The organism is Antrihabitans spumae (assembly GCF_043944905.1).
GTDB lineage: Bacteria > Actinomycetota > Actinomycetes > Mycobacteriales > Mycobacteriaceae > Antrihabitans > Antrihabitans spumae.
Window position 1 is genome coordinate 57,672 of record NZ_JBIMSN010000094.1, and the last position, 57,671, is coordinate 115,342.

Sequence of the window (57,671 nt, forward strand, 5' to 3'; positions counted from 1 at the left end):
GGTGAAGACCTCGCGACCGAGGACCGGGCACTCGGTCAGCATTATCTCGCGGCGACAAGCGGCGTGATTCTGCTGCTCGATCCCTTTGGATTTCCCGGTAATCGCGATCGTGCGATCAATCGCGGTGTCGATGCAGAGAGTCTCGCAACATCGCCGGACACCGTATTGCGCGCACTGACAACGGTGTTGCAGACGGCCGAAAAGACCAAGAAGAACAAGAAGATCAAACAGCCGGTGGCGGTCGTGGTTTCGAAGATCGATGCCTTCTTCGACGATATTCCGCCGGATCATCCGATGCGCAAGGCGTCGTCCAAGCTTCGTCATTTCGATGACGCGGAATCGCTGTCGATCCACGACCACATCGCGTCGATGATCGACAAGTGGGGTGGCGACGCTCTGCTCCGTCTCCTTGACAACAACTACGAAAAATATCGCCTTTTCGGGGCATCAGCGCTTGGCGCGGAGCCGGAGTACGGGAGTCAACGCGTGAATGCTCGAGGCGTTCTGCCGCATCGAGTTGCCGATCCACTCTTGTGGTTGATGGCTGACCGGGGCTTCCTCCCCAAGGGAGGCTGAGATGTTCGACGTCACGATATATACCGACGTTCGGCCTGACGAAGCGCTCGACGGTGTCGGCGGCTTCAACTTTGCGGCGGCCTCGGATGGTGTTACTGCCGCTGATCGCAGCTTTGTTGCTGAGCGCATGCTCCATGTGGTGTCGTCTGGCTGGCACGTCGACCACGAAGAACTAGCACATCCTTCGAGCTGCATTTACCGGACATCGGCTGGCAAGTACTTCCTTTCGCGGGGCAAGTCGACGGGAAAGACAATTACGCGTCCGCGTCCAGGTAACCAATTGACCGAGACGATTCTGACGTCGGAGCGCAACGATTTTCTGCCCTACCGTCCTGCTCAATTGTTTGCGGCCAACAGGTGGAGTGTCGACAAGGTATCGACCAAAGTTCTCGACTCGTGGCCGACGCCGCTTGAGATCGACCCGGCTTACGAGCCCGATGCACTCAAGAAACAACTGATCGAGAATTCACTTCTCGGTCCAGACTTCCTTCCGACCTTCCTGACCATGATCGAGCAGGCGACAAGTTCGCCGGCGAAGAAGCTCATCATCGTCCACACCAGCCTCGAGACTGTGATGCAGTACATCGCTCTGGGTTCGCTGTTCATCGACGCCAATCGGGCACTGGACCTGAGTTTCCACGCTTTTTCGAATCAGCCACTGTCGACAGTCGCGGACATTGTTGGCGCGAGCCCGGACTTCGGCGCCACCCCTAGCGTCCACTCCGGCGGCGCGGCCTTCAATGTCGTCGACCTGATCAGCGGGGAGGCGACGCCGGTCGAGGTCACGCAGTCGGCGGCCCAACAGGCGAAATGGTTTCTAGAGGGTGACCCCGTTGACGCGCTCGCGGCCATCGACGTCGCTCGCCGGTGGGAATCCGTCCTCGGCGCCGATGTCGCCACGCAAGCTGCCGGAATCGTCAGCTTTGGCGGCGCGATCGGGTCCAGTGGTGCGCAAGATCGTTCCGCGGCTTTGCGTGCCGTTGCTGGGCTGTCGAGTTCCGAGATGAGCGACGACCTTGCCATGTATGCCGACGAGCTACTCGGCATGATTGTGAGTGGTCCGCCAGCCGACGAAGCGGATGTCCGACTCACGGCCAATGCAATAGTGCATGCCCATCGTGCGGACCTCGACGATGTGGCCACCGGAATCCTGTTACCGACTCTCGAGGCCTTGGCAGCGTCTCCCGGCCTCGTTCCCGCGTGGGCGACTGCGGTCGATGCGTGGCCTGCGGGTTGGCCTCCCGTTCAATGGGATTCGGACGAATCTCGTGTCCACGGGCAGGCTACCCAGGTTGCAGTTGCTAGGCAGGCCCGGGCGGAGGACCTCCCTGCGGTGTTGATCGCAGCGCACAAGTTCAACCTGCTCGCTGGCGCTGACATCACACCGTGTCTCGACACATTGGCCGACTACTGGTGCCGGCATCCCGAACTTGCGCAGCGGCGCAGCGAGCTGCCCTATCAATCCGAGCTCGGCGCCAGGATCACGAGTCGACTGGTGTCAGCGCTAGGACGTGAAGAGGATTGGGCGATCGGCGCGCTGACCGCGGGCGCATGGGACTCGTTGGGTGCAAGTTCGCCGTCCCAACTCGGCGGGTGGATCAGCGCGGTTTCCGTCGGTCGTATTCCACTGAACCGTCGTGCCGGCGAAATCGCGGCGAAGGGCGCGAGGCTACCGATCGAGAGTTGGCGCCTCGCACTGGACGGCGCGGACATACCGGCGGATGTCGAAGTCGTCGCCGAATGGGTAGCGGCACACCCTCGGGTTCCCGCGGATCTGTCTGCCTGGATTGTCAAGGGGCTCAATAAGTCCCGAGAAAGAGTGGCGGACGGATTGTCAGGAGGATGGCTTATCAACAGGATGCTCGCCGATCGCGCACTGCCTGATGACCGCGGACTTCAGACGATCTTCGACGACACCGTCGCTATCCGGCAGATCTATCGCCATGCCCACGAATCCACTGCGCGAGAGCGCAATCCGGCGATGCACGACATCGCCGACCGCGTGGGTCCGTACGTGGCGTTCTTGATCCCCGAGGTTGGCAACTTGATGGTCAGGGCGCGGGATCAACGCGCGGTCGTTCGGTTGGAGCGGGCCGTCGGCGAGTGGGCGGAAACGTGCATCGATTACGCGCTCGACGGGATTGCGACCGAGGAAGGTGACGCAAAGGCTGTCACTTGGGCACTGAGCCTGTACGAATCCGGCACGGACCGCCAGCACGCCGCCGGGCGCGATTACCTGGTGGCCCTCGGAGACTCACGCGATGGTCGACACCGGCTCGAAGCAGTTCGCCGCGTATTGAATCCGAGTTGGTTGCCGGTTCTCGATGCGCTTCTCGATGACGCGAAAAAGGGCCGGCTAGGGCGGAATCTTGTCCGAGGCGGAAAACGCCTATTCAGCAAGGAGCGTTGATTCCAATGGAAGATATTGTCGGACCCCTCATATTGTTCGTTATTGGCGCAACTGTTGTCGTTTTTGTGCTGTGGATTGTGCTAGCCGTGATAATGCGCCTGCTGGCAATCCTCGTTATCTACTGGATCGTCACTTTCCTCGTCGGCCTGGCAGCCGGCCTTTTGGCAGGGCTGGCAATTCCGTTGCGAGTACTGCGGGGTAAGGCGATGGTGCAACCGGTCGTGGTGACGCCAGAAGCCGTGGCTGCGGGCAAGGTGATCGCGATGAAGGCGCGCGGCGCAGCGAAGCACTTCGGTTGGGACAGGGCATGGCCGGTATACAACCCCTACCAGGCACGCAACGATGCTCGTGCAGTCATCGCTGAGACGAAGGAGGTCATTAAAACCAAGGTCTGGCCCAATGTTTCACCGAGTCGGTGGAATCGATCGGCCGCCGCAGGAACGGGTGGTACGAGCGCCAGTTCTGGTCGTGCCTCCAAGTTGTGGAAGCTGGCCACCAGCCTTCCCGGAATCGCATGGACAGTGCTCGCCGCAGTCCCGCTGGTCGGATTCTTCCTCGGAGTCTGGATTTCCATTCTTTTTTGGCTCGTGGCGATGGGTGTTTTCGGCGGCGTTGTTTATCTGATTCAGCAAGCCTGGATTTTGGCGTATCGATGGTTCGATAAGGTCGGTCGCAAGAAAGAACGCGCGTCCTTGAAGTGCGCGAGATGCTACCGAGAAACCGATATGCCGAGTTACAAATGCTCGAATCAGAGCTGCACAATCATCCACCGCGACGTGTCTCCCGGCCCGTTGGGCATGATGCATCGTCGATGTGAATGCGGCACGCGGATCCCGACGACGGTTCGTGCCGCAGCGAAGGAACTAACGGCGGTGTGCCCCTTCTGCGGCGAAGAGGTCGCCCAGGGTTCGGGAACGCGCCGCACAATCCAGATTCCGACAATCGGCGCTATCGCGGCCGGGAAAACGCGTCTCTTGGCTGCGGGCGTTACGATCATGGAAACGCAAGTCACGAGTCAGGGTGGGAAGTTTGTCCCGCTGAGTCCACCAGCAGTGCTTTTCCTGCAGACGGCTCGGGGTGTGATGGCAACATCGCAATCGACGGCGAAGACCCCGCTCAGTAAGAATCCGGAGGGGTGGCCCTATGTGGTCGAGTTGGGAGCGCGGAAGCTCGAGCTCCACTTCGTAGACGCGGCCGGTGAATCGTTCGTCAATATGGACACGACCCAAAGTCTGGGATACATCGATACCGCAGACGTGATCTTGCTGGTCATCGATCCGCTCGGATTACCGGGAGTTATCGAGGAGGCAAAACGTGCCGGACTCGAACGCAGGCTCGAGATCGCAACCGCCGACCAGGAGGATGCGTATGCAAGCGTCATCGATAGGCTGCGAGCGGAGAACGTCAACCTGAAGGCCCGGAAGCTCGGCGTGGTCCTCACGAAGTTGGACGCGCTACAGAGCCTGCCCGCGGGAGTGGATATCAATCCCGGCAGTTCGGATGGCATACGGCAGTGGCTGATCGACCACGGACAGGACGGGTTCGTGCGTCGTCTGGAGGACGACTTCGCCGATATCGCCTTCTTCGGCACCGATCTGATGCAACCGCATCCCCTTGCCGATCATCGGCATCCCGTTCACGTCTTTCAATGGTTGCTCGACAAGTCCAAGACAAAAATCATGATCGCGCCGGTGGAGACGCCGGCCCCGGCTTCGGCGGAAGTAGTCTGATGAAAAACGGAATTCCGAACGTGTACTGGAGTTTTCGCTCAGCGTGGAGCGCTACGCATCTGGTCATGCTCGCGATCCTGACGATTTGGCTGGCGGGATGGCTGTTGCAGGACAGTCGCGGTGAACAGATGTTCAACGACGGGTCCGCGTGGGTCGAGGATCTCAGTAGTCAGTTGGCCTCGTGGGTGCCCTTCCCCTGGGATGCGTGAGCGCGCGTGCAGCGGGAGAATCTCGTGCAGTCCATCGGTATAGACCTGGGGACCACCTATTCCTGTGTGTTCAGCCGCACGCAGGGCGCCGAACGCCTCATAGCGGCGCCCGACGGTGGGGACCTCACGCCATCGGTCGTGTATTTCGACCCCGACGGTTCAGTGTTGGTCGGGACGGAAGCCAAGTCATACGTGGCAAGTGATCCAGACAATGTCGTAGTCGGAATAAAGCGGCAGATGGGGAAGGAATTTCAACTCGAGTACGGTGGCCGCACTTTGACGCCGGAGGGTATTTCAGCCCTGATCCTCAAGCGATTGGCAAAGGATGCCGCAGACGTGTTGAGATGCCGCGCCGAGGAGCTCAGAGCCGTGATCACTGTTCCCGCCTATTTCGGCGTCGCCGAGAAGGAAGCCACACACGCAGCCGCGAAGATTGCTGGCCTGCACTGTCTCGAGCTCTTGGCGGAACCCGTCGCTGCCGCGTATGCGTATGGGGCGCATACGGAATCGGCTCGAACGTCACTCGTCTTCGACCTCGGTGGTGGGACTTTCGATGTCGCGATAATCGGATTCGATCGAGGGAGTCCGCGGATTTGGGCGGTCGACGGCGAGACACGATTGGGCGGCTTGGACTGGGATTTGCGCTTGGCTGATCTCCTCTGGGAGCAGGTCGAAGCCCAGACCGGCAACGACGACTTCCGCGACGACGACGAGTTCGTCGGTGCTCTGAACTCGGCGGCCGAGCAGGTGAAACGTCAACTTAGTCAGTCGGACTCAGCGCCCAAGACTATCCGGCACGGCAAGCACAAGTTTGCCTTGTCAGTCCTGCGCACGGACTTCGAGTCTGCCACTCGCGACCTGGTTCTGCAATGCAGGCAAAGTGTCGAACGTGTCTGCGGTGCCGCGACTGCCCTCGGGGCGCCACCGATCAGCCGGGTCCTGCTGGTGGGCGGCTCGACTCGCATGCCGATGATCAGGACCTTCCTCAGCGATTTGTTGAAGGTGCCGGTCGAGATAACCGACCCCGACAAGGCCGTCGCGCGAGGTGCGGCTGCCCTGGCGGAGCAACTTTCTGTCCCACCGATGTTGGGGGGGACCACTGCGTCGACGGGCTCGCCTCGGATCACACCCGTGTTGCCCAGGGCGATAGGCGTTTACGTGCATTCCAGTGCGGAGCCTTGGCGCCCCGACCCCTATGTGCGGAAGGCTCTCACCGCGAATACCCAGCTCCCGATCGTCGCGCACCAGGTCTCGGTTGCAACGATATTGGACAATCAGGACAAGGCCCGGATTCAGCTTTACGAGCAAGGCGGCGCCTTGGTGTCCGAGCGGCCGGAAGACAACAGGTTGGTGTTCGACTGCGAGGTCTCCGACATCCCTCGCGCGAACGGGGGCACCGAGATCCGGTTGTTGGTTTCCATCGGGATCGACGGCCGTATTACGGCCGAGGCGCGCAGTTACAAAAACAAGCTCCTCCCGATGGAGGCATTTATCGAGGGCGTGCTCGACGACAACGAAGTAGCAAAGCAATCCCAGGCAATTGCCGGATTCTTGCTGGCGGACTAGGAGTTTCGTGTGGCTGGATGGACGAAGAAGCGGTTTCAGGCCGAACCCGTCACCGAGTGTCCGCCCGGGGGGAACCTCGGGAAGCTTCAGGCGAGCCTGTCGGGAGTCGTCATTCTGGCGCTCGACGTAAGCGGTTCGATGTCTGGCAGCCGACTGGAGCAGGCGCGCAAGGGATGTCGGCAGTTCGTGAGTGAGGCTATCGCAGACGGATATTCGGTCGGCGTAATTCTATGGCACCAGGGCATCGATGCGATCTCTCGACCGGAGCGATCACCGCGTAATGCGATCGCAATGCTTGAGGCGGCGCGGGCGGGGGGCGGGAACGATTTCGTGCCTACGCTTCGTGAGGCTCATGCCGTCCTCATGGCGATGCCCGCAGCCGATCGGGTACTTGCGGTTTTCGGTGATGGTGATCTTGGGAACAAACAGGCCGCGATCGCGGCGTCAAAACCATTGATCGCCGACAACATTCGTATCATCACCTGCGGGCTGGGCGACGCGAGCGCAGCGGAACTTGACGTCATCTCGACGGAGAAAGCCGGTTCCCCGCGATCAGCGGGGTCGGAGACTATCGCGGATTCGATCGCATCGATGGCGCGCGGGCTAGTGCGAAAGGCCTGACGCCGGTCGCTACAGGCGCATGCTGATCCCTAACGAATCTCCAGTCTGCTTCAACGTGGAGTGCGTCGATACGCTCAGTTGCTTCAATACGAGTAGCTGCAGCAGGCGCTTCTCTTCTGCCGAGGTCTGTGCCTTGTTGTGGAAGCTGGTGTAGAACACCGCACCCTTTCCATACTCGGCGTAAACCATCAACGGGCGATCGACTCCTGAGTCGCGTGATTCGAGAATGACTTCGCCCTTGCCAGGCAAAATCGTTGCCCACGAGCCCATGTCGAAGTCGATGGTGAGCTTTCGGCCTATGAGGTCTCTGAGCTCGGGGTCGATCACCGATGCCTTGACTGAGCCCGGATTACCTTGATGGCCGCCGAACGAAAGTAGCTGCGGAAAGGCCGAGGCGATAGTCGCGTCGACATGATCGGACGCGTATACGCAACCGCCGTTGGACACAAAGTCGGCTAGTGCGGCAGGAATGATTTGATCCGGGGTGCCGCAGTTGATGAACAGCAGCGCGCAATCGTAGCTGCCGTCGAATGCCTCGAACTTGACGTTCATCGAGATGAGAATTTCGCCGATGTTGTCAAAGCCCGGCCTGGTTACGTAGATCTTGCGGTTGTCGAGCCGCGCAAGATTTGGACCGGGCGGAAACTCTGTCACTCCCGCCGATTCGAATGCGCGCTTATTCCACTTCATGGCCGCTCACATCTCTCGTTCGGGGTGCGTTGCTGATACGCCAATTTCGGTAACTGAGGGCAACGTATGTACACACGGACAGGAGCACCGCTGTCGATACTGCGGTCAAGGCGGATGTTCCGCCGTTAATCGCTTCATGCGCCAGATATCCAGCCGCCGTTGTCGCTGCCCCCCATGCTGCACAAGTGGCGAGGTTCCAAACTGCGAACTGAGACAGCGGATACCGGGCGGCGCCCGCGATGTTTGGAACCGTCGATCGAGTTGCTGCACTCCAGCGCCCGACCAATACGACGGCCACCGCGCGCCTGGCGATGAGATCTTGTCCGTACCTCATCCAACTGCGGTGCTTCATCTTTCGGCCGTCGAAACTCCGATCGCCGATCCAGCAACCAATTCCATATCCCACAAGCCCGCCCAGGAAGGCGCCGGTCGTGACTGCCGACGCCTGGACAATTGGATTGACGCTCCCAGAGCCGGCAGCAAAGCCACCTGCAATCGCGGCTGATTGGCTAGGAACGAAGAATCCGAATGGCGCGATGCATGCCAGGAACGCCGCTAAGCCGGCGACGAGGACGACAAGACGGCAGTCTATTTCCAGGTCAAGACCGCCCATTGTCACTGCGCGGCCCCCCGTTGTCGACGTCCAGTCGACCGTACCGAGCGGAGTCCAGACGCGAAGTCATTCAGTCGAATGATAATCATTGGGCGCGCGGTTGTCGAGTCCAGAGAATCGCGAAGTTCTCAGTTGCGTGAAGCGCCTGCCCATCCGCCGAACTCGGTTATGTCCCGAGTACCGAAGGTGTGACTAAGGTGTGCCTAGGGGCATGCCAGCGGCCGTTACATGGGTCAGGCGATCATGGCTTACCCCGAGTTCGGGGGGGCGTCTTCTTCACTTGTTACACAATAATGTGCAAGGACCCAATCGTGAGAAGAACCTTCTGCAGCTGCTCTAGTTAAAGCAGATCAGCACGTCTGAGCGCAGGACAGTGGAACAAGTGAGTTAGAGTCTGGGGATCAACTTGACTGCGGTGCGTGGATGCTTCGGTCAAGGCATTCGGTGAGTGCTGGGCGGTATCGACCACCGCTAATCGGCCGGACCAGAGCCAGGCCGCCGACGCTGATCAGCCGCATCAAACGCGTGTGGACCCTACTTTCGGGGATAGTCGATAGTTTCGCTTCCGCCGAAAGTCCTGCATACCTTGAAGAGAATTGGCAATTCGTCAACCGCGTCTTTGACGATATCCTCATTGTTCAGGAGTGTCCTTACGTCTCCAACGGTTTGAGTTGTACCCCGAATCATGCTCGCGATCGTGTCATCTGGAAAGCGGTCGCCTTGGAAAGTCTTCCAGGTCAGCGGGTACTCCATCAGCTTGTATTGCTGAACTAGTTGAGTTTCCTCATTTGTGAGTTGAAGTTGATAGGATAGGGTAAATTGCGTTCCCTTGTGACCGCCGAGCATTCCCTTGACGGCAGCCTGACTGCGGTTAATTGTGAGTCGCACGTAATTCTCCTTTTTATTCGCGTACTTGGAGTGTCAGAAATCGTTGATGGTTCGAATTAGTTCTGCTCGGGTGCGAGCCGGCATTGGCCCGATACGATCGCGTGGGCTTGCGTATGTTTGCGCAGTAATCCAATGGTCCCACGTAGCGGCACTCGGCACAGTCGTTTGACCGCATGACACGATGCGTGACTTCGTTCGCTGAAGTTGCTCAAGTCTGGCCGGCTGGGTTCGGATCACGGACTGTTGATCAGTCCGCGATTGCTTCGGCGGCTCTCCTGAGAGCGTCCTCGACGATCGCGACCCTACAGATTGGTGCGTTCACGGCCACTTTGGCCGAGCGCGAGCAATAAGAGCGACGCGCCTTGTGAGACAACGCTTTCGGGTAGGCGGCGCAGCTGTACGTACGCACTGAAATTTCCGGCGGCATTTCGTACCCGATGCCGAGCTAGGGGTCTGGATCACCCCTGACAAGCTTCGTCCTTAACCTTTGCGTAGTTCGACTTTCTCCCAGCAGCCTGCCCAGGCCGTGTAATCCGGCTATAACCCGACTACGGTCAAGGGCGCCTCGCGGTCGTGGGCCCAAGGCAGTCGCGATAATCGGGTTTCGCAGCGAGGGTGCGACAGGCGACGACGGTCACAGCGCGAGTTCGGTGTCGCGGTTCTCCCAACGCAATTCACTGGCAACATTCACGACCTACCTTGCATGGACTCGCAGGATCGGTTTTCGTCGATCTAGATCGTGCGCTTTCATGACAACACTGACACAGCAACGCGATAGACAAGCTCGGCGAGGCGGTGTTCGTCGCGGTGCTGTCCCGCCGATTACGCCGCGCCGCGGATGTCAGCGGGTGCGCATACCATGCAGCACCAACCTGCTGATGAACATCGCATTGTCCTCCGGAGTATGCGTGCGTCGCGTGAAACACCGCAAGAGCAGCGTGTTGGTGATCCCGGCCGCGATTTCGATCGGCGCGTCGCAACTAGTCAGGACGCCTTTGTCCTGCCCCTGCTGAATGACCGGCGCGATGATTGCGGGCAAGTTCAACTGCTGTTTGATTGAGAGCAGACCCTCTGGCTCGGAGTAGGTGTCGTGCGCGACGGCGGCAACTAGCGCATCCATGAACGCCGTCTCCTCTACGGCGACACGCGCGCACCTGAGGAGGTGGTTCTCAACAATCTCGATCTCGTCGAGGCCGATCAACAAGTCGTCTGCGACCGCTTCCGTCATAGCCGCAATATGAGATCTGAGTGCTCCCACAAGAATGTGCGGTTTGGTGGGGAACAGCTTGCGGGCGGTTTCGAGCGGTACCGCGGCAATGACCGCGATGGTTTCGATTCGAGTCATGAAGTAGCCCCGCTTAGCGAACTCGTCGCGAGCGGCGGCGATCATTGCTGCCCGCGGGTCGCGCGCGGGTGGGCGCGGCGTCGATGGTGGTAGATCGAGCGCGGAGAGCGTGTCGTCCACATGCCCATGTTGCTGGGTCATGTCCACGGTAGCGCCGAGAAAGGTCAGGAGTGTGTCAGCGAGAAGCGCGGGCGTTACGGATTTGGGATCGATCCGGCTGCGTAACGCGAAACCTTCGACGACTGCCGTCACTGCGGTGGCAAATGTTGCTGCAGTAAAGGGCTTTCGGAGTGTTGCGCCGAATCGCCCGAACGAAGCGTCGAAGGCGGCCAGCGCCAGTTGGTCGCGTCGGTGGTAGTCGGTTCGGAGTGGATGGGTCGTCCGCGGAGTCGAACCTGCAAATATGTGCGCGAGAAGGCGCTTCGTCACAGATTGGAGGTCCGTGACGTGTGCGAAGTGAGAGGTGACCAATGACCGGATGGCCGGCCGGGTTAGCCCTCCGTTTGCAGTCAATTCGGCCGCCACGATTGACTGTATTTCCTGAGATGTGTAGCGGGGCAACGCAACAAGTCCGTCGACTACTTGAGCGAGATAGGCGGCCTTCGAGGGGAATCTCCTATAGAAAGTCGCGTGAGATCCGTTGGCGCCGTTGATTACGTCTTCGCTGCGGAGTCCCCGGTCGAGAATGCCGCGGGGTTGATCGATGAGGAGTCGCAATCCGGTCTCAACGAATCTGGCGGTCGTGGTGTCTTCGACGGTCAACGCTACCTCTCATCCAGATCGCCCATTCGAGCCCTGAGGGGGCGGAGTCGCCGATCGATTCGACGAAGTTGATTAGAGCACAGTGAGAGCGTTCTCTCTCACTGGAGAACAGGCGATTCGTTGACGCAACCACACGAGGCCGACCGGCAACCGGCACGTCACAGCACGCTCGATGAGCATGCAATCAGCGCCGCGCGGTGTGTGACGTTCCGCGGAACGTCGCTGTTATCGCATCCGCGGAAGGGATTGTCCCGCCAGCAAGTTGGCAGCGTGGTCTCATTGCCTCAGCGAAGGATCGTTGCTTGAGCATTGCTGGATCCGCCGAGAGGCCGTCTTCAACGGACCGGCAGCACCTATCCGCGAAGCCGAGTCTGGGGTGATCGCGAGATGGAGGCGTTGCCGGCTTGGTTCAGCCGACACACGAGGTTGAATGTCGTTAAGGGGCTGCATATTTCGCTCAGAAGCGTGAACATCCACCTCGCACGTGTGCGTCACAAAGACCAGTCCCTGGCACAGCTGGCGCCGACACAGACGCGCTAGTGGCACGTGCGCTACAGGACGAAAGTATCGGTGTCGGTGGACCTATGACACCTACCCGGTGCTCAGCTGCCGGAGTCGGCTGTCGACGCCTTCGGCGGCCAAAGCCGAGATCGTCGTCGAGGCAAGGAATTCGGCTAACGAGGATTCGCGGTCGGCAGCAGGTCCGTTCGTGTCGTGCAATCCCGTGAACAACGCTGTCGCCAAATCCTCACGCAGCCCGAAGATCACGTCGACGGCGACATGGCCTTGTGCAACCACGCCGATCGCGGCGATGGGCCGTCCCTGCGCCTCATGTCGCCGCAGGGCCGCGGCGATTTCCAAGTCAGTGATGAGGGGTGTGTCGATGCCGATTACATTGTCGTGCTGCCACGTTCGAGACCTTCCACCACCCGCCTGCAGTGCGACGCTGTGGACCGCGTCGATCAGCGAACTCATCGCTACTGTCGCGACGGCAACCTCGAAGCATGGTAGTCGCCTCAACACATTTCCGTCTCGTCGCAGGGGTAGTGACGTGTGGTGCCTGGAAGTCATCTCAGGGGCGCTTTCGCGGCCACCAGATCGACGGTACAACCGCCCGACATGGGGTGCAGTCGATCAAACGTCCGACAGCGAAGTCTGTCGGAGCAAACGAGGTAGTCCGGGTAGCCATGGTGTTGCCGCCGGCGGCCGGAACCGACGGAAGGCATCGCGGATGGTGAGAAACGGTTGCCCGCGGCGCCTCTGTCGGGTGGTCGGGAGCACATATGGACGACGCAGATGAACACTTCGGGTCTGATCCACGGTGGGCTCAGTGCATCCAGTGGTCGTCCCCGAGTGCGCAGACGTCCTGGACGATTTCTCGTTCGGTCCGGCGGCAGGTCGCGAGTGTCGATGGGGATGGCGTGATAACCAGTGTGGTGGGCGCCGCTGGGATAGGTTGCGAGAGTTAATCTTTGGTTGCGCGATGTGGCCTGGGATGGAGCAAAAGCATCCTCACGAGACCTATTTCGGCCGCCGACTCCTTTCGACGTTCTCGAGTACAAAAGGTGCTGTCGGTGTCGCGATCAACGACAAGTCGGCGGCATTCTGCTGCGAGTGCGTCCCCGCAGCGCTGTTCAATCATCCGGCGATTTCGACCGCTAAGGTCGCTGATTGAACGGCGTTACTTGATGACGAGATCAGCGAGTCCACGCCGGAGTGATCGACATGCGCTTGAATCGCCAACCATCGTCGGTGCGGGTGGCTTCGAACGCGTAGTGACAGCCAATCATTCGATTGTCCTCGGGTGAGGCGGCGACAGGAACGAAGATCGCGACAACGTTGGCGTCCACCGAAGCGTCATCGCCGTGAAGTTCGATCGAAGTGCCCGCGATGAGATGCTGAGTGATTTCGAGCGCTGCATGGTGAGTCTCGCCGTCCCGATGATCGCTTCAACGCCGGTTGACGTCCCGTCGGGCGTCGTCAACACGGCGTCAGTAGTGAAGATGGTCGACATCTTGTCGAAGTTCTTGGTGTCCACGCATCGTCCGACATCGGTTGCGAGTTTCGACAGATCGTTGTGGTCCAACAAGTCTCTGATCCGGTCGACGTTCGTCGTCACTGAAGGTCTCCCTCGACGGGACCGAGCTGTCGTCGGTCATTCGAACAACGTAGTGCTGCCGAGAGGTGTTGGAGACACAATTGAAGCCGATACCACTTCCACACGGCGAGTTAGGTTCCCGGTTATGGCTCTTGCTCGACGTTTACTTGCAACCGCATGTGCGGTTACGCGGACTACGGACTTCGCAGTCCGATGGAGCGGCGCGAGATTCTTCCTGCCGGATGTGTTCGTCGCACGGTTCGCGAACCTCGGCGGAATCGATCCAGCGTTGATGTCGGCGCAGTTCGAGGGGGCGAGGTCGTTTGCGGACGAGCGCTGGGTTCGCTATTGGGAGAAGATCGCGGCCGATCACGCTGCTACGGCCGACCGCTCGCTGGCTACATTGTCCGCCGCGATCGGGCTGACCGCCGTAAGTGTCGAAGGCCTGCTCCGCGACGACGACCAGGCTGTCGTCGGCTCGCTCGCTCGGCTGATCGAGCCTGCCGCGTCGTTCCTGGCCGATCGTGGCCCGCAACCACAGGTCGATCAGCTCAAACGGTTCATTCAGGGCCATGTGTCGAGCGACGATGCGGCTACCGAGCATCTGAAACAAGCTACGATCGCCGTCGACTCGCTAGTGAAAATGGCTACGTACCAAACGATTGCCGCCTGGCCCGGCTGGTCGCCTGGCCGCATGCGGGCGTACCGAACCGCTCAGCGTATTTCGGAGGCTCTTGTAAGAGCAATCGCCCCAGCGGTAGGGCTGACCACCGAAAGTATCGCCGTGCGGGTTGATGGCGAAGACGTGAGGGGGTACGCGGTCTTCCCGTCGGGTGAGCTTGCGTGCGCGGCCGTTCTTGTGACCAACGGACTCGACGGCACAGCACAGGAGTTACTCTTCCCCCTCCTGAAATATCGCGATAGGGGATTGGCCCTGGTCGTCATGGAGATGCCCGGCACGTACCTATACAAGCAGCCGATGTCGGGAAATTCCGAGCTAATCTATGGCGCGATGATCGACCACCTATCGCGTCACCCGCGGATTGATGGTGACCGGATCGGCATGTTCGGCCTCAGCTTCGGCGGGTACTGGTCCACTCGTATGGCTGCAACGAGTCCACGATTGCGTTGCATCGTCACGTGCGCGACGCCCACTCACCGAAGTCTCGGACCGCACGGAGCGATCGGAGTTCCGGAAGTGATGGTGGTCGCAATGCGCAGAACATTGGGCGCTGCGAATCTTCGAGACCTCGGCCCGAAGTTGGGCGCGTTGTCGTTGCGGAAAATGTACAACAGAATCACGGTCCCGCTGCTGATCATCAGTGGTGATGCGGACACCGTTGTCGACCCCCGGGACTCGTCCGATCTCGCAAATGCGTTGCCGCAGGCGGAGCTTCGGCTCTACGTGGGCGATGATCACTGCGCGATGGGTCATTACCGAGAATGGATGGACTTCGCGTTCGAGTGGCTTCGCGACAAGCTTGCTGCTGAGGTTCCACTGACCCGTACATCAGATTTGTAACCCGCCAAGGCAATGCAACGACCATCTCCGCGAGTTGGCGCCTCTACGCAAAAGCTCGGATCAACCGGAGGGTCGGTGGAGGAGAGTGGATTTGCCCGCGTTTACGGACAGTGGTTGCTTGTGTCGCGTGGACTCGTGGTCGAACGCACCCTTGATCAACCAAGTGAACGTGTCCGGAAAACCTTTGGGGGCACACCACGGTGACTGCGGCGGGCCAGGCGGGCTGTCGATCTTATTGCTGAACCGGATTCTTTGGGGTGGCGGCGAGACGTCGTTGATGATGTCGACGTCGCTGTCGTTGTGGTGTCGGTCGTCGACAGTGACGAAGGCGACGGCGTCGACGACTCTAAACTCGTTGAAGTGGAGCTCAACGACCTGGAACTCGGCGCCGATCTATCGGCGACGCCTGAGTCGGGCGAAGCGATCCAACAACGAGCAGAAACATTCCCGCACACAGCGTGTGCCGCCACATCGGTGTGCAACGTATGACCGCGATTTGTGCGAATGACATGTACGGCCTTAGCCACGCGAAAGCAGTGGTCAGTCATGTTGGAAGTCCAGGACAGACATCCAGCTTGTCCGGCAGCTGCACGTTATCATCTGCCGAGAAGATCAACACCCAGCGCGGTGACCTTCGGCGAAGCTGTCAGCCTGGCAGCAGAAGCAAACCGAGACGCTAATGCTCGGCGGTCGTATCGTTGATTCACCCGCAAGAGACGTGATTCTGAAAGCTGCACTCTAACAGCAGGTTTGGAGTAGACGCGAGGTTCTCGAGCACCCTACGGTTCGAGGCGTATGGCGTAGAAGCCCGTACACGCCCCTAAACGGCAGGGAGACAAACGAAAACACGAAGGCCGAACAGAAGGTCATGTTGGGTACGTGCGAGAGTCCACGCAGGAGCAGGCTGATAGCCGCCATGGCCTTGCCGCGCAAGAGGCCGCGCTCCGCGCCGAGGCGAATCGACGCGGATGGAAGCTGACGATCCTGCGCGATGAGGGCGCGAGCGGCAAAGCCGTGACCCAGGATTGCGGAAAGCGCTCGGGCAGTTGGCCGCTGGCCTCGCGGACGGCCTCATGGTGGTCAAGCTTGATCGCCTCGCTCCAAGCGTCGGCCACGCCAGCGACATCATGGAGCGTTCAGTGGCGCAGGGTTGGTCCTTGGTGATGCTCGACATCGCGCTGGACACCACGACGCCCAACGGCGAAGCGCTGGCCAACATGATGGCTACGTTCGTGCAGCTCGAACGACGGCTCATCGGTGAGCGGACCAAGGCCGCACTCGCCGCGAAGAAGGCGCAAGGCGCGCGTCTTGGCCGACCACGAATGGTCAGCACTGTCCTGACGCGACGTGTCGTCAGCATGCGCCAGCAGAGCGTGGGCTTCGGCGAAATCGCCCGCGAGCTCACCGCAGCAGGTGAACTCAGCCCTGCCGGTCGGCCCACCTCGCAGCCCTCGACGGTCCGCCGCATCTACAACGTGGCCGCAGCGGGTGCCGCCGGATGGCGAGGAAACGAGCGGACTTACACAAAGGGTCCCGAATCGAAACCGATCGGAAGCGCAACCGCGATCGCCATGAGCGGATCGAGGACGAGATATACGCCAGCACCACGCGGGACTTGCTGCCGCGCAACAGGGCAACGCTCGACCGCACCAGCGACGACCTCAACGAGCCGAGCGAGATCCGCACTCCGCCGATGTCCTTCACCGACGACGAACTCAAATATTTCTAGGACCAGGCATGGCATACATCCGCGCACACGCGACAACCCAACGAAAGAGTGGGAAGCCGGTCAAGCGGTACGAGGTCGTCTGGACCGAGCCTGTCCGCGACGAGTTCGGCCTGCCAATTCCGGTCAACCCGGCGAGACCGAAGGGCCGGAAGAAGACGAGCGCTCACCAGGAGAGCTACCCCCCACGCGGGAATTCGCCGAGGCCCGCCGAGACGAACTCAACGCCGCACGGCATACCGTCGGCACAGCCAGTCTGAGCGAAGCGCGCAAGGCCGGAGACCTGCCGTTCGGCTACTACGCCCAGGCCTGGCTCGACAGCATGCGCGTAAAGGTCGCTCAAGGACGGTTGAAGCAGCGCACCCTCGACGATTACGAGAAGCGCTACTGCGCCGATATGCGCTGAAAGCGTTCGGCGGTAAAGCAATTGCGAGCATCACGCCGCGCAATTGTGAGGAGTTCCTCGCCGATCTGGGTTGGACGCGTGATCGCGCCGAAGACAACGAAGCACGCCTGGGTTCGTTGAAGCGCGTGATGAAGTACGCCTTGCAGCACAGCGCTATTTCGTCGAGCCCTGCCGACCGAGTCGACTTCGGTGGTGGGCACGCTGTTGGGGATCGAGCGCATTTCGAGCACCACCCGCTATCCGCCGATCAGGTCGGGCGAGTAGCCGCGACGGTAGGGGAGCGGTACCCGGTGTACGAGCTCGCGACCCTGTTCCTTGCCTATACAGGTGTGCGAGCGGCAGAAGCCTCGGGGCTGGAAGTCCGCGACCTCGCATTTACGCAGGGGCCAAACGGCGAGGTGCGCTGCGCGGTCAACATCCGCCGGACGAAGGCCCGAACTGATGGTGTGTGGGTATTGAGTACGCCGAAATCGCGACGGTCGCGCCGAGCCGTACCACTGCCGCCCTGGCTCGCCGTGCGCATGCGCGACTTCCTCGCCAACGACCATCCCCGAGCGAGCGAAGCGACAGCGCCACTCTGGCCGAGTCGGGTTGTTGGCGGTCGGCGTGTAAAAGGGGAACAGGCAATTGCGGAATTCGACTGGTCGCAGCCGGTGGCCTTCGGGACGCTATACGAGACGATCTTGATGCCAGCGTTCGAAGCGGTCGGCCTTCCTGTGAGCCGTTCCGCCACCGCCACGGCACCCGCAGTTCGCGGGGTTCGGCTACACGACCTCAGGCACACGTTCGCGACAAATGCAGCTGATGGCCGGCGTGCACTTCATGCAGGTTTCGCGTTGGCTCGGCCACGGCCAACCAAGCCTCACCCTCGACGTCTACGGCGACTGGATTCCCGCCGAGGACGGCGGCGTTGGCAACTCACTCCCTGCGCCGATCGCACCTACTCCGGTTGCGCCGCAGGAGGTTCCGTCGAATGTGATTCCTCTGTTTGGTCGGAAGTCGGCGGGATAGGAGGGCTAGCTGTGTCACGCGGGAGGAGCTGACGCCGCAATTCGTCCCGTTGGCGGCGGCGTTCTACGGTTGCGTCGACTCGTCTTTGCCGTTCTTCCGCCGCGTCTGTGCTGTAAACCCATACGCCGGTGTCTTCGTTACCAAAGCGGGCGACAGCTCCGGCGATAGAACTAAGCACCTCGTTTTGTTTCTTGATCAACTTTGCCACGTCGTGAATCGTGTTGATGACGAGCCGGTCAACGCCACGCAGTACATTCCAGTCGAGGACACCGGTTGTCGTGTGGGTCTGATTGTTGGCATCGGTGTATTTGACCGTCGCTTCGTGACGGTCAGCCAATTCCGGATGACGAAAACGCTTAGGCGCATAGTCCCACAGGGCCCGCCACTCCTGCCATGGTGCGAGAATTGGTATCTCGGTCGGTAACCAGAGATCTGTAATCGTCGAACCAGCTTCTGCTGTAGGACTGACCTGCGGTTTGGTGTCGAACTCGATCCTTATGTTGTACGCGGGTGTTGTTCCAAAGTTCTTCACCACAACCTCAAGGGCTTGCCAGATCGCTGGGTTTGATTCCGCAAAGATGACAACGTTGGGCTGTGACTGCTCCTCCCTTGTCTTTTGCGCCTCGCGGGCATCATGATCCAGCGTTTCTTGCGCCAGGCGTGCCTGCTCGGCCAGCGCCGTTTGGGCCTGTTGTTGCTGCTCAATCCGCGCGGCCTGCGCTTCGATGACCGCTTTCTTGGCTTCCTCCACCTGCCTCTTCGCATATTTTCCTGCGACGATTACTGTGACGAGCGCTATTAAGGCGGTCGTCCAGCCAGCCATTGCTGCCCAAGCGTCTGCGGACGGCGCGCCAAGGCGCTCCGACAGCCATCTGCCAACATCCCCCAGCCAGTTCAACATTTCACGTTCCTCACGTACGGGTGTAGATCGGCGTCCACTCGTCCTCAGGGACTTCAGCTATGCCGTTGCTATCAACGCTGATACGGCGGACCGAGCGATAGCCCATCTTCCAACGCTCTGCGCGAAGCTTTGCCTTCGTCCGACGGCTCCACCTGCGGCCATTCCACCCCGGAGGGGGTTCGCCACCAGGGCGCCGAAACCAATCAGGTTCTAGGAACACTTCCTTACCCCACTCGTCCAGCTCCGCCGCTCTTATCTCAAGCTCTTCGCGCTCGATTGCGACGTTTTCATTGACCTTGCTCCAGAGCCATCCGTAAAACTCGCGGACTGATTGTGTATATCGCTCGATGATTGGCAGTAGGTCGATCGAGTCTCCTGCAGCTTCGAGGTACGGCTTAACCTTGGGCGCCAAGCCGCTCCACTCGTATAACGGCTTAACCTCAAGAGAGAATTTAAGTTCTATTGCGGATGCCCGCTGACTAGAAGTCCACGTCTCTTTCGGGACGAGTCGGGGCAGGAAGTAATGCTGAGAATAGTTGCGTAATTCCACTAGGAACTCCGCTTCCGCTGTCTCGAAAACCTCGATACGTTTGCTTGTGTATTCGCCCTGCTCGAACGCCGAGAACTCTTTGCCGATCTTCGGCCAGATCGTCCGCAGCACAACACGTTGGCCTGATATGAGCGAGCTGGCGGAGGCCAACACGTTGTGTAGCAATCTCGACAGCTCGTTATCGTATGGCTCACTGACTGCCGAGCTGAACGGCTGCAATCCACGGGATGGATACCTACCGATATGCGCAGCGAGTTCCTCCGCATTTTTCGAGAACGCGTAGGACGCGAGGTTGAGCGACCGAAGCTTCAAGTTGACCTTGTAGGCGTGAGTCGACTCTAGAAACGCCCCGCGCTCCTTATACTCCGCAAGGATCGGGTTCGTCCAGCTCCGCACGACGTGTTCGTCGTTCGGTTCTTCGGTAGTCGTCACTGTTGTGATGCTTCCATGCCGCACCGACATATTCGGTGCGGCGCATCGGCATTCGCGGGGCCAAACCGCGCCGCGTGCCGTACAGACCTGGCGGGGATCGAACCCGCGACAACCTAATCTTCAGTCAGATGCTCTACCAACTGAGCTACAGGCCCAATCACAGCCGAAACTGTGGAGGCTGCGAGCCTAACATCGCCACCGCGGCACCGGGGCGAAACCGGGGTGAGAACGAAGAAACCCCCAGTTCGGCGAGTAGAAAAGTCCGCTAGCTGGGGGATTACCTGTGCCCTCGGTGAGACTCGAACTCACACTGGACGGGTTTTGAATCCGTTTCCTCTGCCAATTGGGATACGAGGGCGTTGCGTCGCCGGTGGTGCAGCGGCGCGAGACACCACTCTAGAGAATGGGCTTCGACGCGCTCGCACCGGTACCCTTGCGTTTCAACTCGGGTGTCGCCCGTTTTGCCGATCAGAGGGGACAAGTGCTCATGAGCGCACCTGCAGCAGGGGGAACCGGACCACGTCGCGTGGTCGTGGCCGAGGACGAGGCCCTGATCAGGATGGATCTGGTCGAGATGTTGTCCGAAGAGGGGTACGAGGTTGTCGGCGAGGCCGGCGACGGTCAGCAGGCTGTCGATCTGACGATCGAGCACAAGCCCGACCTGGTGATCATGGATGTGAAGATGCCGCGCCGCGACGGGATCGATGCCGCGGCCGAAATCGCGACCAAGCGAATTGCACCCGTGGTGATCTTGACCGCATTCAGCCAGCGCGATCTCGTCGAGCGCGCTCGTGATGCGGGCGCAATGGCGTATCTGGTGAAACCGTTCTCGAAGTCGGACCTCGTTCCGGCTATCGAACTCGCGGCGAGCCGGTTCTGGGAGATCACCGCGCTCGAACGCGAAGTGGCGGATTTGTCGGATCGTCTGGAGACCCGCAAGCTCGTCGAACGGGCCAAGGGTGTGTTGATGAAGACGCAGGGGCTATCGGAGCCGCAGGCCTTCAAGTGGATCCAGCGGACCGCGATGGACCGGCGCACCACGATGAAGGCCGTCGCCGAGGTCGTCCTGGACAACCTGAAGTCCGACTAGGCTCTCGCCGCACATATTTTCGCCAGAGCAGATGTTCACCGTACGGATGCCCCGAATGAACTGAATGTGACCGATTTGAGCCCAATGTGATGCGTAGGTAACCCAGCGGGGTTAAGTTCTCTGCGGGCTGGCGCAGTCGGCCCCTCCGGTGTCGCCGGGGAGCAAAAGAACTCGGAGGTGGAACGTGCATCGTCGTACAGCGAGGGGCGCGTTGGTCATTGGGGTCGCGGCCGCGCTGGCATTGGCGGGCTGTAGCGACAAGTCGTCGGACAGTGGATCAACGGACAGCAGCGGAACGTCCGGATCTTCGTCGGCGTCCGGTCTGACCATCAAGCCACAGGTATTGCTCGATTCCGAAGGCAAAGAGGTCGAGTCCAGCAGTGCGAGCGAAGCCGCGGATCCAGCCGGCGACGGAAACGCCACCTGCTCGAACGCTGTGCTGGCCATGGCCGGCGCATTGACGGGTGCAAACGCAGCACTCGGCCAGAACATTCTTATGGGTGCCAAGCTCGCGCTCGACGAGCACAACAAGGCCAACCCGGGGTGCCAGGTCGAAATGAAGCAGTTCGACACGGAAGGCGACCCGCAGAAGGCGACTCAGGTTGCCGGACCGATCACGTCCGACGCCAGCATCATCGGCCTGCTCGGCCCCGCATTCTCGGGCGAGACGAACGCGACCGGCGCACAGTTCAACCAGGCCGGCCTTCCGTTCCTCACCGCATCGGCAACCAACCCGTCGCTCACCGAGAAGGGTTGGACCAACTTCTTCCGTGGCCTCGGCAACGACAACAGCCAGGGTGCTGTCGTCGCGAAGTACCTCACCGGACAGCTCGGCGCCAAGAAGGTCTGCGTCATTCAGGACGACACCGACTACGGCGTCGGCCTCGCGAAGGTTGTCACCGAGAACTTGGGCGAGGCTGCCGACGCGGCATGCTCCGCAAGCGTGAAGTCGGGACAGAAGGACTTCTCGGCAACGGTCTCGCAGATCAAGGGCGAAGAGCCGGACGCAATCTGGTACTCGGGCTACTACGCCGAAGCCGCGCCGTTCGTCACGCAGCTGCGTGAGGGTGGCGTGACGGCAACGTTCAGCTCCGGCGACGGAACGAACGACCCCGAGTTCGTCAAGCAGGCAGGCGAAGCTGCCAAGGACACAATCCTGACGTGCCCGTGTGTTCCCGGTCCCGAGGACTTCGTCACGAAGTACAACGCGCTCAACGGCCAGGATCCCGGCGTCTACTCCGTCGAGGGCTACGACCTGACCACGATCATGCTGAAGGCAATCGACTCCGGCGTGAAGGATCGCGCTGGCATGCTCGCCTTCGTCAAGGCCTACGACGGCCAGGGTGTCGGCAAGCGCTACCAGTGGAACGACAAGGGCGAGTTGGCAAATGCCTTGATCGAGATCTACAAGGTCGGCTGAGAAGAGATCTACTCCTGACCGCGCAGTCGGGCTCCTGCACCATGCAGGGGCCCGGCTGCGCTGTCGCGACGTTGCACCCTCACACTTCGAAAGAGACCTATGATCGCGACCTCATTCACCGACACGGCGAGCATCTACGCCAGTTCGGTCGACTTCAACGTATCGGGGCTCGCAAAGAGCTTCTGGCAGTTGACGGTCGACGGTCTGGCCTACGGCGCGATCTACGCCCTTGTGGCAATCGGCTACACGCTCGTCTACGGCGTGCTCCGCCTGATCAACTTCGCGCACTCCGAGATATTCATGCTCGGGATGTTCGGTCAGTACGTGGCGCTCGAACTGCTCGGCTTCGCGCCGAGCGGCAACGTGTACAAAGAGGGTCTGGCCATGACGGTCGTATTCCTCGGTCTCGCGATGATCTTCGGTATGGCAGTGTCGGGTGGCGCGGCTGTCGCCCTCGAACGAGTTGCCTACCGCCCCCTGCGAAAACGGGGAGCCAAACCGCTCGTCTTCCTGATCACCGCGATCGGAATGTCGTTCGTGCTCCAGGAATTCGTGCACTACGTGCTGCCTAAGATCAAGCCCGGCCTCGGTGGTACCAACGCCCAGCAGCCGATCAAACTTGTACAGCAGGTCGAGGTGTTCAAGATCGGGTCCGCGTCGGTGACGAACGTGACCATCGTGATCATCTTCTCCGCGATCGTGTTGACCGTCTTCACCGATCTGCTGATCAATCAGACCAAGTTCGGTCGCGGCATTCGTGCCGTCGCCCAGGATCCGAATACCGCGACCCTCATGGGCATCTCGCGGGAAAAGATCATCATGTTCACCTTCCTGCTCGGCGGCGTTCTCGCAGGCGCGGCCGCGTTGCTCTACACCCTGAAGATTCCGTCGGGCATCATCTTCAACGGCGGTTTCATCCTCGGTATCAAGGCGTTCGCCGCGGCCGTCCTCGGCGGTATCGGTAATCTCCGCGGTGCGCTGCTCGGTGGTCTGCTGCTCGGTTTGATGGAGAATTACGGTCAGGTCCTGTTCGGAACCGAATGGCGGGATGTTGTGGCCTTCGTACTGCTGATTCTGGTGCTGATGTTCCGCCCGACCGGCATTCTCGGCGAGAGTCTAGGGAGGGCCCGGGTATGACGTCGTTGGAAAAAGGTGGCTCGACAACTCCGCCGCCGCCCGCAGCCCCGCCGGAACTGCCGATCGCACCCGAACGGCCCAAACACGGTGTCGGCGATGCGCTTCGAACCTGGTGGAACGGTCTGTCGCGGCCCATGCAGTGGCTCGTCGGCGTACCGGTCCTGGCAATCATCGCGATCATTCCTGTCTTTCCGCCGCCGCTGCTCGACACTCCTGGCACGTCGTTCTCGGGTGTGATGGCGCAGTTCGCGATGTATGCGTTGATCGCGATCGGGCTGAATGTCGTTGTCGGACAGACCGGTCTGCTCGACCTCGGCTATGTCGGCTTCTACGCGGTCGGTGCGTACACGGTGGGATTGCTGACCAGTCCGAGCAGTCCGTGGAATCAGTCGTCGGAAAACGGCTTCTTCAGCGAGGACTGGGCGTGGCTCTCGTGCCTGCCGCTTGCGGTCGCGATCACCGCGCTCACCGGACTCATTCTCGGGACACCGACGCTCCGGCTTCGCGGTGACTACCTTGCCATCGTCACGTTGGGCTTCGGCGAGATCGTGCGCCTGCTCGCGGACAACCTCAAAGAGGTCACCAACGGTGGTCAGGGGCTGCCGCAGACCGCCTACCCGCACATCGGCGAAACCGCGGAAAATCCGTACGGCATCTTCTCCGCAGGCAACACCGGCAGCGGTATCAACGCAGGTGTGTGGTGGTTCTGGGTCGGCATGGTGCTCGTCGTGATCGTCCTGCTGCTGGTCGGTAACCTCGAGCGGAGTCGCGTCGGGCGTGCCTGGGTTGCGATACGTGAAGACGAGGACGTCGCCGAGATCATGGGCGTGCCGACCTTCAAGTTCAAGCTGTGGGCCTTCACCATCGGCGCCGCCATCGGCGGTCTGTCGGGCGCGCTGTATGCAGGTCAGGTGCAGTTCATCAACCCGACAGGCTTCAACATCATCAACTCGATGCTGTTCCTGTGCATGGTTGTGATCGGCGGCCAGGGCAACAAGATCGGTGTCATCGTCGGTGCGTTCATCATCGTCTATCTGCCGAACCGGGCGATGTCGGTCGAGGTCGGTGACCAGAAACTGGGCGACTACAAGTACCTGTTCTTCGGTCTTGCGCTCGTCGCTCTGATGATTTTCCGGCCGCAGGGGCTGTTCCCGGCACGGCAGAAGTTGCTCGCCTACGGCCGGACGATCTACGGTGCCGTTCGCAAACCCGCCGACCAGATCGGAGGCGCAAAATGACGACACCGGGCCCCGGCGACGCACTGTTCGGTAACGACGACATCGCCGCCAAGATCGATCCCGACGTGCCGGTCGAGTCGGCCGGCACTGTCGACGTCACGCAGATCAATCCCGATCTCGCCGATCCCGAAGCCGTCGCCGAAGCCGTTGCGACGGACCGCGCTATCGATACCGAGGTCGGTGAGGCACTGCTGCGGACCGAGGATCTGACGGTCCGGTTCGGCGGTCTCGTTGCACTCGACGCGGTGAGTTTCGAAATCCGTCGCGGTGAAATCCTCGGCCTGATCGGTCCGAACGGTGCCGGCAAGACGACGTGCTTCAACGCGATCAGCGGCGTCTACCGACCCACTTCGGGGACCGTCTATTTCGACGGCAAACCGCTGACCAAGACCAAGCGCAATGCGATCACGCGTCTCGGTATCGCGCGGACCTTCCAGAACATCCGGTTGTTCAGCGAGATGACGGCACTGGAGAATGTGGTCGTCGGAACCGATGCGCGACACAGGACTTCGGTGTTCGGCGCGATCTTCCGGACCGCGCGACACCGTCGCGAGGAGCGCGACGCCATCACCCGCGGTATGGCTCTGCTCGAGTTCGTCGGCATCGCGCCCCGCGCGGTCGAGAAGGCGAAGAATCTGTCCTACGGTGATCAGCGTCGTCTGGAAATCGCCCGCGCACTCGCGACGGAACCGAAGTTGCTGTGCCTCGACGAGCCCGCCGCAGGCTTCAACCCGAGCGAGAAAGCGTCGCTTATGGACCTGATTCGCAAGATCAGGGACGACGGCTTCACCGTGCTGCTCATCGAGCACGACATGCGCCTCGTCATGGGTGTGACCGACCGAATCGTCGTACTCGAATTCGGCAAGAAGATCGCCGAGGGCGCGCCTGCGGAGATTCGCGACAACCCGGCTGTTATTGCCGCCTACCTAGGGGTGCCCGACGATGTCACGGCATAGAAAACCAGGACCGGATCTCCAGAAGGGGTCGGCGCAGGCTGCGTCGCCCATCGGGTATTCGTCGAACAGCCCCATGCTCGAGGTGCACGACATGGTCGTCAACTACGGCAGAATCCAAGCACTGCATGGCATTTCGCTGCGGGTCGACCACGGCGAGTTGGTGACCCTGCTCGGTGCGAACGGTGCAGGCAAGTCCACGACCATGCGTGCCCTGTCGGGACTGCTGCCGTTGACCCGCGGCAGGATCGTCTTCGACGGACAAGACATCACGCACATGAAGGCGCACGAGCGCGTCAAGGCCGGCATCGTGCAGTCGCCGGAAGGTCGCGGCGTATTTCCCGGCATGACGGTGCAGGAAAACCTCGACATGGGCCATTACTCGCGCAAGTTCGAGAACAAGGCCGCATACAAGGAAACGCTTGACCGTGTCTTCGAACTCTTCCCACGGCTTCTCGAGCGGCGCACCCAGGTCGGTGGCACATTGTCTGGCGGTGAGCAGCAGATGGTCGCCATCGGCCGTTCGCTGATGGCTCGGCCCCGGTTGCTGTTGCTGGACGAACCCTCGATGGGGTTGGCGCCCATGATCATTCAGCAGATTTTCCGCATCATCGCCGAAATCAACGCTGCGGGAACGACGATCCTGCTCGTCGAGCAGAACGCCCAGCAGGCACTGACGCGCACCGATCGCGCGTACATCCTCGAAACCGGCGACGTCACGAAAGAGGGCACCGGCAAAGAGTTGCTTGCGGATCCGTCGATCAAGGCTGCGTACCTGGGCGTCGGCTAGGATTGTTCGGTCAGGGGGTTCCTGCTCAGGGGGTCGTAGTTGCCGTTGCAACCGGGTAGCCGGATCGCGGGATTCACGGTCGAAGGAGTCGTCGGCACCGGCGGCATGGGCACCGTGTACGTCGCCCAGCAGGTCCAACTGCGGCGACGCGTTGCGTTGAAAGTACTGAGCGAAGAGCTGTCGGCGAACGACGAATTCCAGCGTCGATTCACCCACGAGGCGATCCTTGTTGCCCGGCTCTCGCACCCGAACATCGTGGCGATCTACGATCAGGGCCGAGCTGATGGTCACCTGTGGATCGCGATGCAGTTGATCGACGGCACCGACGCTGCCAACGCGCTCCGCGCCGCTGCGGGCCACGGTCTGGACCCCGAGCAGGCAGTCGAGATCGTCGAGCAGATCGCGGCAGCGCTCGATCACGCACACAGTTTCGGGATGGTGCACCGAGACGTCAAGCCGGCAAACATGTTGCTTGAGCTTCCTGAGTCGGGCGGACCCGCCGAGCGAGTTCTGTTGACGGACTTCGGGATTGCCAAGGCAGCCGATTCTTCCGGACTGACGAAGACGAACGGGCTCGTCGCAACGCTCGCCTACGCAGCGCCGGAGCATCTCGAAGCGCTGCCACTCGACGGGCGAGCCGATCAGTACTCGCTGGCGTGCAGTGCCTTCGAATTACTCACCGGCCACACGCCGTTCGACGGCGACAGCGCGGCAGCGCTGATGTTCGCGCACCTGCACCGCACGGCCCCCGCTGTGACATCAGTTGCGCCGCAGCTGCCACGGGCCGTCGACGCCGTCGTTGCACGCGCGATGTCGAAGAAGCCCTCCGACCGATTCGACTCCTGTGCCGAGTTCGCCGCGCAGTTACGTCCGTCGTTGGTTCCGAAGCAACAAACGATGCGGTTCGACTCCGAGCCGATTTTCGCCGAGCCGATACCCGACGAGTTCGTAGTGGCGCAGCCTGCGCCGCGCCGACCGCGGACGGCGCGGCATCCAGCCTTGCTCGCGGTGTCGCTTGCCCTTGTCGCCGTCCTCGTCGGTGCCGTGCTGATCTCGAAGTGGCCGGGCGGCAACGACTCGGATCAGCGGCAGCCCGCATTCGCCGTTGCAAGCGATACGAACGCCTACTTCCAGATTGCCGCGGACGGTAGCCCGGTTGCTCGCGCGAGCACGATGGCCGCCGATCCCGCAGGCTCGGGTGCAGCCACCTGCAGCGACCTCACCTTGGCTGTCGACGGTAACCAGGATTCGCCGAGTCTGGCCGAGGCCGTTCGCAACGGCGCGGGCTTGGCGGTCGACGCACACAACGCCGCGAATCCGGATTGTGTTGTCGCACTGCGGACCGTGGACAGTGGGTCCGCGGTGGCAACGACTGCCGACCCCTCGGTCATCGGGTTGATCGGCCCGACCACGTCCGCAGGTGTCGATTCGCTCGGACCTGCGCTCGACCGGGCGGGAATGGTGTTCGTGACGCCGACAGCGAGTCAGTCGGACCTCGTCGCTCGCGGTTTCACGTCGTTCTTCCGTGCGACAGCGGACAATTCGGTGCTGACCCAAGCCGCGGCGAGGTATCTGGAGCGAACCTTCGAATCGGTATGTGTCCTCAATGCCGATGCCGAGCTCAGTAGGGTCCGAGCCGACGACGTGCAAGCCGTCCTCGGTGCAAAGGCAGATCCGAACTGCTCGGGTGAGATCGATTCGCTCGACGCGGTTGCCGAGGACATCGGTGTTGCTGCGCCGGCCGCGGTCTACCTGAGCGCCGACGAATCGACCGCGCTCGAACTTCGCAAGCGCATTGTCGAATCGGTCGTCTTGGTCGGTGACGACGGTATGTACGGACCCGATTTCGCGAGCAGCCATTCCGACGCAAGCGGGCAGACGATCGCGACCTGTGGCTGCGCACCCGCGCCCGACGATTTCGCTGCCGCCTATCGCGCCGCCCACGGCACCCAACCAGGACTGTGGGCAGCGGAGGCCTACGACATCGCGACGATCATGCTCTTGGGTATCGATTCCGGTGCCGTGGACCGCGCTGCGCTGCGGAATTACGTACGGACCTACTCGGGTCCGGGCATCGCGAGAGACTACCGGTGGCTCGAATCGGGAGAACTGGCTGCGCCGAGTGTCTGGGCTTATCGGGCTGGGAAGTGAGCCAGGCGTGACGTGTCGGAGTCGTTCCCTAGACTCGACGCCGTGAGCCCCGCAACCGATCAACGTGCCAAGCCGTCCGCTACCGACAAGGCAGCAGCGGAGGCCGGAAAACAGCCGACGCTGATGTTGCTCGACGGGCACTCGTTGGCGTTCCGGGCGTTCTTCGCCCTCCCCGCCGAGAACTTCAAGACCCAGAGCGGGCAGACCACCAACGCGGTGTACGGGTTCACCGCGATGCTCATCAACATCATGCGAGACGAAGCGCCGACGCATATCGCGGCAGCGTTCGACGTCTCGCGGCAGACCTTCCGTGCCGAGGCCTATCCGGAATACAAGGCGAACCGCAGCAGCCCGCCGGACGAGTTCAAGGGTCAGGTCGACCTGACCAAAGAGGTATTGGGCGCCTTGGGTATTCCCGTCATGGCGCAGGCCGGGGTCGAGGCCGACGACATCATCGCGACGCTGACGACGCAGGCGGTACCGCTCGGCTATCGCGTGCTGATCGTTACCGGCGATCGCGATGCCATTCAGCTGGTGAACGAGAACGTCACGGTGTTGTACCCGCGTAAGGGCGTCTCCGAGCTCACGCGGTTCACACCGCAAGAGGTGGAAGCGAAGTACGGCCTCACACCGAGCCAGTACCCGGATTTCGCTGCACTGCGCGGCGACCCGAGTGACAACCTCCCCGGCATACCCGGCGTGGGGGAGAAGACCGCCACCAAGTGGATCAAGGAGTACGGCGATCTGAATACACTCGTCGACCGCGTCGACGAGGTACGCGGCAAGGTCGGCGACGCGTTGCGCGCAAATCTGGCGCATGTGCTGATGAATCGCCAACTCACCGAGTTGCTGCGGACAGTCGAGTTGCCGTACACCCCCGACCAGCTCGAGCACGGTCCGTGGGATCGCACCAAGATCCATCAGCTTTTCGACGACCTCGAGTTTCGTGTTCTTCGTGACCGACTGTTCGAGACGCTCGCCTCGCCGGAGCCCGAAGCCGACGAGGGCTTCGAGATCAGTGGCGGCGCGATCGCGCCGGGCGAACTCACAGCATGGCTTGCCACGCACGCCTCGACCGGCGAGCGGCACGGCGTCACCGTGGCGGGAAAGACAACGCCGTACGGCGGCGACGTCACCTCGATCACGATCGCGGCGTCGGACGGCGAGGGTGGCTACATCGACGTCACTGCGCTGACACCCGAAGACGAACAGGCGCTTGGTAGTTGGCTCGCGGATGTGTCGCAGCCGAAGGCGCTGCACGAGGCGAAGGCTGCGATGCACGCCCTGCATGGGCGCGGCTGGGTCCTCGGCGGCCTGACGACCGACACCGGTCTCGCTGCCTACCTGGTTCGCCCCGGCCAGCGGACCTTCGCACTCGACGACCTGTCGTTGCGCTACCTGCGTCGCGAACTGCGCGTCGAGAAGTCGGAGCAGGGCCAGCTGTCGTTGCTCGACGACGAGGACGAGGTAGTGACCGCAGCGGCCGAAGCCGAGATCCTGCGCGCTCAGGCGATCGTCGACCTCGCGGCCGCATTCGACACCGAGTTGGAAACGATCGAGTCGACCGCGTTGCTGACCGAGATGGAGCTGCCGCTGCTCACAGTTCTTGCCGACCTCGAAACGGTCGGCATCGCAATGGATCTCGATCATCTGCACGATCTGCAGAGCCGCTTCGCCGACGAGGTTGCCCGTGCGGCGAACGAGGCGTACGAGGTGATCGGCGAGCAGATCAACCTGGGGTCGCCGAAGCAGTTGCAGACCGTGCTCTTCGAGAAGCTCGACATGCCTAAGACCAAGCGCACCAAAACCGGCTACACCACGGATGCGGACGCGTTGGAAGGCCTGTTCGAGAAGACCCAGCATCCGTTCCTCGAGCACCTGCTCGCCCATCGCGACGCGACCAGGCTCAAGGTGACGGTCGACGGACTGCTCAAGGCGGTGTCCGACGACGGCCGGATCCACACGACGTTCAATCAGACGATTGCCGCGACAGGACGACTGTCGTCGGTCGAGCCGAACCTGCAGAACATTCCGATCCGCACCGACACGGGTCGCCAGATCCGGGACGGCTTCGTCGTCGGGCCGGGGTTCGACATGCTGATGACGGCCGACTACAGCCAGATCGAGATGCGGATCATGGCCCACCTATCCCGCGACGAAGGGTTGATCGAAGCCTTCAACACGGGGGAGGACCTCCATACCTTCGTCGCGTCCAAGGCGTTCGGAGTGCCGATCGACGAGGTCACCCCCGAACTGCGTCGCCGAGTCAAGGCGATGTCGTACGGCTTGGCTTACGGTCTGAGCGCCTACGGACTGTCGGCACAACTGAAGATCAGTACCGAAGAAGCCAAAGAGCAGATGGAGACGTACTTCTCCAGGTTCGGCGGCGTTCGCGACTATCTGCGCGACGCTGTCGACGAAGCACGCAAGGTCGGCTACACGTCGACGCTGTTCGGTCGGCGGCGGTATCTGCCCGACCTCGACAGCAGCAATCGGCAGCGTCGTGAAGTTGCCGAGCGGGCAGCGTTGAACGCACCGATCCAGGGGACCGCGGCAGACATCATCAAGGTGGCAATGATCAACGTGCAGGCCGCGATTCGCGAAGCAGGTCTGCAATCGCGGATGTTGTTGCAGATTCACGACGAATTGTTGTTCGAGGTTGTCGCCTCCGAACGTGAGCAACTCGAAACGATCGTTCGCGAGAAGATGGCGTCGGCCATCGCCCTCGATGTTCCGCTCGATGTGTCGGTCGGCACCGGTCGCAGTTGGGACGCTGCGGCGCACTAACAGTCGCACACGACAAACGGCCGGCACGCTGGTGCGTGCCGGCCGAATGTCGGATCTGGTTAAAAGTCTTCTGCGCCGTACAGCTGGCGGACCTCGATCTCGCCCTCCCACTCGGGCCAAAGCTCCTTGTGGAGTTCGAGCAGCCACTTTGCACTGGCGACGGCTTCCTCGCGAGAGTTCAGCTTCTGGATGGCGTAGCCGCCAACCAATTCCTTCGCCTCGCTGTAGGGTCCGTCCAGCACACGCACCGAGCCGCCGGTCAGCGTGACGTTCGCTCCGCCGCCGTCGAGCGTTCCGATGCCACCGGAATCGAGAAGAATTCCTTTCGCAGCATCGCGCGCGCCCGCTTCGGCGATCGCGTCCATCAGAGCCTGCGGCGGTGGGCCGAAGTCACCTGCACTGTGCACCCAGCTGATGTATCGCATGTCGTTCCCCATTCGTCGGATTCGTGTCGAAGGACATTTTCTGTCTTCACAAACAGCGTCGAACGGCTTCGGCCATTTTCGACACGTATCCAAAATTACTTGGAGGCGGCTTCCTGATCAGCGATCTGGCGGCGGACGTCGTCCATGTCGAGGCCCTTGATCTGGGTCAGCAGGTCTTCGAGCGCTGGTGCCGGGAGCGCGCCTGGCTGAGCGAAGACCAGTACGCCTTCACGGAAAGCCATCAGCGTCGGGATCGACCGAATGTTCGCGGCGCTGGCGAGTCCCTGCTCTGCCTCGGTGTCCACCTTGCCGTGCAGGACATCGGGGTGCGCGTCCGAAGACTTCTCGAAGGTCGGCGCGAAGCTGCGGCACGGTCCGCACCACGACGCCCAGAAGTCGACCAAGACGATGTCGTTCGAGGTCACGGTCTCGTCGAAGTTTTCTTGGGTCAGGGTCTGAGTGGCCACTGCGGTCCTTTCGCTAGGTTGCAATCACTTGAACGCTTTTGCTGTCGAGTTTCTTCCAACTCACGTTATCTGCCAGTTCAGGCGATTGTCGCTGTCCCAACGGCGGATACCCGCGACGTACCCGGTGATGTCCGGTTCGTCGAGCACCGTTGCCACTGCGGACCCGAGACGGTCACGAGGTAGCCGACGGGCGAGGGTGACGTGCGGTGTCCACTCGTCCGGTGCCAAGTTCGCCTGTGTGCCAGGACATTCCGCGACGATGTCGTGGATCCGACGGTGCAGGGCGAGCAACGGGGCCGACGGAACGACGAGCCTGACAAGTACCGCACCCGGACCTTTCGACACTCGTGCCCGAAACAGCACGATCGCGCCGACTCGAACCGGGATGGGAATGAAATCGAGTTCGCGTTCGAGTCGCTGCTCGACGGAAGGCCACAGTTCGGAGGCAACGGCCGCGGTGACGTGCGGCCGATGGTGACCGCCCTGAGCGGGCAGGCCAGCGTCGACGAGCAGTTGCCATTGCGCAATTACCGCTGCCTCGGCATCCTCGTCGAGCAGCAACTCCACTGACTGAACCACGCGATCAAGATTAGGTCAGCGACACGAGCTCGGTGATGTCGTCGATCGGAAGCTCACCGTCGACGACGGCAGTGACCGTCGAGCTGTTGAGTGTGATGGCACCGTTGTGGTTGTCGAGGAATGCGGTATCGGCAGCGTCGCGGCCCGTCGCGATTCGAATCAGGGTGGACCGTGGTGCGAGGCAGGTCGCGTCGACGACGCGCCACCTGCCACCGACGAATCCCTCGGCGACGGCATGGAAGTCCATCGGATCGCATCCGGGCGCATAGACCGCGACGAGTCGCGCAGGCACGTTGACCGCCCGCAGCATCGCGACGACAAGGTGCGCGTAGTCGCGGCAGACGCCTGCCCCGGCGAGCAGCGTGTCGGTGGCACCGTCGATCGGATCACTGCTGCCCGGAACGTATTGCAACCGACGGCCGACCCATGCGGAAATCTTTTCGAGCACTTCCTCGGAATCGGCGTAGTCGCCGAATTCCGTTGCGGCGAAACCGTAGAACTTGTCGGATTCCGCGTACCGGCTCGGGCGTAGGTACAGCGACTTGTCGTAGTTGGTGATCGGCGCTGGATGTGTGTTGCCGAGCACGGTGGCGTCGTATTCGACCTGGAGGCTGCCGACTCCCGCGTCGAAGACATGGATGCGATTGCCATGTGGGCCACTGACTTCGGTGGCATCGACGGGTTTGCCGTCGAGCAGAAAGACGAGCTTCTCGGTCACGGTCGCACCGGGATGCGGCGCGACCGCGATCTGGAACTCCAGGCTCGTCGGCGCGGTGATCGAGATATCGAGGCGCGCGGACATGTCGCGTTTGAGCACAAAAATCCTCTGTTCGAGTGGGAAGGCGAGTGCGTGAAGAATTACCCGAGTTCGAATTCGGCGAAACCGTGACGCTGCCCACCACAACCGTAGGCGATGATGTTCCGATGAGCAGTGTGGAATCGAATGCACTCCGCCTCGGATCGATCGAGGGCGACGGAATCGGACGCGAGATCGTCACCGAGACAATGCGAGTGGTGGAGGAAGCCCTTGCCGCAGCGCATGCGCCGATGGTGGCGTGGACACCGTTGCTGATGGGCCACGCCGCGATCGACGAGCACGACTCGCCGCTGCCGGAATCGACTTTCGATGAGCTGACGGGACTGGATGGCTGGGTGATGGGTCCGCATGACAGTGCGTCCTATCCGGCCGAACATCGGGTCGGTCCGCCTCCGGGTGGGGCGATCCGGAAGCGATTCGATCTGTACGCCAATATCCGTCCGGCTCGCGCATTCACCGGGGTGCGGTCGATGTCGCCGCGGATGGATGTCGTGATCGTCCGGGAGAACAGCGAGGGTCTCTACGCCGACCGAAACATGTTCGCAGGATCCGGTGAATTCAAACCGACGCGCGACGTCGCACTCTCGGTCGGCGTCATCACCCGCCAGGCGACGGAACGTATCGCGCACGTGGCATTTCGGCTCGCCCGAACCAGACGCAAGCACGTGACGATCGTGCACAAGGCCAACGTCCTGCCGATGACGACGGGACTCTTTCGCGACGTGTGCAAGGAGGTCGCGCAGCAGTATCCAGACGTCGTCGTCGACGACGAACATGTGGATGCGATGGCCGCGCACCTGGTTCGGCGTGGCGAGGATTTCGACGTTGTGGTCACGGAGAACCTGTTCGGCGACATTCTGTCCGACCTCGCAGCAGAACTCGGTGGGTCGCTCGGCACCGCGGCGTCGCTGAATTGCTCGGACACCATTGCCATGGCACAGGCTGCGCACGGTGCCGCGCCGACCATCGCCGGTCGAAATCGTGCCAATCCGTCGGCCCTGTTCCTGTCCGCAGCGATGTTGTTGCGGTGGTTGGGGGAGCGTCGTTCCGATCCGGCGCTGACGCATGCGGGGGATCGAATCGAACACGGTGTGGCCGCAACGTTCGAGGCAGGGACCGCGACAGCTGATCTTGGTGGACTCGCGTCGACGAGTGAATTCACTGAGCATGTGCTCGCCAGAATTCGTAAGCGCTGAATCCCACTTCCGGCGGACCTATTCCGGTCCAGGTCGGCATCGTCCAACGGCTTTACGGTCCGTGGATCGCGAGTCGATAACGTCGCACAGTCGCCCGGTTGGGTCTAACCTGTGCCGAAAGTCGAAATTATCTGGAGGCAGCAGTGTCTGGTCGGACGGTATTTGCCCGTAGTCGCTTCGCACGCACGGTGTGTGTGATGGCGAGCGGCGCAGCCCTTGTTCTTGCGGGTTGTGCGGACAACAGCGACAGCGGGGGTTCGGGTACCGAGACCGCCACCGTCGAGGTCGAGAAGGTGGACGCGATCGCGGCCGAACTCCCCGAGAAGGTGAAGAGTTCGGGCAAGTTGGTTGTCGGCGTGAACGTTCCGTACGCGCCGAACGAGTTCAAGGATGGCAGCGGCAAGCTCGTCGGCTTCGACGTCGATCTGATGAACGCCATCGGCAAGGTGCTCGGCGTGACGCCGGAGTACGCCGAATCCGACTTCGACAAGATCATCCCCGCGATCCAGGCTGGAACGTACGACGTGGGAATGTCGTCGTTCACCGACTCCAAGGAGCGCGAGCAGACGGTCGACTTCACGACCTACTTCAGCGCAGGTATCCAGTGGGCGCAGCAGACCGGTAAGCCGATCGATCCCAACAATGCGTGCGGCAAGAAGGTCGCGGTCCAGTCGACCACGGTCGAGGACACCGACGAGATCCCGGCCAAGAGTGAGAAGTGCGTCGCCGAAGGCAAGCCGCCGATCGACAAGCAGAAGTTCGATCGTCAGGACGACGCAGCCAGCGCACTCGCGTTGGGCAAGGTGGACGCGATGTCGGCCGATTCGCCGGTGACGGCGTACGCGATCAAGCAGAGCAACGGCAAGCTCGAACCAGCCGGTGAACTCTTCGACTCGGCACCGTACGGTTGGCCGGTCGCCAAGGGCTCTCCGATGGCGGGCGTACTCCAGAAGGCGCTGCAGCACCTGATCGACGATGGCAGCTACCTGAAGATCGCCGAGAACTGGGGCGTCGAGGCAGGCGTGATCGAAAAATCGGTGATCAACGGCGCTGTCAACTGATTCACCACGGAAGAGCCGGATTTACAGACCACTGACCGCACAGCGCACAACAGGAGAGTCACGTGTCCGAAACGCGGCCTGTGGTCGACGGCGCGTCGGCGGAGCCGGAGGCCATCAAGGCCATCCCGCTTCGTCGGCCCGGCCGTTGGATCGCTGCGATAGTCGTACTGATACTGGTCGCCCTTTTCGTCTACGGGGCGGCGACAAACGCCGCTTACGGCTGGGATACCTACGGGAAATACCTTTTCGACCAACGCATTTCGGCCGCCGCCTGGGTGACCGTCAAGCTGACCGTGCTCGCGATGGCCATCGCGATCGCACTCGGTGTTCTACTCGCGGTGATGCGACTGTCGCCGAACCCGGTGCTGCGGTCGGCGGCGTGGGTGTATCTGTGGTTCTTCCGTGGCACACCCGTCTATGTGCAGTTGGTGTTCTGGGGGCTGTTCCCGTCGCTGTACAAGACGATCGATCTAGGTATCCCGTTCGGCCCGCAATTTGTGCACTTCGACATCCAATCGCTCAGTGCGGCTTTTCTGTTCGCGATGATCGGGCTCGGACTCAACGAGGCCGCCTACATGGCGGAGATCGTGCGGGCCGGTATCAATTCGGTCGGGGAGGGGCAGACGGAAGCGTCGACAGCCCTTGGTATGTCGTGGTCGCAGACCATCCGGCGCACCGTGCTGCCGCAGGCCATGCGGGTGATCATTCCGCCGACGGGCAATGAGCTCATCAGCATGCTGAAGACCACGTCGTTGGTTACAGCAGTTCCACTGAGTACGGAGTTGTACGGCGTCGCACGCGACATCTCGGGAACCAACTTCCAGCCGGTGCCACTACTGATGGTGGCTATGACCTGGTACCTGGCGATCACGAGCGTTCTGATGGTCGGCCAGTTCTATCTGGAGCGGCATTTCTCGAAGGGTGCGTCGCGGAAACTGACGACCAAACAACTGGAGGCGCTGGCGACGATGCAGGGCACAGGCGGTCAAGGCGTGGGAGGTGGGACAACGTGACTGTCATGGTGAAGGCTGAACGGGTCTGCAAGAGTTTCGGCGCACTCAGGGTGCTCAAGGGCATCACACTCGAGATCGAGCGTGGCCAGGTGTTGTGCCTGGTCGGCCCGTCGGGCTCGGGGAAATCCACGTTTTTGCGCTGCATCAACCACCTCGAGGTGGTGAATGCGGGTCGGCTGTACGTCGACGGCGAGCTTGTCGGGTATCGCGAGAAGAACGGCAAGCTGTACGAAATGCCGGCGAAGGCCGCTGCCAAGCAGCGCCGCGACATTGGAATGGTCTTCCAACATTTCAACCTGTTTCCACATCGGACGGCCCTCGAGAACATCATCGAGGCTCCGACACAGGTGAAGGGCACCAAGAAGGTCGATGCAGTCAAGCGTGCCAAGGATCTGCTCGATCAGGTCGGGCTGGCGGAGAAGGCAAATGCCTATCCGGCACAGCTTTCCGGTGGGCAGCAGCAACGAGTCGCCATCGCACGAGCGCTGGCAATGGACCCCAAGCTGATGTTGTTCGACGAGCCGACGTCTGCGCTCGATCCGGAGTTGGTCGGTGAGGTGCTCGGCGTGATGCGTCAACTCGCGAAAGACGGTATGACGATGGTCGTCGTGACCCACGAGATGGGTTTCGCGCGGGAAGTCGCGGACCAACTTGTGTTCATGGACGAAGGCGTCGTCGTCGAATCCGGCAATCCCCGTGAGCTGCTTGCCAATCCGCAGCAGGACCGGACGAAACTGTTCTTGTCGAAACTGCTCTAGCGGTCGAGGCGGGGTATCCGAGCCAAACCTGAGCACGCCTGCGCTTCGGGGCATGGTGACACCATGTTTGCGCAGGTAGACGGTCTTTCCGGGCTACTTGCCTGGCTGGATGAACGCGAGTTGTGGCTGTGTGGCCGCTGCATGACGCTTGAGACATGGAATTCGCCGCTTACGCAAAGTTTCTGCCCGAGACGTTTCGAGCCGAACCGCTGATCGCCCCGACCTCGACGTGGTGGTCGTGGCGGGGGCGCACGGTGCACATCGCCCGTGCGATCGACGATGCCGCGCCGGTGCGCGTTCTGGTCAATCCACGGTGGCGGCGGGTACAGCGGCGCGTTGTGGCCGTTCGCCGCACTCGTGGCCAGTGCAGGCGTCGAGGTACTGGCCCCGGACCTGCCGCTCTACGGCGACACCATCGAACCCCATCCGAACGCGGTCCGCTACGGCGACTGGATCGACCTGCTCTGCGACTTGGTCGAGGCTGAACACAACCGGGACGCCCGACCGATCGTCCTGTTCGGCGCGAGCCTCGGCGGGATGATGGCCTACGAGGTCGCCGCGAGAACCGGCCTGATCGGTCACGTTGTCGCGACCTGTCTGCTGGACCCGGCTGATGTCGCCGCTCGGCGGGCCATGGCACGTTTCGGCGCTACGGGCGCGGTGTCGCCGTCGCTGTTGCGTGCGGCGAACCCGCTCATCGGACGGTTGCGGGTGCCGATCCGCTGGCTCGCAGACTTGAACAACATGAGTCTCGACCCGGCCCTGTCACGGCTGTGCGCGAACGACCCGAGAGGTGGTGGCGTTCGGGTCCCCATCGGTTTTCTCGAAAGCTATCTGAACTACGAACACACTCGGCCTGAGACGTTCGCTGCCGCGAAAGTCACCCTGACTCATCCAGCCGCTGACCGGTGGACCCCACCGGAGATCAGCATCCGGTTCCTCGAACGGATCGCAGGCCCGACCGAACTTCAGCTGCTCGACAACTGCGGTCACTATCCGATCGAAGAGCCAGGCCTGAGCCAACTCGCGGCAACGCTTCGAGCCGTGCTCGCGGAGTTCACAGATCGCGCGGACGACCGACCTCGGGTGTAGCAGGCGCGGGCAGCAGTCGCTGAACCAAGTCCTGTAGGTGGTCGACGTCGAGAGTGTGCCGGGTGAGCACCCGGTGCACGTGCGCGTCTACCGCGTGGAACACGGTCTGCGCCGTCAATGCCGGATCGTCGCCACCGCGCTCGGTACGTCGCAGGTGGTATTCGACCTCGCCGGTGATGTGTTCTTCCATGGCGCGTAGCGCTTCGAGGTCGGCTGGTGACCGTGGAGCGAGCCGATGCATCAGCGCGTGCAGGGCGGGCCGATCGCGATGCACTGCCACGATCACGTCGAGGATCGCCCGCATCGCGGTGTCGAAGGGTGGGTCCTCGCGACGTAGTTGTGCGAACACGGTATCGAGCTGTCGGCAAGCCTCGACGATATGCCGTTCGGCAAGTGCGCGCAGCAGCGCATGTTTGTTCGGAAAGTATTGGTAGACAGTGCCGATCGACACTCCAGCGCGTTCTGCAATGCGATTCGTCGTCGTCCCGAGTCCTTCGCGTGTGAACAGTTGCGCCGCGGCTTCCAACACCACGTCGACGGTGTCGCGGGACCGACGCTGGCGAGGGTGTTTTCGTGGTGTGTCGATGATGGCCCCCACTATCTGCCAGTTGTTCGGGTCGGCGTGTGTCCTTCAGGTGAACGTACCGCCACCGCGTCGGGAAGTGGTGCGCGTCGGATATTCCTGAGCTACTATAGTGATATCACTTTGGTAGCACGAGAAAGGGCAATGCAATGGAGCGACAAGCTTTTCGGGTAAACGGGTTCTTGGTGTTGTTGGCGGTGTTCGTCGTTGCCGGCCTTGCTGGTGGGCTCACCGTCGCGACGATGAATCCCATCGTCGGTGTCGGCGCAGTTGTCGTGGGCGTCGTGTTGTTGCTCGTCATGTCCGGGTTTACAGTCATCAACCCGAACGAGTCGAAGGTCGTCCAGTTCTTCGGCCGCTACGTCGGATCGGTCAACGATGCAGGGTTCCTCTGGGTGCTTCCGCTGTCGACCAAGAAGCGAATCACGTTGCGGGTCCGCAACTTCGAGACGGCAAAGCTCAAGGTCAACGACGCCGACGGCAACCCCGTCGAGATCGCGGCTGTCGTCGTCTACAAGGTGATCGACAGTGGTAAAGCAGCATTCGCGGTCGACGACTACGAGGAGTACATCGCGATCCAGTCCGAGGCGGCGGTCAGGCACCTTGCAACGACGCATCCGTACGACTCGCACGAGGAGGGGCGCACCAGCTTGCGGGACGGCGCGGAGGTCGCGTCCGAACTCACCGTCGAACTGAGCGATCGCACCGCTCTTGCGGGCGTCGAAGTCATCGAAGCGCGCATCACGCACCTCGCCTACGCGCCTGAGATTGCGCAATCGATGCTGGTCCGCCAGCAGGCGTCGCAGGTCGTCGCGGCACGCACCCGAATCGTCGAAGGTGCGGTCGGGATGGTCGGCCTCGCAATCGAGCGGTTGGCCGAGCAGGGCGTCGTCGAACTCGACGAGGACCGCAAGGCGACCATGGTCTCCAACCTGCTGGTGGTGCTGTGCGGCGATCGGGCCGTGCAACCGGTCGTCAACACCGGCACGATCTATGGCTGAGCCGCTGTCATGGCTGAGCGAAAGAAGATTCTCCTTCGGCTCGATCCTGTAGTCCACGACGCAATGGCCAAGTGGGCGTCCGACGACCTACGCAGCGTGAACGCGCAGATCGAATACGCGTTGCGGATGGCCTTGAAGCAGGCGGGCCGATCGGCAAAGTGAGATGAGGGGTTCTCTGACTCCGTCGTACGACGGCAGAGGACCCCTCATTCCGGTTTGTCACACACGAAAATTGCGGTCCCCGGAAACAGTGCGCCGCGTAACGGGCTCCACTGCCCCCACTCGCGGTCGAGCCACTCGGGCCATTCGGGTTCGACTATATCGACCACGGACAATCCGGCTGCGACGATCTCGCGGACCCGATCGCCGATCGTTCGATGATGCTCGACGTAGGTCGCACTACCGGCCTCGTCGACCTCTACATAGGGGCTGCGATCGAAATAGGGGATGGTCGCAGTAAGTCCGGCCTCGCCGGGATCGTCGGGGAAAATCCATCTCATCGGGTGGTTGACGGAGAACACAGAGCGCCCGCCGGGCTTCAACACTCGGGCGACCTCCCTCATGACCAGAGCCGAGTCGGCGACGAACGGCACGGCACCGAATGCCGAACACGCCGCGTCGAAGCTCGCGTCCGCGAAGGGGAGCGTCTCGGCGCCCGCCTGCACGAGCGGCACTCGCCGTTCGGACCCCGACATCGATTCGAGACCGCGGCTCAACATCCCCATCGACAGATCGAGACCAACAGGACGGGCGCCCTGAGCCGCCAACCAGCGCGAACACGGCGCCGAACCGCAGCCGATTTCGAGGATCGACTTGCCGGCGACGTCTCCGAGGAAACGCATGTCGCCTTCGTGCAGCCCCTCCGGACACCAGACGAACTCACCGTCCGCGGAATCGACGCCGAGAAACTCGCCGTGGGTCTGGTGATAGGCACCGGCGTCGGCGTCCCACCAGGCGCGGCTGGCGCGCTCGCTCGTCGCCGAGTCGATCCGGGTGCGACTCACCCCGACCGCTCCGAGCAGGGCATTTGCCTCGGCATGTCGGTCCGATACCGTTGGTTCTGACATGGGCAACACTCTAGGTGCGACGCGCCCCGCCCGGTTTGCCCAGCTCTACCCGGGTCGCGTACCCTGTTTTGCGCGAGTGTCTTTGCGCTGCGCCGAAACCGGTGTGGTGCGAGTTCGCGAGTGACCGACCGAACATCCATCAACCGACCACAACCCGTCCGGAGCAACTCAACACATGCCCTCATCCACCGTCACCTCTCCGCAGGTAGCCATCAATGACATTGGCTCTGCTGAGGACTTTCTCGCCGCAATCGACGCGACGATCAAATACTTCAACGATGGCGACATCGTCGAAGGCACCATCGTCAAGGTCGATCGTGACGAGGTTCTACTCGATATCGGTTACAAGACCGAAGGCGTCATTCCTTCTCGCGAGCTCTCCATCAAGCACGACGTCGACCCCAACGAGGTCGTCTCCGTGGGCGATGAGATCGAAGCCCTCGTCCTCACCAAGGAGGACAAAGAAGGCCGCCTGATCCTGTCGAAGAAGCGCGCTCAGTACGAACGCGCATGGGGCACAATCGAAGAGCTCAAGGAAAAGGACGAGGCCGTCAAGGGCACCGTCATCGAGGTCGTCAAGGGCGGCCTCATCCTCGACATCGGTCTTCGTGGCTTCCTGCCTGCATCGCTCGTCGAGATGCGTCGTGTCCGTGACCTCCAGCCGTACGTCGGCAAGGAGATCGAGGCCAAGATCATCGAGCTCGACAAGAACCGCAACAACGTCGTCCTTTCGCGTCGTGCGTGGTTGGAGCAGACGCAGTCCGAGGTTCGCAGCGAATTCCTGCACCAGCTCCAGAAGGGGCAGGTGCGCAAGGGCGTCGTCTCCTCGATCGTCAACTTCGGTGCCTTCGTGGACCTCGGTGGCGTCGACGGCCTGGTGCACGTCTCCGAGCTGTCGTGGAAGCACATCGATCACCCGTCCGAGGTTGTCGAGGTCGGCACCGAGGTCACCGTCGAGGTTCTCGACGTCGACCTGGACCGCGAGCGCGTTTCACTGTCGCTCAAGGCAACGCAGGAAGATCCGTGGCGCCAGTTCGCTCGCACCCACGCGATCGGCCAGATCGTTCCGGGCAAGGTCACCAAGCTGGTTCCGTTCGGCGCCTTCGTGCGGGTCGAAGAGGGCATCGAGGGCTTGGTCCACATCTCCGAGCTGGCCGAGCGCCACGTGGAGGTCCCGGACCAGGTCGTCGCAGTCGGAGACGACGCGATGGTCAAGGTCATCGACATCGACCTCGAGCGTCGTCGTATCTCGCTGAGCCTCAAGCAGGCCAACGAGGATTACCACGCAGAGTTCGATCCGTCGAAGTACGGCATGGCCGACAGCTACGACGAAGCGGGCAACTACATCTTCCCCGAGGGCTTCGATTCCGAGACCAACGACTGGATCGAAGGCTTCGACAAGCAGCGTGAAGAGTGGGAAGGCCGTTACGCCGAGGCTGAGCGTCGCCACAAGATGCACACCGCTCAGATGGAGAAGATGGCCGCCGACGAAGCCAACGAGATCGCGAACGCTGCGGCAGGCTATTCGTCGGAGACCGGTTCCGCCGAGGGTGGTAGCCCCGCGGCTGCCGCAGGTGCGGCTCCGGCCGAGTCCACCGGTGGATCGCTTGCCAGCGACGCGCAGCTTGCAGCGCTTCGCGAGAAGCTCTCCGGCAACGCGTAGTTAGCAAACAAAGAGGCCCGGTCCAATTGGACCGGGCTTTTTTGTGCGTGTCATTGGGCGTGAGGGGTCCTCTACCGCCGTCGGACGGGGTCAGCGGACCCCTGACCCGCCTGAAATGTGCCGGAAAAAGTCAATGGCCCAGTCCGAATCGGACTGGGCCACTTGTAGAAAGGGGTCGTGCTCAGCTTGCGGTTGCCGGCACCCAATGGGTCGACGCAGTTGCGGTGCGCTTGCGCATCGCCGCGAAACTGTGCCGGGCAGGGCTGACAAGCGCGGTGAACCAATTGCGACGGTGCTCTTCGAGTGCAGTCGCAACAGCGGGAATCAGAGTGCAGTGCACCCCATTCGCCATGCCCAGGCGGTGCCGACCTGCCTGGTGTCGATTGCTTCCCATGATGTTCCTTTGTTAGAGAGGTTGGCCTGGCACGCCACGACGAAACATAACCGACAAATTGTTGAAGTTGTGGCATTTGAGACGTGTGAACAACAGCGTGTCGGATGAGAGACTGGAAGCGTGCTGAGAATTGGCCTCACAGGGGGCATGGGAGCGGGCAAATCGACTGTCTCGAAAATACTCGAGAGTCGAGGAGCGGTAATTGTCGATTCCGACAAGATTGCGCGGGAGGTTGTCGAACCGGGAACCGAAGGCCTCGCCGCACTCGTCGCTGCATTCGGCGACGACATCCTCGCAGCAGACGGCAGTCTGGATCGAGCGGCGTTGGCGGCCAAAGCATTCGTCGGTGACGAGGAGCGGGGCAAACTCAACTCGATCGTGCACCCGCTGGTCGGCAACCGAACTGCCGAACTGATAGCCGCCGCGCCCGCCGACGCTGTTCTGGTGCAAGATATTCCGCTACTCGTCGAGAACGGACTAGGACCGCTGTTCAGTCTGGTCATCGTGGTCTTCGTCGATGCAGAAGAACGCGTGCACCGATTGGTGGAACACCGCGGTGTTCCCGAAAAAGACGCTCGCGCACGGATTTCGGCGCAAGCCACCGACGAACAGCGAAGTGCGGCGGCCGATGTCTGGCTCGACAACAGCGGTCCGCCGGGAACGATCGATGCGCAGGTCAATGCACTGTGGGACGAGCGTCTCGTTCCTTTCGAGCGCAACCTGAGTTCCGGGAAGTGGTCGTTGTCGGTACCGGAATTGGTGCCCGCAGATCCCGAATGGCCTGCCGAGGCACAACGATTGATCGGGCGCCTGCAGGTGGCGTGCGGCGCATCTGCACTGCGCATCGATCACATCGGTTCGACCTCGGTACCGGGGCTTCCGGCAAAAGACGTTATCGACTTGCAGATCACAGTGGCCGATCTTGCGACAGCCGACAAATTGGCCGAACCGCTCCACAAAGCAGGTTTTCCGCGAAAGACACATGTCACGGCGGACAATCCCAAACCTCCCTACGGCGTTGGCGGGGAAGCAGACCCAGGAGTCTGGGAGAAGCGTTTGCACGGCAATGCCGACCCGCAACGCCCGATCAATGCACACATAAGGGTGGTGAACTGGCCCGGACAGCAATTTGCTCTGGCATTTCGCGACTGGTTGCGGGCCAATCCGGAGATTCGCGACGAGTATTCGGCGATCAAACGTGAGGCCGCAGCGAACGCCCGCCGATTCACCGACCATTCGGAGGCGGTCGCCGCATACCTGTCGGTGAAAGAACCCTGGTTCGATCACGCCTACCCGCGAGTCATGGAATGGGCTGCCGCGCAGGAGGGTCGTCCATAATTCGCGCGCGATGGGCTCGGATACTGTTGCCCGCATGTCAGAACGCATCAGCCTCGACGTCGTCGACGGCATCGCCTACGCCACCCTGAACCGCGCCGACAAGCTGAACTCTCTCGACTTTCCGATGTTCGAGGCCCTGACCTCTGTTCCCGAGCAGATCGCGAAGGATCGCTCGATCCGTGCGGTCATCCTGCAGGGGGACGGCAAGGCCTTCTGTAGCGGACTCGATTTCGCTGCTGTGGGTAAGGACCAACTCGCCCAGGTCCGCGGATTTGCGAAGCTTCCCGTACAGACGACCAACCTGTTTCAGAAGGCGTGCTGGGCGTGGCGTGAGCTGCCCGTGCCCGTCCTGGCAGTCCTGCACGGCTACTGCTTCGGCGGCGGACTGCAGTTGGCGCTAGCGGCAGACTTCCGTTTCACGACACCCGACTGCGAGTTGTCGGTCATGGAAGCAAAGTGGGGACTGATCCCCGACATGACCGGATCCGTCACACTGCGCGAACTGGTTCCGATCGACGTCGCGAAGCGGCTCACCATGACCGCCGAGGTCTTCGATGGCGTCAAAGCGAAGGAACTCGGACTGGTCACCGAGGTCAGTGCCGATCCGCTCGCGGCTGCGAAGGCGCTCGCTGCCCAGATCGCAACTCGCTCGCCGGATTCCGTGGCGTACACGAAGCGCCTGTTCCACGACACATGGACCTCGTCGCCGCGGTCGGCATTCTGGACCGAAAGCCAACTGCAATTGCGGCTGATCCTCGGCAAGAACCACAAAATCGCGCGCGCCGCAGGCAAGGCCAAAGAGATCCCGAAGTGGATCGCCAGGTCGGTCTAGGACTGCGGTCTAGCCTTTCGACGCGGGTGAGCGCGTCGGGGTAGGAACCTCGTTCGACCAGGTGAGTGCGATGCCACGCGATTCCAGCCACGGTTCGAGTCGATGATCGTGGCTGGCCATACCGTCGACGGCGACGAAGGCCTGCTCGATGGCTTTGTGTGCTTCGTCGGTCGTGATCAACCCGGCGGTCCGTGCTTCGAGAAGTTCGTCGAGATCGAGTAGCTCGACCTCACGACCGGACCGCACGACCAGATCTAGATAGTGATCGACCGACTTCCACACCGTCGGACCGATCGTGAACTCACCGAGATCGACGTAGTAGTTCTGGTCGCGGCGATGCTCCGGGTAGTAGTGGAAGATCGTCGCGCGCAGCCCGAGCGACGGGATCAGCCACGATTCCAGGTAGTGGAAGGCATGGTGGTCGGCTGTGCGGGCCATGTACAGGCCCCACGGTTCGACGCGGTACTGCTCGACCTCGCGGACGAAACCTTTCGGGTCCGTGTTCGTGCGCGCTTCGATATCGAAGTACTCGACTTTCGGTTTGTGCACATGGACCACCCATAGGAAGTTACCTGCTCCGCTGGAATCCGGCTGAGATTGGAGAGCAGGCGTCAGCGCCAGAATGCGGCGAGCGGCTCGGCGAGGGCCATGCCTTGCTCGTATCCCGTTCGCGCAGCAGCCGGTCGCAGCGTCAGGTCCATCGCGTTGGGTCCGAACATATGCTCGGCGCTGCCGTTCGGGCTGAGTGTTTCGACTCTGCTCCCGACCGCGCGCAGTTGGTCGACCTGTGTCGAGAGATGATTACCCCACTCCAGCGGCGTGAGTGAACGGCCGCCGAAAGGAGACAGCACCAGCACCCGTGCGTAACCGGCTGCAAGGTCGGCATTTTCGGCGTTGGAGCGATAGCCGCCGTCGATGTAGCTTGCGTCCCCGATTCGGAAGGGAAGTCCGCTGGAACAGCTGGCTGCGACCGCATCCGCCAGGTCGACTCCGCTGTGGCGGTCGAACACGGTCGGTTCACCGGTCCGGGCATCGACCGCCGTGATGAGGACTGCGCGCTGCGGCCACTGCTGACTTGGCAGCCGAGCAGCAACCGTGGCGCGCCACTGCGTTTGCCAGGCGCCGTCCGACGCCGCAGCCAGGTCGAGTGCGGCCGCGCCCACCCTGCGGCGCAGGTCGGCCGTGTCGTCCGATGAAGCGATGATGGTGCTCATTCTTGCCAGGTGGTCGGCGACCGGCCTGCTGGCACCGCGTCTTCGGTCGGCCGCGGCAGTATCTGTTCGTTGTGGAGGCGGGGCGGCGGCCAGGATGGCGGCGAACAGTTCGGTCGGGGAAGCCCCCGCCAGCTGGGCTGCGGCGGTCGAGCCTGCTGATGTCCCGATGGTCAGGTCTGCTGTGGTGACGTCCAGCCCGGCATCGAAGAGACCGGCGACAACGCCGATCAGCCACGCATTACCAGTCGATCCGCCGCCACCGAGGACAAGTGCTCGCTCGCGGGCCTGGGGTTGTGAAGGGGGTGTCGTGTTCATGGGAGTCGCCTTTCGCGAAATGCCTTTCTCAGGCGCTCCCAGCGGCGACTACGTCGGTCGCACGATCGTTGTCGGCAGGGGAGCGCCCACTGTGGATACTGCGTTCATGGGGTGTCACCTCCTGAGGACGGGTCGACGATCGCCGAAACGCTAACATCGGGCGGCGTGGGGGTGCAATCGATTTACTTGCACGTCAGCACGGTCGCGGCGGCGGCGAAGCGGTACGTGTCGGTGGGTCGGCATAGGCTTGTGCAATGGCGTTTCCAACAGAAAAGCACCTCCTCGCCCACTCGGAGCATCGTCCCGTCGGCGAGCTGATCGAGCGCACCGAAGGTCGCTTCGAGGTTGTCAGCGAACACAAGCCTGCCGGTGATCAGCCGGCCGCCATTGCCGATCTCGAACGCCGGATCAACGCGGGGGAGAAGGACGTTGTCCTGCTCGGTGCGACGGGCACCGGTAAGTCCGCGACGACGGCGTGGTTGATCGAGAAGTTGCAACGGCCGACGCTCGTGATGGCTCCGAACAAGACGTTGGCAGCGCAGCTGGCCAACGAGTTGCGAGAGATGTTGCCGCACAACGCTGTCGAGTACTTCGTGTCCTACTACGACTACTACCAGCCCGAGGCGTACATCGCCCAGACCGACACGTACATCGAGAAGGACAGCTCCGTCAACGACGACGTCGAGCGGTTGCGGCACTCGGCGACGTCGAGTTTGCTGTCTCGCCGAGACGTCGTCGTGGTGGCCTCGGTGTCCTGCATCTACGGCCTCGGCACCCCGCAGTCCTACCTCGATCGATCCGTCCAGCTCGAGGTCGGTGCCGAGGTGAACCGTGACGACCTGCTGCGCCTGCTCGTCGACGTGCAGTACACCCGGAACGACCTGTCGTTCGTGCGCGGCTCGTTCCGAGTCCGCGGCGACACCGTCGAGATCATTCCGTCCTACGAAGAGTTGGCCGTTCGCATCGAGTTCTTCGGCGACGAGATCGAGGCGCTGTACTACCTGCATCCGCTCACGGGTGATGTGGTCCGGCAGGTCGATATGCTGCGAATCTTTCCCGCGACGCACTACGTCGCAGGTCCGGAGCGGATGGAACGCGCGGTTCGCGACATCGAGTCCGAGCTGGAAGGCCGCCTCGCGGAACTCGAGAAGCAGGGCAAACTCCTCGAAGCGCAACGCCTGCGGATGCGTACCCAGTACGACCTCGAGATGATTCGCCAAGTCGGATTCTGCTCCGGCATCGAGAACTACTCGCGCCACATCGACGGCCGCGCCGCAGGCACAGCGCCGGCGACACTGATCGACTACTTCCCGGAAGACTTCCTTCTCGTCATCGACGAATCACACGTCACAGTTCCGCAGATCGGCGGTATGTACGAGGGCGACATGTCGCGTAAGCGGAACCTGGTCGAGTTCGGGTTCCGGCTGCCGTCCGCGGTCGACAATCGGCCGTTGACGTGGGAGGAGTTCGCCGACCGAATCGGGCAGGCTGTCTATCTCTCGGCGACGCCGGGCAAGTACGAGCTCGGTCAGGCCGGCGGCGAGTTCGTCGAGCAGGTGATCCGCCCCACCGGTCTTGTCGATCCGAAGATCGTCGTGAAGCCGACGAAGGGGCAGATCGACGACCTGGTTCATTCGATCCGAGAACGCGCCGAGAAGAACGAGCGCGTTCTGGTGACCACACTGACGAAGAAGATGTCGGAGGATCTGACCGACTACCTGCTGCAGCTCGGCATACGAGTCCGATACCTGCACTCGGAGATCGACACGTTGCGACGCGTCGAACTACTGCGGCAACTGCGACTCGGCGAGTACGACGTTCTGGTCGGTATCAACCTGCTTCGAGAAGGTCTCGACCTTCCCGAGGTGTCCCTGGTTGCGATTTTGGACGCCGACAAAGAGGGCTTCCTGCGCAGCAGCACCAGCCTCATCCAGACCATCGGCCGCGCGGCCCGCAACGTGAGCGGTGAGGTCCACATGTACGCGGACAAGATCACCGACTCGATGGCGATGGCGATGGAAGAGACCGAACGCCGCCGCGAGAAGCAGATCGCTTACAACACCGAGATGGGAGTCGATCCGCAGCCGCTGCGAAAGAAGATCGCCGACATCCTCGACCAGGTGTACGAGGAGGCCGACGACACCGACGTCGCGATCGGTGGTTCCGGACGCAACGCAAGCCGAGGTCGTCGTGCGCAGGGGGAGCCGGGGCGTGCAGTCAGCGCGGGTGTGTACGAAGGCCAGGATGTGAAGTCGATGCCTCGCGCCGAACTGGCCGACCTGATCAAGTCGCTGACCGACCAGATGATGAACGCCGCACGAGAACTGCAGTTCGAACTTGCGGGTCGACTACGCGACGAGATTCACGACCTGAAGAAGGAACTGCGCGGTATGGATGCTGCCGGGGTGAAGTAGCTGGGTCCGAAGTCCTAGCTGGTGATGTCTTTGCCGGAGAAGCGAATCCAGGCAAGGACGCCGAAGATCGATGCGTAGGCGAGCGCGGAGAACGCCCCGATCGTCATGTCGTACCAATCGATCGTCGGCGACAACGCACGGGTCCAGGCATACGAGAAGTGGCCTGGCAGGAGCCGCCGCAGGTCCCCGAGCGCGGTGATCTGGTCGAGAATCTGAACGAGGATCGACACCATGACGGTACCGCCGACCGCACCGAGCGGTGCGTCGGTCAGCACCGACAGCAGCAGCGCCAAGCCGGCGATCCAGGTCAGATTGATGGCGATGTAGCCCAATGCCACAAACAGCCGCAACACCGCAGTTTGGTACGGCAACGAATCGCCGAACGGGTTTGCCAACGGGTCCGCGCCGTAGAGCAGAGTGCCGAGGGCAAGCGCGACTACGACGAGAACCACGATCGCGATGAGCGACAGCAACACCGATACGACGGCCTTCTGCAGCAGCAGTCGTGACCGCGGCACCGGAATCGTCAGCAGATAGCGCAAGCTCGACCACGATGCCTCGCTCGCAACGGAATCGCCGAAGAACAGCGCAACGACCACGATCAGCAGGAAGCCGACCGACATCAGTAGGCAGAACACCGTGAAGTTCACACCGCCACGCGTGGCGAGCTCGATCAGGCCTGCGCCCGAATCGGCCTCGGCACCGCCGATGGCGAACGCCGCGGCAAGAATGCCTGGCAACAGGGCCAGAAAGCCGATCGCGACCTGGGTTCTGCGCCGGCGCAGTTGTCGTTCGAACTCGGTACGGACCGACAGAGTCGCGCTCGGCCGAAACCCCGGTGCGCGACCATCGGGATGGTCGGCGGACGTCGTTACAGACTCGCTCATTCCGCCGGGCCCTTTCCGTTGCTCTCAGGTTCGCCGCTCTGTGGTCCGCTGCTCTGTGAATCGCTGCCTTCCGACACGACCTCTTCGATATCCGGCCCAGCAGCTCGTGGATCGTGCACCAGCGCAAGGAACACGTCCTCCAACTTCGTCGACGACGCGACACCGCTGACCGCGACGCCTGCGTCGACCAAAGTAGCGACGACGTCGGCAGGTGCGGCCGAGCCGAGATCGATTCGCAGCCGCGGGTTGTCGCCATCGGTTGCGACGATCCGACCGAGTCCGGCGACGCCGGACAAGGCTGCGGCGGCGCGGGCCGAATCGTCGACCCGTATCTCGGTCGGACCGCCCGCTGCCACAAGCTCACGAACCGAACCTGCGCTGATCACCTTGCCCTGGTTCATGACGACCACATGGGTACAGGTCTGTTCCACCTCGGCGAGCAGGTGACTCGACACGAGGACCGTTCGCCCGCGCCGTGCGTAGGAGATCAGTACGTCGCGCATCGTCCTGATCTGCGGCGGGTCGAGGCCGTTGGTCGGTTCGTCGAGCAGCAGGAGGTCGGGGAGTCCGAGCATGGCCTGCGCGATGGCGAGACGCTGCCGCATACCTTGCGAGTACGAGCGCACCTTGCGGTCGATCGCTGCGCCGAGATCGGCGATGGCAACGACCTCGTCGAGGTGCGCGTCTTCCAACGAGCGGCCCGTGGAAAGCCAGAACAGGCGTAGGTTCTCGGCTCCCGAGAGGTGGGGAAGCAGGCCAGGACCCTCGACGAAGGACCCGATCCGTGACAGCACCGGCGCACCTGCGGTCACCTTGTGGCCGAACACCCGAATCTCACCGTCGTCGGGCTTGATCAGTCCCATCGCCATCCGCAGTGTTGTCGTCTTGCCTGCGCCGTTGGGCCCGAGGAGGCCGAGAACCTGTCCGGGCTCCACTCGGAACGACACACCGTCGACGGCGCGGAAACCGTTGGCGTAGGTCTTACGCAACCCACTGACGACGAGCGGAATGTCGGCAAGATCTTCGTCCGCATCGGCCGTGCCGCGCCTACGTGAGCGGATCAGGGCCGCGGCGACCAGGAGTCCGAGTGCGACGACGATGACCCCGATGCCGATGAGCGGTTCGATCGGAACGGAGCGTGAGGTGGCCATCCCCGAAATCGTCGGCACGCTCAACTGCGCGTCGAGGAGAGACACACTGAACACCGCAGGCTCGAGTGGCACCGCGTAGGCCTGATCCGTCGTTCCGATGACGATTTCGAGGTGATGGCCCTCGGGGACCTGAAACGCGATGCCCGGCAGGGTGATTCGAACATCCACCGGGTCGGTCGAATTAGGTAGCCGCAGCGCCCCCACTGCGCCGCCGGGCAACACCCGTCGGTCGTCGGCGCTCACGTCGTACAGCTTCGCGAACAAGACCGAATCGCCTGGTGCGGCAAAGGAATGGATACGAAGGTCGACCGTCGCCGACCCCGCGATCGTCACGGGTTCGTCGAACGCGTCGGTCCGGAACGTTGCCGCCTGACCCGCGGGATCACGGCCGATGACGTCGAGACCAGCGATCGACAGAGCAGACGACAGCACCGAACCGACTCCGGGAACGCTCGATACCGCGGCCGGTGATGCACCGGGCGGGCGCACGATCGTCTGCGGTACGTCGAGGTCGGAATACAGCCGCATCGTAGTGCGGCGTGCAGGCTCGGAGTTGCCGATCCCCGGGTACTGCGGGGCGCTCATCCTGCGGCTCGGGATCTCGCCCTGTTCGTTCGGCGTTCCGGGCAGTTGGAAGCTGAATCGTGGGGTGTCGGAGTCACCGCTGTCGGCGTTGTCGTCGTCGTCTCGCAGATTGGCGAGTAGGAAACTCCGCATCGGATAGTCGGCACGATTGGCGTCGCCGTCGTGGCCACCGTTGAACCACGTGACTTCGACCGGAGTTCCCGTTGCCGCGATCTGCCGTGCGTTCGCATCGCCCTGGTCGAGTGGGAACAGCGTGTCGCGTTCGCCTTGAACGATCAGCGTCGGCGCAGAGATCTTGTCGTTGTAAGCGGCAGGGGAGTGCGATCGAAGCAGCGCAAGGAGTTCGGGCGTCGGCGTTCCTGTCACCGCGGACTGCGCGTAGGCCTGGCACACGACCTCGGAGAACTTGCCGCAGATATCACCGGACAGCCCGGGCGACGCATCCTGACCGAGCGCGGTGGCGCCGACGCCGAAAAACACTCCGGCCCATGCGCGTTTGAGCACGCCGGGCGCTGCGTAGTCGGGTGCTGTCGGTGTCGGGGGGTCGGGCTGATCCGGATTGGGAAGCGGCGCAGCGTAGTTGGGGAACAGTGCAACGCCGAGATCGTTCCACGTTATAGACGCCGCGACTGTGTCGATGCGTGGATCGGTTCCACCGAGCATCAAAGCCAAAGCGCCACCATAGGATCCGCCTGCGACACCGACGCGCGGATCGCCGGGCGCATCGAGTTGCACCTCGGTCCGCTCCGCGAGCCAGCTGACCATGGCCCGTGCGTCGGCCACCTCGCGGTCGGGATCGTTGATCGATATGGCCCCGGTGCTCTCGCCGAAACCGCGCGCGCTGTAGGCGAGAACAACGAAGCCGTCGCGGGCGAGTCTACGAGCTTGGCCCGCCACCGAATCCTTGTTGCCGCCGAAGCCGTGCGCGAGGAGAACTGCTGGGGCGGGCGTCTTTTCGGGGAGATACAGTCGCGCATCGATTGCGACGGTTGCATCCTCACCAGGGCCGGCAGGCAGGGTGAGCGTCACGTCCTCGGTTGCGATATCGACCTGGTCGTCGCGGTCGAACACGAACATGACAAGGCCGAGGACGACCACGATCGCAGCGACAATGGCCGCGGCGCGGAGGAACGACCGACGGCCCGGCGTGTCAGGCCGCGGAATACGCATAAAACCAATCTATGCGAGGTTTGCGAAGTGTGCCGCTGGCGGATGCATCGTCTCTGCCTCGCTTGCTGAGACGGAAGTCGACCCTGGGCTGATCACTGAATCGCCGGAATGTGTGTTCTGACCCAAATTCGCCTCACACGCGCTTTGGAAGGCTAGGGTCAGCGAAGCGGCTGGAGTGGTTCAGCCGCGCGACTGTGCACCCGTTTTTATGCACCCATGGAGGATGAATGAGCGCGTACCGGACCATTGTCGTCGGGACTGATGGTTCCGACTCGTCGTACAAGGCCGTCGAGAAGGCCGCGTCGCTTGCCGGCGACGAGGGGGCGCAGCTTGTGATCGCTTGCGCGTACTACCCAACGGACGAGCGTGACGTCGGTGCCGCGGCGGACGCACTCAAGGACGACGCCTACCAGGTGCGTGGCAGTGCGCCGACGAACGACATCCTGCGCACCGCCCGCGAGAAGGCTCATGCCGTCGGCGCGACCAACATCGTCGAACGTTCGATCGTCGGTGCTCCGGTCGACTCGCTGCTGCAGCTCGTCGTCGATGTCGATGCGGATCTGCTCGTCATCGGCAACCGCGGCCTGAACTCCTTGACTGGCCGCCTGCTCGGGTCTGTGCCCTCGGACGTCGCGCGCAAGTCACGCTCCGACGTTCTGATCGTGCACACGGTCCGCTAACCGCTTCGGAACTGCAAATCCGGCTGTTGCCGACGAGAAATCGTCAGCAATAGTCGGATTTTGCCGTTTCCAGATAGATGCGAGCGACCTGGTCACCGTCGAGCGTGCCCTGCGATGTCGATGCCGTGTATTCGGCGAGAGGTGCAAGGTTCGCCAGAATCTCTTGTTCCGGCGTTGCATCGGCCAATCGCGCGCAAATTCCTTCGCCAAGCACAAGGGTCGTGGAATTCGACTGTCCCGCTGGGATTCCCGCGGCGATCAGGGCGTCCTTGTAGGCCTGCGCGCGTTCGTCGAGAGGTTGCTCGCCGCCGAGTGCGATGGCCGCCGCGGTTGGCGTGGTGGACGAGGACTGCGCAGAGTCACCCGCGTCGGAGACGGTGCAGGCACCGAGCGTCAACGAACCCGCGGCGAGACCGATGGCGACGCGTATGGCGCTGGTCTTTCCGTCCACGTCGAACAACTCCTGCCTGCGAACCTGCTCGCGGTCAGTTTCCTGCGGCGATCGAGCGCCCTGACGCCGCGTCGTTGCGGTCGGAATCGACGAGACCGGCTAGTTCGATCGGTAGTGGCCGGGAATGTACGACGCCGAGGCGTTGCGTAGCTCGCGTAAGAGCAACGTACAGGTCGTTTCGCCCGCGTGGAGACTCATCGAGGACCTGAGCGGGCTCGACGATGAAAACGACGTCGAACTCGAGACCTTTCGCCTCCCGCACGGTGAGGACGCTCACCGAGTCGCTTGCGAGGTCTGCGAAAGTTGCTGACAACTCTTTCGGCACGATCACAGCGGTCTGGCCTGGGCCCGTTTCGGCGGCCACGTAGTCGCGAACGATCGTTTCGAGGGCAGCGGCGTCTACCGCGTGCGCCCAGGGCGGGACGCCAGAGTCTCGCACCGACCGTGGCACCGTCGCCGTTGGATCGATGGCGCTGAGCACGTCCTGCGCGATACCCATGATCTCGGCGGGTGTCCGGTAGTTCACCGTCAGCTCGGCCAGCTTCCAGCGCCGCGCCACATACGGCTCGAGGATGCGTTGCCACGAGGTGGTGCCGGCGGGGTCGCCGGTCTGCGCGACGTCGCCGACGACGGTGATCCAGCGATTCGGTATGCGGCGCATGACCATTCGCCACGCCATCTCGGACAGTTCCTGCGCTTCGTCGATGATGACGTGACCGTAGGTCCAGGTGCGGTCGCCCGCAGCACGTTCCGCGGTGGTGAGTCGCACACCGGAGTTCTGCCGCTGTGCGAGTTGACTGGCGTCGATCAGGTCGTAGGCCATCAGGATCTCGGGATCCAGTTCGTCTTCGAGATCTTGCGGTGCAGAACCGGTCAGGATGTCGAGTGCGCCCTGTGCGTCGGCGATCTGGGCTCGCCATTGCCGCTGGTTGCGTTCGCGCTCTTCCGCGTCGTCGACGCCGAGTAGCTCGGCTAGTTCGTCGAGCAGGGGAGCGTCGGCAGGGGTGAAGCCGCGACGTTCCGAGGTCAGCAGCGCTGCACGGTCGTCGGCAGCGAACTGCTGGGCGGCAGTCGACAGTCGCACGTCCGATGCGAGCAGGTCGACCAGTACCTCCTGCGGAGACAGCTCCGGCCACAGGCTGCCGATGGTCGCCATGACCTCAGCGTCCGACCGCATCTCGTCGCGGATATCGGCGATGTCGTCGCGGCTGAGCAGATTCGAGCCGCCGACGACGTTGCTGCCGATCGTGGTCGCGATCTGGTCGGTCAGCGAATCGATGACGCTGGAGACGAAGATCGGGCGAGCCAGGTTGTGCGGCCTACGCGAGGAACGTGCTCTGCCACGGGCCCGCGTGACGGTCTTGCGGTCGAGCGACACCTCGTAGGACTCGAAGCGCAGCGTAATCGTCTCGTCGGGAACCAACTGCCGATCTCTGACTGCGTTCTTGAGCACCTCGACCATGGTCAGCGAGCCTTTGAGTTCCGAAGCTCGCAGCGAATCTTCCCGAGTCGCGCGAACACCCGGGTAGAGATCGCCGATCGTCGACAGCAGGACACCGGTCTCGCCGAGCGACGGCAGCACCTGCCCGATGTAATCGAGGAACGTCGCGTTCGGCCCGATGATCAGGACGCCGCTCTTCGCCAGCTGCTGGCGATAGGTGTACAGCAGATACGCCGCCCGATGGAGTGCGACAGCCGTCTTGCCGGTCCCCGGTCCACCCTGAACGACGAGCACGCTCTTGTGATCGGAGCGAATGATGGCGTCCTGCTCGCTCTGAATGGTTTCGACTATGTCGTTCATGTGGCCGGTTCTGGCTGCGTTGAGCGCAGCGAGCAACGCGCTTTCGGTGCCGACTCCGCCGGAGTCCTCCGTACGACCTGCCTCCTGCGCAGCGTCGAGGTCGAGGTATTCGTCGTTGACGGCGGTCACTCGGCGGCTGCGAGACCGAATGTGACGACGTCGAATCACGCCGTCCGGCATGGCAGTCGTCGCGAGGTAGAACGGACGTGCCATCGGCGCCCGCCAGTCGAGAAGCAGCGTCTCGTAGTCGTTGGCTTCGTCGAGGATTCCCAGCCGTCCGACGTAGCGCAACTCGTCGTCGCTCATATCGATTCTGCCGAAGCACAAACCGTTTTCGGCCGCGTCGTACTTCGCGAGGTCGTCGGTGTACAGCTGGCTGAACGATTCGCGCTCGCTGCGAGCCTGCGGCGTCCCACCCGTCTCCAGCAGAACTTTGCTCAGTCGCGTCGACGCGTACTTCCGCATGCTGTCGAGCTGGTGGTACAGCGTCGACACGTACTCCTGCTCACGGTCCAGGGCACTCTGGCCGTCGTCAGGCAATAGGTACTCCTCGGTGTCGGGCGCGACTTGTCGCGGGATCGCAAAAATCGCCCTGAGAAGTCTAGTTGGAGATCGAAGGGTGCGCCGAAGTGCCCGGTCGGGGGGCCGCGTGGGTCACCCGGACAAAATGTTCGACAGTCGGAAACGGCTCGTAGAAGCCGTGCAGCAATTCGCGCCAGCGTTCGTACTCGGCCGATCCGCGGAAGCCTTCGGTGTGGTCTTCCAGCGTCTCCCACTCGACGAGCAAAAGGTACGAGGTCGGCGTCTCGATCGACCGGGACAGAGTGAGCGATCTGAAGCCGGGCATGACCGCGATGATCGAGCGGGCGTGCTCGAAAGCAGCCTCGAACCGGGTCTCTTCGCCTGGTCGAACGGGGAGCAGTGCATGTTCGAGAATCATCGCGACGAACTCCTCGGCCTACGGACCGCCGTGCGTGGCGGTCCGTCGACCTCGAAGACTAGCTGTACTCGGCGGCCTTGGACTTCACTGCGCGTGAGGCCTTGGCTGCTTCCTTCTTGGCTCTTGCCGCCTCTTTCCTGGTCACCTTTGCGAGC

50 protein-coding genes, 2 tRNA genes and 3 pseudogenes (2 of these 55 cut by a window edge) are annotated in these 57,671 nt (G+C 62.2%); 29 read left to right on the forward strand and 26 right to left on the reverse strand.

Annotated features, from left to right (window positions below; all coding sequences use genetic code 11):
* The 6 genes in view from ACHIRB_RS20320 to ACHIRB_RS20345 are tightly spaced (at most 24 nt apart) and all read left to right on the forward strand, a layout consistent with a single transcriptional unit that may run on beyond the window.
* Positions 1–576, forward strand: partial view of a hypothetical protein gene (locus ACHIRB_RS20320; RefSeq protein WP_395124363.1) — the 3' portion only. Its footprint begins 348 nt before the window's first position; 576 of the gene's 924 nt are visible here — the last part of the coding sequence; its start codon lies off the left edge, out of view; its stop codon occupies positions 574–576.
* A 1-nt stretch (position 577) separates the two neighbouring features.
* Positions 578–2,986: a GAP1-N2 domain-containing protein gene (locus tag ACHIRB_RS20325; RefSeq protein ID WP_395124362.1), complete on the forward strand. Its 2,409-nt coding sequence runs from the start codon at positions 578–580 to the stop codon at positions 2,984–2,986.
* A gap of 5 nt (positions 2,987–2,991) precedes the next feature.
* Complete coding sequence (locus ACHIRB_RS20330; RefSeq protein ID WP_395124361.1) at positions 2,992–4,716, forward strand: TRAFAC clade GTPase domain-containing protein; 1,725 nt, start codon at positions 2,992–2,994, stop codon at positions 4,714–4,716.
* A complete protein-coding gene (locus tag ACHIRB_RS20335) occupies positions 4,716–4,925 on the forward strand; it encodes a hypothetical protein (protein ID WP_395124360.1) in 210 nt (69 codons plus the stop codon). The genes ACHIRB_RS20330 and ACHIRB_RS20335 overlap by 1 nt, the downstream gene beginning before the upstream one ends.
* A gap of 24 nt (positions 4,926–4,949) precedes the next feature.
* Positions 4,950–6,491, forward strand: a complete 1,542-nt coding sequence (locus tag ACHIRB_RS20340; RefSeq protein WP_395127764.1) for an Hsp70 family protein — start codon at positions 4,950–4,952, stop codon at positions 6,489–6,491.
* Positions 6,492–6,500: 9 nt separating this feature from the next.
* Positions 6,501–7,112: a vWA domain-containing protein gene (locus tag ACHIRB_RS20345; RefSeq protein ID WP_395124358.1), complete on the forward strand. Its 612-nt coding sequence runs from the start codon at positions 6,501–6,503 to the stop codon at positions 7,110–7,112.
* Between the two features lie 9 nt (positions 7,113–7,121).
* Here ACHIRB_RS20345 and ACHIRB_RS20350 read toward each other — a convergent pair whose 3' ends face one another.
* The 6 genes and pseudogenes from ACHIRB_RS20350 to ACHIRB_RS20375 all read right to left on the reverse strand — a co-directional run bounded on the left by ACHIRB_RS20350 (position 7,122) and on the right by ACHIRB_RS20375 (position 13,529).
* Entirely contained in the window at positions 7,122–7,766 is a 645-nt protein-coding gene (locus ACHIRB_RS20350; RefSeq protein ID WP_395124357.1) for a hypothetical protein, read from the reverse strand.
* Between the two features lie 22 nt (positions 7,767–7,788).
* Positions 7,789–8,415, reverse strand: a complete 627-nt coding sequence (locus ACHIRB_RS20355; RefSeq protein WP_395124356.1) for a DedA family protein — start codon at positions 8,413–8,415, stop codon at positions 7,789–7,791.
* A 534-nt stretch (positions 8,416–8,949) separates the two neighbouring features.
* Positions 8,950–9,303, reverse strand: coding sequence for a hypothetical protein (locus ACHIRB_RS20360; protein ID WP_395124355.1), 354 nt, complete (start codon positions 9,301–9,303; stop codon positions 8,950–8,952).
* Positions 9,304–10,144: 841 nt separating this feature from the next.
* Complete coding sequence (locus ACHIRB_RS20365) at positions 10,145–10,795, reverse strand: TetR/AcrR family transcriptional regulator (protein WP_395127765.1); 651 nt, start codon at positions 10,793–10,795, stop codon at positions 10,145–10,147.
* Positions 10,796–12,001: 1,206 nt separating this feature from the next.
* Positions 12,002–12,385 carry a hypothetical protein gene (locus ACHIRB_RS20370; protein WP_395124353.1) on the reverse strand — a complete coding sequence of 128 codons (384 nt, stop codon included), beginning with the start codon at positions 12,383–12,385 and terminating at the stop codon, positions 12,002–12,004.
* Positions 12,386–13,107: 722 nt separating this feature from the next.
* Positions 13,108–13,529: pseudogene (locus ACHIRB_RS20375) on the reverse strand (nuclear transport factor 2 family protein).
* Positions 13,530–13,653: 124 nt separating this feature from the next.
* Here ACHIRB_RS20375 and ACHIRB_RS20380 point away from each other — a divergent pair.
* The 3 genes and pseudogenes from ACHIRB_RS20380 to ACHIRB_RS20390 all read left to right on the forward strand — a co-directional run bounded on the left by ACHIRB_RS20380 (position 13,654) and on the right by ACHIRB_RS20390 (position 17,162).
* The gene (locus ACHIRB_RS20380; protein ID WP_395127766.1) at positions 13,654–15,030 is read left to right on the forward strand and encodes an alpha/beta hydrolase family protein; all 1,377 of its coding nucleotides are present in this window, start codon (positions 13,654–13,656) and stop codon (positions 15,028–15,030) included.
* A gap of 303 nt (positions 15,031–15,333) precedes the next feature.
* The gene (locus ACHIRB_RS20385) at positions 15,334–15,519 is read left to right on the forward strand and encodes a hypothetical protein (RefSeq protein ID WP_395124351.1); all 186 of its coding nucleotides are present in this window, start codon (positions 15,334–15,336) and stop codon (positions 15,517–15,519) included.
* A gap of 390 nt (positions 15,520–15,909) precedes the next feature.
* Positions 15,910–17,162, forward strand: a pseudogene (locus ACHIRB_RS20390) (recombinase family protein).
* On the opposite strand, the gene ACHIRB_RS20395 reads toward ACHIRB_RS20390, so the two are convergent.
* The 5 genes from ACHIRB_RS20395 to ACHIRB_RS20415 form a co-directional block, all read right to left on the reverse strand.
* Complete coding sequence (locus ACHIRB_RS20395) at positions 17,141–17,395, reverse strand: hypothetical protein (RefSeq protein ID WP_395124350.1); 255 nt, start codon at positions 17,393–17,395, stop codon at positions 17,141–17,143. The pseudogene ACHIRB_RS20390 and the gene ACHIRB_RS20395 sit on opposite strands and share 22 nt — an antisense overlap.
* Before the next feature lie 707 nt (positions 17,396–18,102).
* Positions 18,103–19,074 carry a hypothetical protein gene (locus tag ACHIRB_RS20400; RefSeq protein WP_395124349.1) on the reverse strand — a complete coding sequence of 324 codons (972 nt, stop codon included), beginning with the start codon at positions 19,072–19,074 and terminating at the stop codon, positions 18,103–18,105.
* A gap of 10 nt (positions 19,075–19,084) precedes the next feature.
* Positions 19,085–20,056: a hypothetical protein gene (locus ACHIRB_RS20405; protein ID WP_395124348.1), complete on the reverse strand. Its 972-nt coding sequence runs from the start codon at positions 20,054–20,056 to the stop codon at positions 19,085–19,087.
* 82 nt (positions 20,057–20,138) lie between these two features.
* Positions 20,139–20,211, reverse strand: a tRNA-Phe gene (locus ACHIRB_RS20410).
* A 129-nt stretch (positions 20,212–20,340) separates the two neighbouring features.
* Positions 20,341–20,414: transfer RNA gene (locus tag ACHIRB_RS20415), tRNA-Leu, on the reverse strand.
* Positions 20,415–20,543: 129 nt separating this feature from the next.
* Between ACHIRB_RS20415 and ACHIRB_RS20420 the strand changes: the two genes are divergently transcribed.
* The 8 genes from ACHIRB_RS20420 (at position 20,544) to polA (ending at position 31,622) form a co-directional block, all read left to right on the forward strand.
* On the forward strand, positions 20,544–21,146 hold the full coding sequence (locus ACHIRB_RS20420) for an ANTAR domain-containing response regulator (RefSeq protein ID WP_199706667.1): 603 nt from the start codon (positions 20,544–20,546) through the stop codon (positions 21,144–21,146).
* A 184-nt stretch (positions 21,147–21,330) separates the two neighbouring features.
* Positions 21,331–22,566, forward strand: a complete 1,236-nt coding sequence (locus ACHIRB_RS20425; RefSeq protein ID WP_395124347.1) for a branched-chain amino acid ABC transporter substrate-binding protein — start codon at positions 21,331–21,333, stop codon at positions 22,564–22,566.
* Positions 22,567–22,665: 99 nt separating this feature from the next.
* Positions 22,666–23,703: a branched-chain amino acid ABC transporter permease gene (locus tag ACHIRB_RS20430; protein ID WP_395118820.1), complete on the forward strand. Its 1,038-nt coding sequence runs from the start codon at positions 22,666–22,668 to the stop codon at positions 23,701–23,703.
* Entirely contained in the window at positions 23,700–24,941 is a 1,242-nt protein-coding gene (locus tag ACHIRB_RS20435) for a branched-chain amino acid ABC transporter permease (protein ID WP_395124346.1), read from the forward strand. The genes ACHIRB_RS20430 and ACHIRB_RS20435 overlap by 4 nt, the downstream gene beginning before the upstream one ends.
* Positions 24,938–25,897, forward strand: a complete 960-nt coding sequence (locus ACHIRB_RS20440; RefSeq protein WP_395124345.1) for an ABC transporter ATP-binding protein — start codon at positions 24,938–24,940, stop codon at positions 25,895–25,897. The genes ACHIRB_RS20435 and ACHIRB_RS20440 overlap by 4 nt, the downstream gene beginning before the upstream one ends.
* A gap of 73 nt (positions 25,898–25,970) precedes the next feature.
* Positions 25,971–26,684 carry an ABC transporter ATP-binding protein gene (locus ACHIRB_RS20445; RefSeq protein WP_395124383.1) on the forward strand — a complete coding sequence of 238 codons (714 nt, stop codon included), beginning with the start codon at positions 25,971–25,973 and terminating at the stop codon, positions 26,682–26,684.
* Between the two features lie 39 nt (positions 26,685–26,723).
* The gene (locus ACHIRB_RS20450) at positions 26,724–28,835 is read left to right on the forward strand and encodes a bifunctional serine/threonine-protein kinase/ABC transporter substrate-binding protein (RefSeq protein WP_395127767.1); all 2,112 of its coding nucleotides are present in this window, start codon (positions 26,724–26,726) and stop codon (positions 28,833–28,835) included.
* Between the two features lie 42 nt (positions 28,836–28,877).
* Positions 28,878–31,622: a DNA polymerase I gene (gene polA / locus ACHIRB_RS20455; RefSeq protein WP_395124343.1), complete on the forward strand. Its 2,745-nt coding sequence runs from the start codon at positions 28,878–28,880 to the stop codon at positions 31,620–31,622.
* A gap of 59 nt (positions 31,623–31,681) precedes the next feature.
* Here the strand turns inward: polA and ACHIRB_RS20460 are convergent, their stop codons facing one another.
* The 4 genes from ACHIRB_RS20460 to ACHIRB_RS20475 all read right to left on the reverse strand — a co-directional run bounded on the left by ACHIRB_RS20460 (position 31,682) and on the right by ACHIRB_RS20475 (position 33,895).
* Positions 31,682–32,047 (reverse strand): YciI family protein, encoded by a 366-nt coding sequence (locus ACHIRB_RS20460; RefSeq protein WP_395124342.1) that lies wholly within the window; start codon positions 32,045–32,047, stop codon positions 31,682–31,684.
* A 95-nt stretch (positions 32,048–32,142) separates the two neighbouring features.
* The gene (gene trxA / locus ACHIRB_RS20465; RefSeq protein WP_199706653.1) at positions 32,143–32,514 is read right to left on the reverse strand and encodes a thioredoxin; all 372 of its coding nucleotides are present in this window, start codon (positions 32,512–32,514) and stop codon (positions 32,143–32,145) included.
* A 60-nt stretch (positions 32,515–32,574) separates the two neighbouring features.
* Positions 32,575–33,093: a 2'-5' RNA ligase family protein gene (locus ACHIRB_RS20470; protein WP_395124341.1), complete on the reverse strand. Its 519-nt coding sequence runs from the start codon at positions 33,091–33,093 to the stop codon at positions 32,575–32,577.
* 10 nt (positions 33,094–33,103) lie between these two features.
* Positions 33,104–33,895, reverse strand: a complete 792-nt coding sequence (locus ACHIRB_RS20475; RefSeq protein ID WP_395124382.1) for a transglutaminase-like domain-containing protein — start codon at positions 33,893–33,895, stop codon at positions 33,104–33,106.
* A gap of 122 nt (positions 33,896–34,017) precedes the next feature.
* Here ACHIRB_RS20475 and ACHIRB_RS20480 point away from each other — a divergent pair, with 122 nt between their 5' ends.
* The 5 genes and pseudogenes from ACHIRB_RS20480 (at position 34,018) to ACHIRB_RS20500 (ending at position 39,030) form a co-directional block, all read left to right on the forward strand.
* A complete protein-coding gene (locus ACHIRB_RS20480) occupies positions 34,018–35,106 on the forward strand; it encodes an isocitrate/isopropylmalate dehydrogenase family protein (RefSeq protein ID WP_395118836.1) in 1,089 nt (362 codons plus the stop codon).
* A 197-nt stretch (positions 35,107–35,303) separates the two neighbouring features.
* Entirely contained in the window at positions 35,304–36,167 is an 864-nt protein-coding gene (locus ACHIRB_RS20485) for an ABC transporter substrate-binding protein (protein WP_395118838.1), read from the forward strand.
* A 62-nt stretch (positions 36,168–36,229) separates the two neighbouring features.
* The gene (locus ACHIRB_RS20490; RefSeq protein WP_395124340.1) at positions 36,230–37,180 is read left to right on the forward strand and encodes an amino acid ABC transporter permease; all 951 of its coding nucleotides are present in this window, start codon (positions 36,230–36,232) and stop codon (positions 37,178–37,180) included.
* A 5-nt stretch (positions 37,181–37,185) separates the two neighbouring features.
* The gene (locus tag ACHIRB_RS20495) at positions 37,186–37,938 is read left to right on the forward strand and encodes an amino acid ABC transporter ATP-binding protein (protein WP_395118922.1); all 753 of its coding nucleotides are present in this window, start codon (positions 37,186–37,188) and stop codon (positions 37,936–37,938) included.
* Positions 37,939–38,093: 155 nt separating this feature from the next.
* Positions 38,094–39,030, forward strand: a pseudogene (locus ACHIRB_RS20500) (alpha/beta hydrolase).
* Here the strand turns inward: ACHIRB_RS20500 and ACHIRB_RS20505 are convergent.
* A complete protein-coding gene (locus tag ACHIRB_RS20505) occupies positions 38,996–39,562 on the reverse strand; it encodes a TetR/AcrR family transcriptional regulator (RefSeq protein WP_395118924.1) in 567 nt (188 codons plus the stop codon). The pseudogene ACHIRB_RS20500 and the gene ACHIRB_RS20505 overlap by 35 nt on opposite strands.
* 200 nt (positions 39,563–39,762) lie before the next feature.
* On the opposite strand from ACHIRB_RS20505, the gene ACHIRB_RS20510 reads away from it, so the two are divergent.
* Both ACHIRB_RS20510 and ACHIRB_RS20515 read left to right on the forward strand, forming a co-directional pair.
* Positions 39,763–40,614, forward strand: a complete 852-nt coding sequence (locus tag ACHIRB_RS20510) for an SPFH domain-containing protein (protein ID WP_395124339.1) — start codon at positions 39,763–39,765, stop codon at positions 40,612–40,614.
* 9 nt (positions 40,615–40,623) lie between these two features.
* Entirely contained in the window at positions 40,624–40,776 is a 153-nt protein-coding gene (locus tag ACHIRB_RS20515) for a type II toxin-antitoxin system antitoxin (RefSeq protein WP_395118846.1), read from the forward strand.
* 44 nt (positions 40,777–40,820) lie between these two features.
* Here the strand turns inward: ACHIRB_RS20515 and ACHIRB_RS20520 are convergent, their stop codons facing one another.
* Positions 40,821–41,681, reverse strand: coding sequence for a class I SAM-dependent methyltransferase (locus ACHIRB_RS20520; RefSeq protein ID WP_395124338.1), 861 nt, complete (start codon positions 41,679–41,681; stop codon positions 40,821–40,823).
* Between the two features lie 175 nt (positions 41,682–41,856).
* On the opposite strand from ACHIRB_RS20520, the gene rpsA reads away from it, so the two are divergent.
* The gene (gene rpsA / locus ACHIRB_RS20525) at positions 41,857–43,344 is read left to right on the forward strand and encodes a 30S ribosomal protein S1 (protein WP_395118850.1); all 1,488 of its coding nucleotides are present in this window, start codon (positions 41,857–41,859) and stop codon (positions 43,342–43,344) included.
* A 181-nt stretch (positions 43,345–43,525) separates the two neighbouring features.
* Here rpsA and ACHIRB_RS20530 read toward each other — a convergent pair whose 3' ends face one another.
* Complete coding sequence (locus tag ACHIRB_RS20530) at positions 43,526–43,738, reverse strand: hypothetical protein (protein ID WP_199706636.1); 213 nt, start codon at positions 43,736–43,738, stop codon at positions 43,526–43,528.
* Positions 43,739–43,858: 120 nt separating this feature from the next.
* Between ACHIRB_RS20530 and coaE the strand changes: the two genes are divergently transcribed.
* Together coaE and ACHIRB_RS20540 are read left to right on the forward strand one after the other, a co-directional pair.
* The gene (coaE, locus tag ACHIRB_RS20535; RefSeq protein WP_395124337.1) at positions 43,859–45,076 is read left to right on the forward strand and encodes a dephospho-CoA kinase; all 1,218 of its coding nucleotides are present in this window, start codon (positions 43,859–43,861) and stop codon (positions 45,074–45,076) included.
* 34 nt (positions 45,077–45,110) lie between these two features.
* Complete coding sequence (locus ACHIRB_RS20540) at positions 45,111–45,908, forward strand: crotonase/enoyl-CoA hydratase family protein (protein ID WP_395124336.1); 798 nt, start codon at positions 45,111–45,113, stop codon at positions 45,906–45,908.
* Positions 45,909–45,917: 9 nt separating this feature from the next.
* On the opposite strand, the gene ACHIRB_RS20545 is transcribed toward ACHIRB_RS20540, so the two are convergent.
* Both ACHIRB_RS20545 and ACHIRB_RS20550 read right to left on the reverse strand, forming a co-directional pair.
* Positions 45,918–46,466, reverse strand: a complete 549-nt coding sequence (locus tag ACHIRB_RS20545) for a ribonuclease FAU-1 family protein (protein ID WP_395118854.1) — start codon at positions 46,464–46,466, stop codon at positions 45,918–45,920.
* Positions 46,467–46,519: 53 nt separating this feature from the next.
* The gene (locus ACHIRB_RS20550) at positions 46,520–47,437 is read right to left on the reverse strand and encodes a patatin-like phospholipase family protein (protein ID WP_395124335.1); all 918 of its coding nucleotides are present in this window, start codon (positions 47,435–47,437) and stop codon (positions 46,520–46,522) included.
* A gap of 254 nt (positions 47,438–47,691) precedes the next feature.
* On the opposite strand from ACHIRB_RS20550, the gene uvrB reads away from it, so the two are divergent.
* Complete coding sequence (gene uvrB, locus ACHIRB_RS20555) at positions 47,692–49,851, forward strand: excinuclease ABC subunit UvrB (RefSeq protein WP_395118858.1); 2,160 nt, start codon at positions 47,692–47,694, stop codon at positions 49,849–49,851.
* Positions 49,852–49,865: 14 nt separating this feature from the next.
* On the opposite strand, the gene ACHIRB_RS20560 is transcribed toward uvrB, so the two are convergent.
* Both ACHIRB_RS20560 and ACHIRB_RS20565 read right to left on the reverse strand, forming a co-directional pair.
* A complete protein-coding gene (locus tag ACHIRB_RS20560; RefSeq protein WP_395124334.1) occupies positions 49,866–50,738 on the reverse strand; it encodes an ABC transporter permease in 873 nt (290 codons plus the stop codon).
* Complete coding sequence (locus ACHIRB_RS20565; protein ID WP_395124333.1) at positions 50,735–53,644, reverse strand: alpha/beta fold hydrolase; 2,910 nt, start codon at positions 53,642–53,644, stop codon at positions 50,735–50,737. Before ACHIRB_RS20565 ends, ACHIRB_RS20560 begins: the two co-directional genes overlap by 4 nt.
* Positions 53,645–53,871: 227 nt before the next feature.
* On the opposite strand from ACHIRB_RS20565, the gene ACHIRB_RS20570 reads away from it, so the two are divergent.
* Positions 53,872–54,324 (forward strand): universal stress protein, encoded by a 453-nt coding sequence (locus ACHIRB_RS20570; RefSeq protein ID WP_395124332.1) that lies wholly within the window; start codon positions 53,872–53,874, stop codon positions 54,322–54,324.
* Between the two features lie 43 nt (positions 54,325–54,367).
* On the opposite strand, the gene ACHIRB_RS20575 is transcribed toward ACHIRB_RS20570, so the two are convergent.
* The 4 genes from ACHIRB_RS20575 to ACHIRB_RS20590 form a co-directional block, all read right to left on the reverse strand.
* Positions 54,368–54,775 (reverse strand): DUF732 domain-containing protein, encoded by a 408-nt coding sequence (locus tag ACHIRB_RS20575; RefSeq protein ID WP_395124331.1) that lies wholly within the window; start codon positions 54,773–54,775, stop codon positions 54,368–54,370.
* A 34-nt stretch (positions 54,776–54,809) separates the two neighbouring features.
* The gene (locus ACHIRB_RS20580; protein ID WP_395124330.1) at positions 54,810–57,116 is read right to left on the reverse strand and encodes a HelD family protein; all 2,307 of its coding nucleotides are present in this window, start codon (positions 57,114–57,116) and stop codon (positions 54,810–54,812) included.
* 61 nt (positions 57,117–57,177) lie between these two features.
* Positions 57,178–57,516 (reverse strand): antibiotic biosynthesis monooxygenase family protein, encoded by a 339-nt coding sequence (locus ACHIRB_RS20585; protein WP_395124329.1) that lies wholly within the window; start codon positions 57,514–57,516, stop codon positions 57,178–57,180.
* Positions 57,517–57,574: 58 nt separating this feature from the next.
* Positions 57,575–57,671, reverse strand: the end of a protein-coding gene (locus tag ACHIRB_RS20590; protein ID WP_395124328.1) for a DoxX family membrane protein. The gene runs 824 nt beyond the window's last position; the window shows 97 of its 921 coding nt (coding positions 825–921); the start codon falls outside the window, past its right edge; the stop codon is at positions 57,575–57,577.

What these genes read in the sequence shown, in the direction of transcription:
- ACHIRB_RS20325 (WP_395124362.1), top strand. Translation starts at nt 578, where the DNA reads ATGTTCGACGTCACGATATATACCGACGTTCGGCCTGACGAAGCGCTC.
- ACHIRB_RS20330 (WP_395124361.1), top strand. Translation starts at nt 2,992, where the DNA reads ATGGAAGATATTGTCGGACCCCTCATATTGTTCGTTATTGGCGCAACT.
- ACHIRB_RS20335 (WP_395124360.1), top strand. Translation starts at nt 4,716, where the DNA reads ATGAAAAACGGAATTCCGAACGTGTACTGGAGTTTTCGCTCAGCGTGG.
- ACHIRB_RS20355 (WP_395124356.1), bottom strand. Translation starts at nt 8,415, where the DNA reads ATGGGCGGTCTTGACCTGGAAATAGACTGCCGTCTTGTCGTCCTCGTC.
- ACHIRB_RS20370 (WP_395124353.1), bottom strand. Translation starts at nt 12,385, where the DNA reads ATGAGTTCGCTGATCGACGCGGTCCACAGCGTCGCACTGCAGGCGGGT.
- ACHIRB_RS20380 (WP_395127766.1), top strand. Translation starts at nt 13,654, where the DNA reads ATGGCTCTTGCTCGACGTTTACTTGCAACCGCATGTGCGGTTACGCGG.
- ACHIRB_RS20400 (WP_395124349.1), bottom strand. Translation starts at nt 19,074, where the DNA reads ATGTTGAACTGGCTGGGGGATGTTGGCAGATGGCTGTCGGAGCGCCTT.
- ACHIRB_RS20420 (WP_199706667.1), top strand. Translation starts at nt 20,544, where the DNA reads ATGAGCGCACCTGCAGCAGGGGGAACCGGACCACGTCGCGTGGTCGTG.
- ACHIRB_RS20430 (WP_395118820.1), top strand. Translation starts at nt 22,666, where the DNA reads ATGATCGCGACCTCATTCACCGACACGGCGAGCATCTACGCCAGTTCG.
- ACHIRB_RS20435 (WP_395124346.1), top strand. Translation starts at nt 23,700, where the DNA reads ATGACGTCGTTGGAAAAAGGTGGCTCGACAACTCCGCCGCCGCCCGCA.
- ACHIRB_RS20440 (WP_395124345.1), top strand. Translation starts at nt 24,938, where the DNA reads ATGACGACACCGGGCCCCGGCGACGCACTGTTCGGTAACGACGACATC.
- ACHIRB_RS20445 (WP_395124383.1), top strand. Translation starts at nt 25,971, where the DNA reads ATGCTCGAGGTGCACGACATGGTCGTCAACTACGGCAGAATCCAAGCA.
- ACHIRB_RS20460 (WP_395124342.1), bottom strand. Translation starts at nt 32,047, where the DNA reads ATGCGATACATCAGCTGGGTGCACAGTGCAGGTGACTTCGGCCCACCG.
- ACHIRB_RS20475 (WP_395124382.1), bottom strand. Translation starts at nt 33,895, where the DNA reads ATGTCCGCGCGCCTCGATATCTCGATCACCGCGCCGACGAGCCTGGAG.
- ACHIRB_RS20480 (WP_395118836.1), top strand. Translation starts at nt 34,018, where the DNA reads ATGAGCAGTGTGGAATCGAATGCACTCCGCCTCGGATCGATCGAGGGC.
- ACHIRB_RS20485 (WP_395118838.1), top strand. Translation starts at nt 35,304, where the DNA reads ATGGCGAGCGGCGCAGCCCTTGTTCTTGCGGGTTGTGCGGACAACAGC.
- ACHIRB_RS20495 (WP_395118922.1), top strand. Translation starts at nt 37,186, where the DNA reads ATGGTGAAGGCTGAACGGGTCTGCAAGAGTTTCGGCGCACTCAGGGTG.
- ACHIRB_RS20510 (WP_395124339.1), top strand. Translation starts at nt 39,763, where the DNA reads ATGGAGCGACAAGCTTTTCGGGTAAACGGGTTCTTGGTGTTGTTGGCG.
- ACHIRB_RS20515 (WP_395118846.1), top strand. Translation starts at nt 40,624, where the DNA reads ATGGCTGAGCGAAAGAAGATTCTCCTTCGGCTCGATCCTGTAGTCCAC.
- ACHIRB_RS20520 (WP_395124338.1), bottom strand. Translation starts at nt 41,681, where the DNA reads ATGTCAGAACCAACGGTATCGGACCGACATGCCGAGGCAAATGCCCTG.
- rpsA (WP_395118850.1), top strand. Translation starts at nt 41,857, where the DNA reads ATGCCCTCATCCACCGTCACCTCTCCGCAGGTAGCCATCAATGACATT.
- ACHIRB_RS20530 (WP_199706636.1), bottom strand. Translation starts at nt 43,738, where the DNA reads ATGGGAAGCAATCGACACCAGGCAGGTCGGCACCGCCTGGGCATGGCG.
- ACHIRB_RS20540 (WP_395124336.1), top strand. Translation starts at nt 45,111, where the DNA reads ATGTCAGAACGCATCAGCCTCGACGTCGTCGACGGCATCGCCTACGCC.
- ACHIRB_RS20550 (WP_395124335.1), bottom strand. Translation starts at nt 47,437, where the DNA reads ATGAACACGACACCCCCTTCACAACCCCAGGCCCGCGAGCGAGCACTT.
- uvrB (WP_395118858.1), top strand. Translation starts at nt 47,692, where the DNA reads ATGGCGTTTCCAACAGAAAAGCACCTCCTCGCCCACTCGGAGCATCGT.
- ACHIRB_RS20560 (WP_395124334.1), bottom strand. Translation starts at nt 50,738, where the DNA reads ATGAGCGAGTCTGTAACGACGTCCGCCGACCATCCCGATGGTCGCGCA.
- ACHIRB_RS20565 (WP_395124333.1), bottom strand. Translation starts at nt 53,644, where the DNA reads ATGCGTATTCCGCGGCCTGACACGCCGGGCCGTCGGTCGTTCCTCCGC.
- ACHIRB_RS20570 (WP_395124332.1), top strand. Translation starts at nt 53,872, where the DNA reads ATGAGCGCGTACCGGACCATTGTCGTCGGGACTGATGGTTCCGACTCG.
- ACHIRB_RS20585 (WP_395124329.1), bottom strand. Translation starts at nt 57,516, where the DNA reads ATGATTCTCGAACATGCACTGCTCCCCGTTCGACCAGGCGAAGAGACC.